Origin of the sequence: Mucilaginibacter sp. (assembly GCF_025362475.1) — a bacterium.
GTDB lineage: Bacteria > Bacteroidota > Bacteroidia > Sphingobacteriales > Sphingobacteriaceae > Mucilaginibacter.
Window position 1 is genome coordinate 1 of record NZ_JANYGH010000066.1, and the last position, 51,086, is coordinate 51,086.

Here is a 51,086-nt window from a genome sequence, read left to right on the forward strand (position 1 = left end):
CTATGCGGAATAAGAAAAATCACTAAGTTTATTGCACATCATACTGCTTAGTGGTGATGGAGTTTTGACTGCTCATTTACACCTTAAAACGCTGGCCCCTTTTGCAGCGGAATGGTGGTATACTTTCCCCGGAATAATCAATCAAATACATGCATTTAATAAAATAAAGTAGAAATATGTGTTCATTAAAGGTTTTAGCCCTGATAAGGTTCCTCATGTTTTTAATATTAAAGTAGTTACCTCTCCCTGTTTTCCTTATCCTATTTTATAATTTAAAGCTATAAAAACATCTTCCAGCACACTTTTATCTAATGCAATGGCATTTGTCCCGGCAAGAAGCGGTATAGTTACCGGAACCTGCAAATTGTTTGTACTTGTTATAGCAGAAAGTTTTTTAATAGTGAAATCCATACCCTTTATTACATCTATATCGGTTCCTGTATTTTGCGGCAAATCAAATTGGGGGTCTAATGGAACATTGTTGACAATTGTTCCGGCATCGATTGCTACTCCAGGTTTGGGTTTTATAAAAACTTGCCCCAGTGAACCGGCCATCTTAACTATGTTGATGGCTTTATTGTCATAATAAGGGAAATTATTGAGCCCTAACGATAGGGTGGTTTGCTGCGGATTCCCGGCTGAGGGATTTAATAATTGATAAAAATTATTAGGAAAATCCTGCTTTAAACTTAACAGGCGTACAAATATTTGTTCTTTAGGATTAGTAGAATCCAGCATATTGCTCGTAACAGAATCTTTAGCTATTTTCTGAAAATCCAATCCGCCATCACGTGCGGAGTATTTAAAATGGAATATCGCATCTGAAATAGTACTGTAATCAAATTGGCTGAAAGCGGAGGATAATTGAAGGTACCAGGAACTTACAACACCAGCATTTTCGAACGGAAGATATCTTTCATCTCTGAAATTTACATCAAATAACCCGCTGTCATTTTGACCATGGCTTAAGGCTATAGATTGGGTCACAACACTACTATCGTCGCTAAACCGTGTATCTGATCCGGCAATCCTACCATAAGGTAAGGCGGACGAAGGATCAATCCGAACAGAACTCCTGGTAAGCGTTAGCGTACAACTTAGTGTTGTATAAGGACCTGTAATGCATGGAATAGTAACGCTCAAAGATTTTATTCTGCGAAAATAATGACCGGGATAATCTACGTCAAAAACTTCTTCCGGCAAATCAATCATACACTCGCCGGTTTGTTTAAATGTCAACAATGCCAGGGGATCTAATTGGGCTATAGATATATGTTTGGTCAGTTCGAATTCCCTTACATTCTTTTCATAATAGGAGGCTTCCATTTGCTTTAGGTCAAATGCAAGCTTTTCTGCAGCAAATAAACCTTTTTTTAAACTGTCCCAATATCCAAATTTGATAAATGGCAGTGAAGGAGAATTGGAAGTTGGACCTAATTCATATTTATAACAGGCTTCGGCCTTTTTAGAAATATCATATGCCAGCTGATAACTTTGAAAATATACGGAGGAAATTTGTCCAACCATCCAGTCGTAAAGTTCCTGATTCGAAAACTTATTGTGAAGAAAATCATCTATACTGGCAGCATTATCTATTTGTAATTGCTGATTATCCAGGTCTTTTTGCGCTATGGCCAGCTTAATCTGGGCAGAAAGTATGCTGTTATTAGCCGAATCAATTTCAAGTTGAGCCAGTTGCGCCTGGAAATTCCAATCGTCTCTGCGCCTGTCATATCCTCCCATCGTGGCTGCCATAGAACCCTGGGCACTGTTTACAGATGCAATGGTACCTAAATAATTACTCATCAAACTCATCAGGTTATTTAAATTGCTCCCTCCATAGGTTTCTCCGTCGGTAGTTGGCACCCCGAGCTTAATGTCCGGAATCTGAGCTAATACACTGCCGATCAGGTTGGTCGCCCCTTGTGCTATTGTTAGTGTAATGCCTGTTTTAATAGAGTTTAAATGTTGCTGTTCATAGGAGTTTATATAGGGTCTGTTACTATAATATTTTTGCTTATAGGTAGCCATTTCAAGGGCCTTGTTAGCATTGTCAAGCATAATTTGTGCATCGTCCAACTGATTTTGTTTGATCATCAAAACTGCCTGTAATAGCTGTTGTTCCTGTGCCGACCGAAGCAGGGCAATAGCTTCGGCATCCCGTTTTTCAAGTGCCTGCAAAAGAGAGGAGCCAAGCGCTTTTACTTCATTACAAACCTCAAGCGCCTTTTGTTGTATAAAGGTGAAACGATAATTACCAGGTGTGGCCGATGCTGAAATGTCATTGAGCAAGCTATTGAGATCAATGCCTGCCGCCGCCGCACGAACCAGCAAAGCAGGGTCAATAGGTGGTTCAAACAAAGGCAAGGTACGTACTATACCCTCGATATTCATACTGTTCCTGATCTTGAACAAGCGATCGGCAACAGTATTCCAATATTGTAAAATATAATCATTGCCTGGTATGCAGAAATAAAACATATCTCCGGCTGAACCGCCGGCACCGGGTATAGCGCCGGAGCCCGAACCCGATGTACCTGCGGCCGAAGGGGCTATAAAAGTATCAATATTTATTAATGGGTCGGTGAGGCCGTTCAAACCTGGTGCACCCAATAATTCTCCTGCTGTATAGTCTTGATGTGCAGCCCTTGCCGGTATTTTTTGGGGTTTATCACCAAGTATCGTTAAAGCTAGTACATACAGATTTGCTGCTTCATTGATTCTTTCTATTGTATCACTCCGGAAAAGATTATCAGCCTTGGCGATTATAATATCCAGATACTTCATTACCACATTTTTCATATAAGCAGTAATACGCAAGCGCCCGATGGCATGCGGCTGAAAAGGATCAGTCATATAAACCTGTATCTGGGCATTAATATCGGCTTCCTTTTTTAGTAATTGTTCTAATGTGTTCATTGCTCCGGTTTGCCCTGCTTCATCCCAAAAGGGCAGAAATTGCCAGAATCTTTGAATAGAGTTATTCTCGCTGTTGGTAGGATTGAATACATATTCCACCCAGTTGCGCGCATCATCAAATTGCTGATTCAGGAATAAGGCATAAGATACCCGCATAGGGATATAAAAGAACAGCTCCCAGTGATATTGGGCATAGGCGTCACCGATGCCGCCTGGCCTGGTCCAGGTAAAACCCACCTCTACATTTCCAGCGGGTAAAGCATTGTCGGGTTCTATTACAGGCGGGAAAACGATGCCGAGATTCGGCGCGTAGTTTGAAAAATTAACTGCATCGGCTTGCCCCTGTACATTACGTTTTAACAGTCCTTTTACTCCATTTTTGTTTGCTTCTTTTATAAATGTTTTTACATAAGGATCATAGAAGGTATGAAATGTAAACCTGTTACGCGTTACAGACCTTACACCTATAACTTTGGCCTTTGATGGTTTTTTTTTCTTTGGGTGTCCCACCTTATGAATAGTCAAATCATTGTTTGCCAATGCGTTTTGATGTGCTAAAAGCACTTTTGGTACATGGGTGGACATGGCCATTTTTACAGGGTACAATTGACTCAGTAGAGTTGCTAACAGTGCGGGAGAAAGCTCGAGTTCATTAGAGTTTACAATATTTGGTGGAAGATATTGCTCTACATAAAATGAATTTACTGCATCCTGATACATAAAGGGTCCGCTGAATTGGGTCGGCTCATCTGATGGTGGTACCAGCTTGAAAATTCCATTCGGTGTTTGATCAAAAAGGGTCAGGGATGTTGCTGAAGCCACTCCCGGGTTACGTGTCGTTCCAGGGTCAATTTCTAAAATATCGTTATTTGAACGCTCCGTATACATCATATTCATGAGGTCGGTGTTGGACGGAGAATCATGAACATAATTTGCCGAAGTTATTGTTTGATAATAAAGTATATTGAGGGCGTTGGTATAGGGTTTGGCTTGATCCGTCAATAATTGCGGATCATCATTTAATGTTTGAAAAACAAATTCATAAAAATATTCATGATCCTGGGTTTCCACTAATATGTGGAGTTTGTCATTATCTAAATGCGCCCTTATTGACGTTTGTTCCTTGTAAGCATCCATCAGGGAATCATCTATTGGAACTGTAGGGCATGTAAAGAATTGCTTGGATAATTTCTTAGGCGTCCACTTATTATGCTTGAACTCACTCCAGGCTACTTGTATCTGCCAATATTTAGGATTCTGGGTTAATGTACCCCCGCCAGAACCCGGTATTGTTAAAGCACTCTGTTCGGTCTTTTTGGTAAAAAAGAACCAAAACAAACATAATCTACGATTAAAAACGATAGGAACCATGTGATCGCCATCAATATCGATATTCAGCTTAACCCATGGGTTAAACAAACCATTCTCCAATGTGCGGTGAAAAAATTTATGAGGATGGCTGGGTGTACGTCCAAATATATGCCATATATCTGTTGAATCAGGTGTCCCTTGATTTTCTACCTGATGATATAATCCGGTAACTTCCAGCCTGGCTACCTCGTCCAGCTTTTCAAGGTAATTATTGAAAAGATCTTCAATATTATCGGCGGTCAATTCATCTTGTGCAAGCTCCGTTTCCATTTCTTTATAAAATGGAGATTTCAAATCCAGCAATGTATAATCTATCCAGTTTTCAGGATAAAAAAGCACCATCCGGTTAGCTTCCCATACACGATATAAACAGCGCCATTGTTTCCATTCGTTAACATTTTCAGATAAAAGGCTTAACCCGCTTTCAAGGTTAAGCAATACCCTGTCGATAAAAAGCTGCACACTGCATATTGCTTGTTTTATGCGCGACGTGAGATTAATGGGCTTCATTTCCATGTCGGTGAGAAGGCATCCATAAACATCATCGGCGTTTTTCCAGTTGAATCCGGTTGATGCAGGGTCGGGATGCGAAATTAAGTAGGCCAGCAAAGCTTCTCTTTGTTTTTCTCTCAATACATCCCGTAAGGGTTTTGCGATTTTTTTCCATTGTGTATTATTATATTTCACTTTGGCCGCATTTTTTACGGCAGTAGAAGCCGCAACATCAGGCCCCTGTATGAGTGCGGTTATTACATCGGCAGAGCAGCTGACCTTTTTAAGAACTGAAAGACCATTTCTTATCTTTAGAATGATATCGCCGTTTGTATAATCAGCAGGGAATTTGGCATTTAACAGGCCAGGGGAGGCCGGTATCCCGGGCGAAGCGGGATAGCCTATAATTATTTTTACAGCACTGCTGTCCCATCCTGTATTTGCAACCAAACTATCTGTCCAGGCATTTTGATCGGTGGCCGATATCGCAAAATTTAAAATATCAAAAATGTTTCTTTTGGGCGATGTCAACAGGTTGCGAGCCTGTATCAGCTTAACAAGTGTTTCAAATTTATCGAAAATAGCACCTGAGGGTTTCAATGCAGCTCCGGGATAAACAATAGGAGGTATGGTAGTTAAATCGAGGCAGCCCAAATTCGCCGCATTTTTAAGTATATACAACAGCTGGTCATCGGTTAATTTGAGCTGATTAATAACTGCAGCTAACTTGTCTAACTGCATATAATCATCAAAAAGCGAATTGGGAAAAGAATAATTCGCCGGCAATACCGCTATCGCACCGCGCGTTATTGTTTTTGCAGAATTGGGTGCAATAAAATCCGCGACCAGAAAATCAGGATCGAGAAAGTCATCAACCAAAAAACTACCCGCACCAAATTTTTTACTAACCAGTGTCTGACCCATTAAAATATTTGCTGCCGTAGCGCTGATCTTCAATTTTTCTGAAAACTTTTGTATGATGGTATTTCTTAGTTTGTTCAACTGAACCAGGTCCGTATTTAGTTGAACGTTAGCCGTGTCTAACACGACCTGATCTGAGTTGACAGCCTTTGGATCTGGAGAGGCTTTGGCATTTTCGGCATTAAGTTGATTTTGCGCATCCTGTACTGCTTTGGTATCTGCCTTTATCGCGTTGAAGATGTCATTCCCCGATGCCTGCAAAAGGGGTAAAACTGAAGTGAGTAACTGGAGAAGAAAAGTACTTATATCAGCATCCTGTGGAGCTATTGGCGTCTCTACGTCAATAATATGATATAATAAGTAGTTGAGATGATATACCGAGAAGCCTGATTTAGAAGCTATATCAGTCTTTTGCAGAAATTTGAAGGTGTTGAAGGGGGTATAAATAGCGGGCACAACTGTTATATCGTCGGCAAATGGATCAATCCCTAATAACGATTTTAGTGTGAGGAATTCTTTCATACTATAACCAAGCTGATTGGCAAGGCTTATAAAACGATATAGCACGGAAAGATTATTTATAGTTATCAGTGTGTTTGCGAAGTCGCTTCTTACTTCATTTTTTAAGTACTGTATTAGATAATCAAAGTCTGTTTCATTAACCTGGAACGCAGCCAAAATAGTTGGCAAATATTTTGAATCAGTGAGTTCGACCCCAAGAGCAACAAAATCAGCAGGATTTAATGGAAAAACCGGGCTGCCCGAAATGGTACTATTCACGAAAAGTTGTTGATATAGGGAGGGTATGGGTATATTATTATCCTGGTAATAATCAATATAATTAGTTGTGCCTATCCCACTCCATAATGCCACGGTTGCATCAACAGGCAAGCGCCATTGTTTGCACAGGTATTCGATCTGCGAAATTCGTAATAAATTAATATCGTTATTAATAACCAGGTCAAGCTCGTACATTTTCCAGCCCAATTTTTTCCATAGGCGGATAAAACGATGTGCGTGTTCAAAAAAAGAAGTGTCTACCGGCTGATCGTAAATAACAAAGGCTGCTACTGGTTCCTGGTATTGACGAAGGCCAAGGTATTGCAATTCACAGGTGTCTTTTGAGATGTCATTGTTATCACTATCCTTAAAAACCGTTTGTACAATAGCTATTTTACGGTCAGCCTTCGTTGAATCAATCAAGGGGTTAATAAAATAACAATTAAGCAAGGCAAGCAAATCAATGTAACTTATCCCGGTTTGCTGTAATAAAACATCTATGCGCCCTGTTAATGCGTCATCCCAATTTATAGTATTATCTAAATTATGTTGTGTGGTGGCGGGGTCAACTAATGGTAAATGGTAATTTACCTGCAAATCAAAGCCATAAAAATTCCAGGTCCCGCCTCCGGGCAAACCTTTAGTGTCCCCGTTAATTATCTTTGCTTCTCCGGGCGATAACAGCAGCCTTTCATAAGCAATAAGGGGGGCTTTAAAAGCATCGTAATTGGTACCATGGAAAAATACTTTCATTAATTCTTCCCTTTTTATCCCTAAATGCTGCAAATAAACCCTGCTTTCTTCGAGGAAGAAATCAAAAGGCAGCACGTGCGGATATACGGCTGCGGTAAGCGGAATATAAGCCTTTGGGTTCAAATGCTCGGGATTAGCAGCAAGCTCTTCAGGCTGCCAGGTTGTTTGATAGCCGGGAGCTACAAATGCGGGATCGGTATGCGCCAAAACATAATTTTCCATCAACTCAATTGCTAAATCCACGTAGGGTAATATAGTGTTTGTATTAGCGCAATTAAGTTCGATAGTTAACAAGTCTGGCCTCCTGTTGGTAAGTGCCGCATAAGCGGCGCCCCCATTTGCATTTTTAAGAAAATTTAAAATATCTGCAAAATAGGCGGCAGCGCTGTAAGCGGATGTACATTCCTCACAGGCGCAAGTATCCAAACTGCCAAACATGGTTCGCAAATCAGGGATACTGATAGTATCATTTTCCGCCACTACTATTTGGCCGCCGCCATTAATTATATTAAAAGGATCTGGCTGAGGTGTAATTATGGGGTTCAGGTTTTCCCGCATATACAGGTAGAAATTTAAAGTACGCAGGTGGTGCTGTTGAGCCTGTGAATGAACCTGCAGTGCATTTTGAGCTGAACCCAATACGCCGGCATATTTTGATACAAATTCACCACTGGTTAGCTGCACTATATTTTTGGCACAACTGATACCATCATTTTTTAAGGTATTGATGGCGTTATAGTCTTTTGTATAAACAAACAGCCGTTGTGCACTCTGCAGATCTGAAATTAAAGCCGCCCGGTCCTTAACTCCGTTGAAGTTTAAAGTCTGATCATTGCTTTTTAACCCGAATGTTGGGGTTTTTGTAAGGTCAAAGAACGAATTGTTATTAATAAAACTTACCATGTCTGTCCGCCCAAAAGCGCTCGTTGCAGGAGCATCCTTTGTTAATTGCCCCAGGAATGCCTGGGTGGGGTGCGCCATTGCCATTGTTTGCGTCATGATAGTTGCATAGCTATTTACGCGTGCTGCTTCGGTATCATCCTGTATAAATGGAGGCACAACAGATTTCTCTGCTGATGCTGAAAGTTTAGCTATATAATCAGTCCAGTCCTTTACGTCCCATTGTGCAATACTGAGTATGGAACCGCTTTTGTTAACCTCGTCAAGAAGCGCGCTTGTTACTTCTGGCTGAAAACCCGCTAACGTGGCCAGTTGCAAAGTAGTTTGCAATTTATCAACTGTTGCCTGGCTACCCGTTACATTTTTAAGGTTATTCCAAAAATCTGCAGTAGTTCCCTGTTTGTTAATATAAGCATCCAGGATTTTGGCTTGCATTGTTTCATCAGCTATCGCTAAGTTGATAATATTTCCAACAGAGGCATCTGTACCAGGAATTTTTTCATTGAATGTTTGCCGGCCTGCGAAGCTTTTCCAAGATTGTATGATCGCAGCCACATTTTTCAGGATGTCCGTCGAAATTGCGTTGTCATCTGAAGCCTGTTTAAGGATGTCCGGAATGGCAGTAACATCAATTAAAGTTATACCATCAACAGTACTTGTAACGCCCTCCGTAAAAAAACCATATAATGCCTCGGCAGTTATGACGGTGGTTATCGCAAGGGTATTGGCTGATAGCCAATTATTTATTTCGTTAATATCAAGCTGCGTTATCCCGGCAATAAAACGAATATCATCATCGCTAAATGGATTGTTCCCTGCCGCCTCCAAATAAGATTGCAATACCTGGCGATATTGCTGAAACAAGGTGAGACCCTTATAATTGTTGTCATCAATTGTGAAATCTTGTGAAATTTTTGAGAGTGGCCTGAAAATCACATCTGACGATGCAAGTACTTTTGAATCCGCATCCAGTACCTGGATAATAATGGCTTCATTATGGAGACTTAGTGTAAAGGACAGGGAGTAATTTCCATCAGCATCGGTTTTTGTTTCCTTTAAGCTTTCGCTTGTCTTGAAAAGTTTTTTACTTACCCGGACCCCAATACCCTGAACATTATTGCCATTGGTATGCGTAACATTCCCGGATATTTCAAATCTTGATTGCTTCTGTGCTGGTTTTACCCCCGGCTCATTTATTTCAATGGTCACGTCTATATCTGTTTCCGCGACGTTCCAAAGAATATGATCTTCCGTGCTATGCAGCAATTCACTATCCCTGAGTATTTTAAAATACAGATCAGGCTTCCTGTCAAAAAACAGCTCCTGGAAATATTTCCCGGTAAAGGTTATTTCGAAATAGCCCTCATCGGTCGTTATGCTTTCGCCCACCAGGTCGTCAAAAATCAGATCCTTATCCCATACTTCTACTTTAAGACCCGGGATGGCAGATTGATCAGCTTTACTGATTACTTTGCCTTTTGCTGTGATGATATGCCTTGACATGACGAGATTTTTTTGAGTAGGTGATTTTAACTGATATGGTATTAATGTTTAATTTCCTGTTCCAAATGCTTCGTTTTAAGTTTTTACTTTTGTCGGGATCTTCAAGGGGTCGATCTTAAGTTCGCTGAATATTTTGTTTATATCGGCAATAGTTCTGTCCCTAAGCTTATCGATCTCCGCTGCTTTCTCAAATGGCGTGGCGTTACTGTTCAAAACCTGCTTAATATCCTGCAGGTAACCCGTAATGTTCTCCATCGTAGCTTTCCATTCAGCATTTTTTATTTCACTTATGGCTCTTTTTACATTACGTTCATCATTGAAAGTTGCAAAGTACCCGCTATTTAGGGCCTTCATGGTTTCATCGAGTGCTTCAACGTATTCATCCATATTACAACGCCATGTAAATACTCCTTTAAAGGCGGGACGGTTAAAAACAACGCGGTAAAACTCAAACCTGTCTTTGTCCTTAACCGATGGTTTTTTTAACCAATAAATGATCATTGCGGTTAACACTCCGGCTACCACAGTTCCCAATGTTCCGAATATCAAAGTGCTGTTCATTATTTAGGCTGATTAATTATTATCGTTTCACTTATATATTAACTATGAATCTTTATTCGATAGCCTTACTTTGGACTTTTTGCAATAATCCCCGCGAGGCTTTTTTGCCATTTGCTCTGATCCTCAGGTTTTACCTTTAAACTTTTTTCGCTTTTGGGGTTTTTGGCTTGTTCCACTGCATCAAGAAGATATTTATAATCCATTACTAAGGATTTATTCAAATATTCCTGATCCGATATGAAAGTCATTATGCGCTCAAGATTATATAATTCGATATCCTTATCGTCCTGTTTAGAATCCCTAAGCAAATAAATGGCTGATCCTATTAATAAAGACAAACAAACATCCTTGTGCCGGGAATTATTCCAGTATAGCTCAATTGCTGAAATACCGACATTTCGCTCTTGTGAACCACCGCCAAGATGTTCCAATGCGATAAGGAGTAATTCATCGCTTTTTTGCTGAAATTGCATTTTTGCAGTTATAAATCCAACAAGCCCTCCGGCTATTGCCCCTAATAGTGTAGCAACTCCTACGTCCATGTTCTTTAATTTTAGGTTTATTGACAATTATTTTTTCGTTTTTAAATCCTTGTTGATGACGACCCAAATTGAAGTTCGTTTGCTTAAACTTATTTCCAATACCCTCCACCATTGCCGCCTCATCCCTTCCCGGCCATTTGGGCATATTAGTGATCAATATTTTCAAAGGCTCAGTACCAGTATTCTGAAACTGGAAGCTGTTGCCCAGCGGGATGTTAACTGCATTCTTTTGAATAAATGACTGACCTCATTTTCATTATCTTTCCCCTGCCATATTTCTCCGCATCCCGATAGGCAGTACCATATTTCGCTTACAGTTTTGTGTCTTACTGCCTTTGATGTCTCGACCTTATCGTTATTGGGGGTAAACGATATATCCAGGTAGCTGTGAAGCCAGGACTCGCATCAGAATTCCGCAATTCTACTTTTGGTGGTGGATACAGTTTGTCATATAGTTTTTTCTCCTGAACCCATAAAAATGGAGCTTTACCTTCATCTAACTCTTTCAGTAATTCAGCACCGTAGGTTCGATTGCCTTCTATTGCGGCAATCCCGATGTGAACTAAAAAAGGTAGATGCCCCTCAATTGTGGCTTGCTTCTCAAGTTTTTCATTTTTTTTAATATACTTTGCGTATAGGTAGACGCCCCCTTCTACTGCGAGCAATGGTGCAGCTCCAATCGCAATTACAAAAGCTATGTAACCACCTACTCCTGCTCCTGACAAGCCTGCATCTGCAATCACTCCGGCTTTGGTTTTTGCCTTATTTTCAATTAAGGTCGCGCCAGCGGTTGTGAGCGGCGCGGCAATTGCTCCTGCTTTTTTTAGAACATGGGCGATAGGCTCCAATATTTCAAAAAGTTTAAATGGAAGATTCCTTGGTATTAATACTTCTGAGAACAGTCCCGTCTTAAATCTTTTAACGAAGAACGTTTTCGCTACCTGAGCAGCCAAATCTAATACCCCCTCAGTTGCATGCGTTCCTTTTACTGTCCCTTCTGCAGCCTCGACCGTCCTATTTTCGTGCTTTTTTTCGACATGACCCTCTGCAGCTATGGGCGATTCAGGTTCTGCTCCATTCTTTGCCCCGGCGTTTTCATGCGAGTCTGGTTCTTGTCCTGAGCGTCCAGTTGGATCTTTTAGTCTAATCGGATTGTTCCTGGCATAAACATATATATTAATGCCATCCCCAATCCCAATCGGATCACAACTCGCCCACCTCCCCAGCCACGGAACATAATACCTGGCATTGTGATACCCAAACCCATTTTCTTCATCCCGCTCCAAACCCGTGTAGCGATATCGTTTGGCAATAGGGTTTATAACCGGGTTGATGGCCTGGTAAGCCGTGGTGCCATAGGGGTGATATTCTTCATAAGATATCATCTGGTTCTTCTCATCCAGCTCAAGCGAGGCCGAGCCCAGATGGTTGCTGTACTGGTAACGTATATAGCGCCGGTTTTTATCGGTAGGGTCGGTCCTGGTTTTATCGCCGATAGTTTTTGTTTCGACAAGGGCCACCCGGCTTTTGTCGTCCATGATATGTACGGTTTGCCTTTCTACTAAGGGCGTTCCGTCAATATCATAGCTGCGGTAAATCTCATATCCCTGCAAATAAATCCGTTCCTCCTTTATGGGGCCGAGTGTATTAACCTGGTTACTTTGTGCGTGGGTCACCTTACGTACCCGTATCCCGGCCTGATCATACGCGTAAAAGGTAGTTTCGGGCGTGCCATTGAGTATAACCGTTTTGGCAGTCGCGTAAAGTTCATCCTTGAAATTCCAATCCATCCGCGACAGATGGGGCATGCCTTTTTTTGCGGCAACTGCACCGGTCACTGTCATATTGCCGTGTATATCATGATCATACTGGATCAGAGCATTGCCGGCAACCTGTGTGGTTAAAAGCCTATTGTTGTTTGTGCCCGGGTTGGCTGACGCATTGTTATAACTATAATTGCGAATATAGCCGTTGCCATCATCACCCTTGTGATCAAACACCAAAATGTTGCCGACCTTGTCATACGAGAATTTTTGTGTGTAATTGCGCATCGCCACCACATCGCCCGGTTTAGGCAAATTATCGGAGCCAAAAGGAAAATTCCTATAATTCTGGTTCGCACCATTTTCTTGTATTTGATTCTGCCCGATGTGTTCTCTTCCTGTCGCTTGTATTAAACGGTATATCGCGTCATAAGTATAATTCATTTCTGGCTTTACAACGCCATTATCAAAATAAACCGGCTTGTGGGCCACATCACTCACCTGGGTAATATTGCCCACAGGGTCATAAGTATAAGTCAGGTCCTGGTAGGTATTGGCCTTATTTTGATCTGTGGTCACCAAGGTTGATAACCTGAACGTTTGAGGCTCATATGCATAGGTCGTAATTGTATTATTGCCATATACGATGCGGCTACGCTGCCCTTTTTCATTGTAATCGATACTAGTTACAAATTTAGTTAAGGTGATATTGGCAGATAAGGCATCAAAGCTTTCATTCGCGGGAGTCATAGCAATACTGCCCTGCGGGTTGAATAGCACACTTTCCAGCAGTCCTGCCTGGTTAAATAGATGGTATTGCACAGAATTATCAGGTGTAACCATTTTCCAGGCGCGGTTGAGCGCGTCATAAGCGCTTGACGATATATAGGTAATGGCAGGATCGGGTGTCAGGTCTGACGGAACAATTTCATCATATTTCTTCAATAACTGCCTGGATGTTTGCAGCAGGTTGCCTTTGAAATCGAATGCATCATTGGTTAGTAAACCGGCAGTATCGTTATGCTGGTAAATTTTCCCGCGCAGGTTTTGGTTGGCAGGTGCCGTAGGGGCATCGCCATAAACCAGTTTGTCAAATACCAAACCGGCCGCCCCACCCATGCTTACCAACGACTGAATAGGCCGCCCTAACTCATCATAAAAAAAACTGAACTGCTGCTGCTTTTCATCCCAACTATGCAAGGGTTTACCTGCGGCATTATGGAGCATCCACCTGCGGCCCGCATCCATGCCGTTTTGAAATACCTGGTTACCGGCCATATCATAGCTATATTGCATTACCGGGTTACCCATAGCATCTGTAATCCTCAATGGGTTGCCTTTTATATCGAATTCGGTAAGGGTATTGTATTTATCAATGCCCCCGATAACAGCTTTCTTGGTAACGTCATCTACCGAAAAAAACTTGTTTTGCTGTTCTGATAAAAAACTGTGACCAAGTGTATCCAGGTAAACAGTGGTTGGGGTGCCGGAAACGATAGCCGCCAGCCATGCCGCCCTTGTCGGAGCGTCTACCGGCTCCTTATCAGTTATTGCAGGGGAGTGGCGGTCAATATACCATTGGTTAGCAAGTTCAGTTACGGTATCAACCTGGTCATAAGCTATCTGCATCCATGGATCAAACTCAACACGTGAAAAAGTACCGTCAGGGAAATTCGTTCTAATCACACGATCCAGCGGGTCATAATGAATAATTGGCGAAACACCTGTTTGAACGATGTCTGATTCGTCTTCAAAATCCGGGTTACTGCTAAAGAAAGGTTCATATTGTTTAACCGGGTTACCCTTATTATTTAAAATAACCCGGCCAGTACCGATCCAACGGGGCGCTGAGGCAAGGGTTTCCGGCTTGGCCTGTACCTTTTGCATGATTTTCCTGCCGCTTCCGTCCGAATAGGAATAGGACACCTGCATCCTGTTTCGCGGTGTTTGATCCGGGAAATAGTGAGTTTCGTAAGCGGTAAGCTGAACGTAGTTTGCATTTGGCTTATAATTAAAAGTATCCAGGTCGGCTTTATTGATAAAATTAGGCGTGGTTATCTGTTTGTACCAGTTATCAAGGGTATAGGACATCTCCATTCCAGGATGGTCGCCAATACTAGGTTCATCCGTACCGTTATCAAAATTATCGCCTTCGTTAACGCCCTTTTTACCCATGGCAAATGTTTTTATTACCATTCCTAATTCATCATACCGGGCGGCACTTCGGTTACCATTCATATCCGTTATCAGCAGGGGCGATAACGTGCGAAAGTTAAATTGATCAGTTGATGTCACATTTTGCTTTGCATCTGTTATTTTGGTTATATAAAGGTGAAAAGGCATGTCATATTCAATATTGGTGTCCTGGTTAAAAGCGTCGGTGTATTTGACCGGCAAGAAAAAATTGCCAGCATCATAACCCGTAAAACCAGAGTGCAACCAATAATAATCAAAAGGCGCCCCTTCAATGGTAATCTTGTCTTTGTTATACGCGCCCTGGGGATCTTTTAAATTGGTAAGATCGGTGCCGGTAAGATTCGTTTTTACACCGGCAAGCTCAAGTGGAGAGATTTTACCTCCCAGCAAACTATCGAGCATATTGTCGTTAAAGGCTGCTTTGAATTGCTGATGCAGTAGCCCCTTAGACTGAGCAATACCAAAGCCAAATACCACTAAGGTATCATCGCTCAAATAACTTGACCTCGTAATTTCAATTATCCTTTTGCACGTAGCGGCAGCCGGCTGATTATAATCGATCACAGCCGCAGCTTCGCAGCCTGTTTTTAGTTCATCTATGCCGATGTAAGCAGTCAATGGAACCTTAAGAGTTACTTCAAATTTTACAACGGATGCGGGCAACGGCGCCCGATAGTCAAAATCGGCCTGTATATTATTGGTGAATGAATTTTGGGTATAAACTACATGTCCCTGAGATTGCTCAGCAAAAGGGGCCGGATTTATTTGTCTTGGATAAACCACATCAGCAGAGGATAATACATTGCCATAATCATCTATTTCAAAAATAAATGACTGCTGCGTTCTCGGGTCCTGGGGATTGCGCTCGTAATGATAAGTAATGTTTTCACTCTCGTGGATAAGGAAAATTCCGTATTTGTTGCCTCCCTGTGGCTGCAGCAGGTCGACCAGGCAATTATGCTGCTCTGTTATATAAGGGTCTCCCGGTTTGTTATTGGCATCAAGCACGCAAACTTCCTTGCGGAGCATGAAACCTTTGCAAGCACGAAATGCCTGCCGGTGTTCATCAGCGTTCATCCTTGCAGGCAAAACCGGCTCTGGCAGTATCTTCTCAGGTGCGAAAGTGTTTTTAAAGTATTCATTAGCAAATTGACTAAGAATATTATCGCCCTTTAAAATTGCACCCGTGTGAAACCAGGTTCTTGTCAGTATTGGTGGCTGGTCCAGGTCATTTTCTTTAACATTATTTGGTACGCCATTGTCAACAACATACCCGGCTATTGTTTCTGAGTCAATCTGATCCACCCTTGCAAACCCCCTGAATTCGCGTTCGGCATGGTCATAATAGCCGTGATGGTAAGAGTATGTACTTACAAAGCGTGTTTTACGTATTCGATCGTACGTGGTAACAGATGAAACACAATATACCGGAAAATGCAGTTTAGTAACCCAGGGAGTTAAAGCAAGTTTATCCTCTACATAAAATCGGGTGGAAGGTGTGTAAACCAAAAATGTCTCTTTACCGAGATTATTCCTGTAAGCCGTCATGATATGCGGCTTTTGACTATTCATTAGGTCAATATAGCGCAAGGGCGCATTTGTATCATTGGGGAGATCGCTGTTCCATACAATACAGATTAGTCCGGTACCTAATATGTCCGTAGTACTGATCTTTGTATGGCGATTTATTTGGGGAAAAGGGTCAATGATTGTTGGGTTTTCAGTAAAGCTATTGCCCTGGCGGTTAAGCCATATCGAAAAACTATCCCGGCCCAGATAAATAATATCTGAAGTTCCTGAGCCGTCTACATCCGCCAACTTAATATATTGAGGGTTAAATCGATCTTCATAATCAAAAATAGGGGCATTGTCCATTGCCACTTTTGCACCAAATTTGCCAAAACCCAGGTTAGGCCAGTAGCATACATCACTATTGCGGATCCTCACAATATCTGTTAAACCGTCACCGCTCATATCCGCCAGAAAAATGCTTTCTGTGGAATCGGCGAAAATAATGGCAGGCCCCTTTTCTTCGTCATATATTCTGGTAATGGTATTTGAAGAATCATACCCCATTTTACCTCCGGAAGGGTACCATCTGAATACGTTATCTTCCGTAATTAAAATATCCGCAAGCCCGTCACCATTCAGGTCCAATTGTCGGGTATTAGGATCGCCGAAATCAATATTGGGTATTGACTTAAAAGCCACAAATGGTTCCCACTCATTGTCATCATTTAATTCAAAGAAACCTTTGGGTTCGCTTTGCCAGTTCACGATCTGTTTCAGCCCGTCGGCTTCCAGTTCTGTTAATTGCAATTGCCGGTTTAGTCCGTTAAATGAAGGTTTTTGCATTACAGGATTTGCTGGGGTGAAATTACCTCCGCCCAGGTTCTTTTTATAAAACCAGCCAGTACCCTGCTCTGTAAGAATGCCAGAAAGGCCTTCGCTATACAAGTCTGTAAACTCATAGTTATTGCCATAAATACCAGCGGGCGCATTGATCAATGCATCTTGCGAAATAGTATTTATTTGGTTATTCCAGGCATATTCCTGGTAATCGAAACTAAATGGAGGAAAAGTCTTCAGGGAGTAAGTTCCATCATCCTGCTGGGTATAGCCCTTTAAAGTAGCTGCCTTTAAAAATGTAAAACTATCCATACCATTGTCGTCATACTCAAAATCGAGCGATTTTACGAGGGCCGAACCATTCTTAAATTTATCGAAACGATGATACAGTAAAACACGGTGACATAACCTGCAGGTTCGTATCTCAAAGCCTGAACGATAGGATGAAAAAGCATCCTTCCTGAAAGGCCATTTTGATGGTTGTATTTCTTCGAATGGAATATTATTTTGATCGTTTTCGCCGTAATCAAATAGCGTTTCAAACATGAACTGGCTTGTTGCCGGAAAGTTTTTGTCTGTGTTGTTATATGGCGTTTTGTTGCCGGTGTATAGCCTTTTTAAATAAGTATTTGAAAAAGCAGTATTGCCATTCAGCCTATTATAATTGTGCGGCGCTATAGGTATTTCTGTGCCATTTTCCTTTTTGTATTCGTATAGTGCACAATTACCTTTATCATCATAAGTAAATTCGGGGAACCATTCAAAAATCTTAAGGTCATCGCGCGGATTAGCTATCCTACAGGTGGCGGTGTATCCAAATATTGTGGTAATATTGTCTTTTGAAATTACCCTCCAATGGATATAGCCGGATGAGGCCTCAGTCCATCTTTCTATACGTGAAAACAATCCCTCTAATCGGGGCTTATATCTTCTGATAAGGAAATTTTTATCAGGGGAGGGGAACTCATTAACAATAAAATTGCCTTCGCCATTTTTGACCCAATTTCCCTTGATATCTTTTTGATATTCTGCAACCAGGTCCTCTGCCTCAGAGATGGTGAATGTGTCAGAGTCAATAGCATCATCATATTGGGGTAGTCCTTTCTCAGTCTTTCTGCGAATGGAGGAAAGGCCAAGCGACCAACCAAGTCCAAATGTGCCATTACCCGAACCTGAATTGTAGGACAAAGTTAAGGAAGGCATAAATCCCCTTGCACCTGAGATAGGGATGGGTAAGCTGAATGAGGATGTTCCATTTACGGCATTTACTGAAAATTTTTCGTCAATACCTTTGATTGCTCCGCCGCCTTTAGGCAATGAAACAGTGGGCACTTCAATGCTGAATTGTTTAGCAATGGAATTACTTTTCTGTTCAATCCCATTTTTATTTCTGCTCGTGGCGTTAACATTTTCTTGTTTACTATTATCCATAACAAGCTTTGTTAAATCATATTAACAATTTATTATTAGCAGGATATTGTTAGCTGAAATTCAGCAGTAACAGATGTAAATGAAAATTATTTTATAAAAGGAATTAATGTAGAAGCTTTTAGATTTTGATGGATTAGGTAGCAATAAATTGCAATATTCTGATATCGAGAGTTATCCCTCTTGAATTTAGAAAAACATGTAAAGCATCGGATGTGAAATGTTATTTGAAGTTAAATATTATTTTTTTAATATTATCAAACTTTTGTCTAAAAAATGTGCTGAGATAGAAAAAATCAAAACTTGGAAATAAAGTATTCTGAATCCTTTGATTGATAAGAATTTCACATTTACTTTTAAAATCGATTAGTAAATTTGAACATCAGATTTTGCTGAATTTAATCGAATTTGAAAGGGACTTATACGAGACCCATCTTGGAGAAACTATCATTAAAGAGAAATAAAGCTGATTTTGCCACTGTGTACAAATTCCTCCTCTTCCGCCTTTGCATACAATAGCCTGCTAAAGCGTCGATTCTTAGCAGGCTATTTCTTTTTTAACTATTTTCTATTCATAAATAACCCATATAAATTCAATATAAATATTTGAAAATGGTATGGTTATGAAGTTTTGCAAGTTCGAGTCCCTTCTTCATGTAAAGTAATACACGGTTTGGTTAGTTATTGTGATCAATACCAATTACCACTACATTTCCCTTCATTATACCGCGAAAAAAAATGTAAATTTATTTGCGCAACTTAAAGGTTGCATATATATATGCAACCGGAGAGTTGCTTAATTAATAATCAAGAATGAAACAAGATATATTCCAGGCCATATCAGATCCAACACGCAGGGCTATTTTAACGTTAATCGCTATCCAGGCATTAACACCAAATGCAATGGCGGAAAAATTTGATATGACCCGCCAGGCAGTATCAAAACATATTAAAGTACTGCACGAATGTGAATTAATTAAACCTGAGCATAGCGGCAGGGAGATTTATTATCACTTTAATGCGAAAAAAATGCAGGAGTTTGATCATTGGTTGGCCCAATTCAGGCAAAACTGGGAAACCCAATTTAATCAACTTGACAAATTATTAACAACAATTAAAGAACAGAAGTAATGAACAACGATTTGCTATTTGATTTTAACGTTGACAAAACCGCGAAAACGGTTTATATAACCAGGGAGTTTAATGCCGGCAAATCTTTAGTATGGGATGCCTTTACCAAAGCCGAACTACTGGACCAATGGGGGGCACCTGCACCTATGCGCGCCAAAACCAAGTATATGAATTTTGAAGTAGGCGGGCGGCGATTTTACGCAATGATAAGCCCCGACGGGCAGGAGCGTTGGTCGGTGCAGGAATTTACTTCCATTACCCCGAAAACTAATTTTAAGATGTACAACGCGTTTGCGGATAAAGACGAAAATCGTGAACTGCCTGGATCTGAATGGGATTACAATTTCAGCGAACAAAATGGCATAACCAAGGTGAACATTACCATTTTTAATGAATCGTTTGAGCGATTGGAGAAATTATTGGAGGGCTTCAAAATAGGCTTCACCATAACCTTAAAAAACCTGGAAGATCTGTTGGTCACTTTATCGCAGAAATTATAAACAGAAAATTAAAACCTAAAAAATAAAATTATGAGAACAATCAATCCATGGATCAACTTCAACGGAAATGCCGAAGAAGCATTCACTTTTTACAGATCAGTTTTTGGCGGAGAATTCACAAAGATCATTCGTTTCAAAGATATGGCAGGCATGGATTTTCAGGTGCCGGAAAATGAGGCAAATAAACTCATGCACATTGCTTTGCCTATTGGTAAACAGAATGTATTAATAGCCAATGACGTTCCCGAATTTATGGGACGGGTAAACGAAAGCGAAAACAGGTCTAAAATAGCAGTGGCTGCCGAAAGCCGTGAAGAAGCAGACAAAATATTTAACGGACTATCGGCAGGCGGAGATGTTGAAGGGTCCATTGGTGACAGTCCCTGGGGTACATATGCCGGAATGTTTAGAGACAAATATGGAATTGAATGGATTGTGGAATTTGACCCAAATTATAACGGGCAAGTTTAACCGAAGAAAAAAGCGGCTCCTTGCATGGTGCCGAGTCCTTCCTCATCCGCAACGGTTTTATTATAACCCAAAAGCCTGCAAATTTTGATTCGCAGGCTTCTTTGTTTCCATAGGTGCGATAATAACACCGACCATTAGTTAGCAAAAACATTCTGTTTTGATTCTATTTTATAGTACCCTCTAATCTTATATTCACAGGTTCGAGCCTTATCTGGAAATTATCATCGGTATAGCTATTTCAGGACGGGTCACCCAACTGATAAAACCGCACAGTGGTTGTAACGTTTTCGAACGATATCGTTCATTGTAATTATGTAAAAGGCTGATTGATATTTATTTATATTGTTGGCATGGGTTTTAAACAGAATCATAACATTAAGCCCGTATCTCGTAAATTTAATTACTCATTTAAAAAGCATAGCTATGTTAAGAACATATTTTAAACTTGCTTACAGGAATATCACAAAGGATAAAGCCTATTCTATTATCAATATATCAGGTTTGGCGATCGGCCTGGCATCAAGTATCCTAATTTTGCTTTGGGTTCAAAATGAATTAAGTTACGACAGGTTCCATAAAAACGCCGACCAGATTTATCGTATAACCAGCGAATTTGGTGATTCAAAAAGTGGAGCAAACTCGGCAGGTATGCCCGCCGGACTGAAAGCGGAAATGCCGGTCATTAAAAATACTGTTCGTTTGGGCCAAAGCCAAAGCGCCACTACCTTGTTTGAAACAAATAACAAAAAATTTCAAGAGGGACGTGTGTTTTATGCAGACCCAAGTTTTATGGATGTGTTTTCCTTTCCCCTGGTGAAGGGTGACCGTGCCACGGCGTTAGCAAGTGTGGATGGCGTTTTAATAACACAGGAAATAGCAACAAAATACTTCGGAAATGAAGATCCTATAGGCAAGATAATACGAAAAGATAATCAAGAAAACGTGATAGTAACAGGCGTTTTGGCCAATATTCCTGCTAACTCAGATCTGCAATTTGACATCATTCTTCCCATGGCCTCTTTAGCCAGAACGAATGACGATTTGAAAAATAATATATGGGGCAACTTCAATTTTTTGGACTATGTTCAATTAGATAAAAGTTTTGACCCTTCTGCTCCCAATTTATTAGGGCTGGAAAAGCAAATTGATCAAATATTTCAGAAGCATAGCCCCGGAACTAAAGCCTTGTTCCAACTGCAGCCGTTAACCAAAATCCATTTGGCACCCGAAAGGTTGGGGGATTTTCCAGGGCATGGGAATGCGCAATATGTAAACATCTTTTTTATTATCGCTATTCTGATTCTCGTAGTAGCCTGTATCAATTTTATGAATCTGGCTACCGCACGTTCAGCCCGCAGGGCCAAGGAAATCGGCTTACGCAAAGTGGCAGGTGCCGTACGCGGGCAGTTGATCCTCCAGTTTTTAAGCGAGTCTGTATTCATTTCTTTCCTGTCCTTATTGCTTGCAATAGCGATCGTCAGTTTATTCTTACCAGTATTCAATGAACTGGCCAACAAAAAACTCAGCTTTGATGTGTCAGATGCGAAGCTTTGGTTAAGCCTTTTTGGTATTGCCATGTTAACCGGGCTCATCTCCGGCAGCTACCCGGCCTTGTTTCTTTCCGGCTTTAACCCGGTTAAAGTGCTCAAGGGGAACGTAAAGTCAATGGGCGGCAATTTACTGTTCCGCAACACGTTGGTCGTAACTCAATTTATGGTGTCTATTGTGTTGCTTGTCGGGACAGTGGTGATCTACAATCAGCTTAAATTTATTAAAGACAGGAATCCAGGCTTCGAGAAGGCCAATCTCTTGTATATACCGATGACAGGCGATATCTGGAACAAGCAGCAAGCCTTAAAAAATGAGCTAAAACGAAACCCGCTTACCAGCGATTTTGCCCTTATTACCGACTTGCCCACCAACCTGGGGGGCTGGACACTTAACGTAAAATGGGATGGCAAAGATCCCCGTTCGCAAATATCTATCCCGGTGATGGCTGTCAATGAGGATTTTACCCATGTATTCCGGATGAAGTTATTAGCGGGACGAAGTTTTTCAAGAGCCTTTAAAGCGGATTCAAATAATTACATGGTTAACGAAAAAATGCTGAGCATAATGGGTTTAAACTCCAGTACGGCAGTGGGTAAAACCATAGCGGTTTGGGGTAACAAGGGTACTATCATTGGCGTGGTGAAAGACTTTAATTTTAAACCGGTTCAGCAGGCTATAGAACCATTGGTGATGCCCTTTAATAAGATAGGTGGTTTTGTGGTGGTAAGGACATTGCCCGGTAAAACAAACGCAACTATAAAGACTTTAGCCGCTATAAGCCAGGAGCTCAACCCTGCTTATCCTTTCAAATTTGATTTCCTTGATCAGGATCTGGCTAACCTTTATAAAGGAGAACAACAGATGGGCAACATTTTTAATCTTTTTGCTATTCTGGGCATTTTTATATCCTGCCTGGGTTTATATGGTTTATCCGCTTTTGTGGCCGAGCAACGTACCAAAGAGATTGGCGTACGTAAAGTATTAGGAGCATCCGTATTTAATCTCGTCTATTTATTATCTTTCGGGATCACCCGGTTAATTCTGATCGCTATAGTTATAGCCATACCTCTTTCATGGTATGCTGTGAACAGTTGGTTGGCCGGTTTTGCCTATCATATTAATGTTAGCTGGCTGGTATTCTTCTCGGCATCCCTGGCCGCTTTGGGCATCGCCTGGCTTACGGTTAGTTATGAATCTATAAAAGCAGCGGTTGTTAACCCTATAAAGAGCTTGAGATCGGAATGATTGTAATATATAGCGGATGGGGATACTTTATAAGGTCGGCCTGGAAATACTAAATGGTTATGCCTGAGAAAAGCCTCGACTTACTGTTTTCTGAAACAGGAGTTGCAAGAAGATACCTGTATTTCTCGAATTTGTTAAAATTAATTGCGTAACTCAGAAGTTACCTATATATTTGAGTAACTTCAAAGTTACTCATTATGGCAAAAATCATCAAACACCAATTTTTCTTCCCTCATCCGCAAGAGGCGGTTTGGGAATACCTGACAAAATCTGAACTGATGGCTCAATGGCTCATGAAAAATGACTTTCAGCCTATTGTAGGGTACGACTTTCAATTCAGGACCGGCCCCATACCCAGTCTCGATTTTGACGGCATATTTTACTGCAAAGTATTGGAGATTGTTCCCTTTAAAAAACTTTCTTATTCCTGGAAAAGCGGACCAGGAGGAGGGGAGATCACGCTGGATTCTGTAGTGATATGGAAACTGGAACCCAGGGATAACGGTACCGAGGTTTATTTAGAGCACAGCGGTTTCGCCAAAAAAGAAAACCTGGATTTTTACAACGGCTTGCTGCATGGCTGGGTGGAAAAACTCCAGAACATCGATAAACTTTTAAATACTACATTACGTGGCCATACCAACGCTTGATACATTCCAGGTGATCGGAGATCCCAGCAGGAGAAAGATGTTGATGTTGTTATCAGAGGATAGTATGACCATCAATAGCCTGGTAGATCATTTCGATATGAGTCGTCCTGCGGTTTCCAAACATGTAAAAATATTGGAAACCGCCGGGTTTATTTCCATCCGGGATATGGGGCGGGAACGGTATTGTACGCTGAAAAAGGATGGTTTCGAAGAACTACAGGCCTGGCTAAACTACTTTGATGAGTTCTGGGCATCGAAACTGAAAAAGTTGGAAATCCTGTTAAATAACAAATTACCTAACTAATCATAAACCAAATTATGAAAACAGTTTTATTTTGTCTGGCCACGTTGGTAAGCTTTTCTTTTTATGGCGCCAGGGCGCAGGAGCTTAAATATAAAATACCTGCTGCAAGTATGGGCCAGCGCGTTGAACAGGATTTTGGGCTGGGTACTATTTCTGTAAAATACTATCGGCCAAATACCAGGGGCAGGAAAATCTTTGGTGGTATTGAGCCCTATGGCTTAGTATGGCGCACCGGGGCTAATAATGCCACGATCATCACCTTAACTGATACGATAGCGGTGGAAGGACATACGCTTCTGCCTGGCGCTTATGCACTCTTTAGCATTCCAGGCCCGGATGAATGGACTATGATATTTAATAAAAACACAAACCAGTGGGGCGCTTACTCTTACGACGAAAAACAAGACCTGCTTCGGTTTAAAGTAAAGCCGGTAAAACTGCCCGCTAAGGTTGAAACGCTGACCATTCAGTTTGCAGATGTTCATCAGGATGATGGCGTGCTTCAAATATTATGGGAAAACACGGGTATCAACCTTCGGTTAAAAGCTAACGTAGATGAGCGCATTATGGCCAATATACAGGAAGCCATGAAGGGCGATAATAAACCCTATTATATGTCGGCCATTTGGTATTATAATCATGGGCAGGATCTTAACCAGGCGCTGGCCTGGATGCAGGAAGTAGATAAAACACAGTCCCCGTCTTTCAATGCCAAATACTGGCTGGCCAGGTTACAACTAAAAACGGGCGATAAAAAATCTGCTATCGTTTCTGCTAACGAAGGACTCAAGCTGGCTTTAGCCCAAAACAGCCAGGAATATATAAACCTGAATAAAGAAGTATTGCACGAAGCGGGTGTAAACTAATTTAACAGCCCCGAAGAAGTGTTTCATGCCATCAATAATGTCCGCTCGTGGCCCGGCGGGGCAGGCCCACTGTTCTGCAAAACGAGCGGATGCCAGCATTAGATTTTCACATGATCAAAATTTAATTTTGTAGTATATTGCCGGAACATGTGGCTAAAAAAAGCACCAATATTTGCGAAGTAGATTGGTTGTGTATGTAGTTTTTTAGGCCCGGCCCACCGTTCTTTATAAGATATTTACGCTTACTAAATATAGAATTGAATCCTATGAAAAAAACATTATTAAGTTGTTTATTGGCATTGACCATCTGGACCGTTCAGGCGCAGCTGGGTGTTAAGTATAACGCCTCCGTGCAAACTACCGGAAATCTGCAATACTTTAAGCCCAAAGGTGATCTGTTTGTAGGAGATTGCATGCCATTTTCTCACAATGGAACTTACTATTATTACTGGCTGCTGGATTCAGCACACCATAAAAGCCTTAACGGGCTTGGAGGCCATCAATGGGCACTGAGCACAACCACAGATCTGAAAACCTGGAAACAATATCCCGTAGTGCTGGGTATTGATGAAGCATGGGAAAAGTCTATCTGTACGGGATCTGTTGTTTACTATAAAAAGCAATTCTATGCCTTTTATGCCACCCGTTTAATAGATAAGAATGGAAAAGTTAACGAACAACTCAGTTATGCGCTGAGTAAGGACGGTATTCATTTTGACAAACAAAAGCCTAATCCTTTCTATACATCAGCCCCCGGCTATAGCAAGCGTGATTTTCGTGATCCTAAAGTATTTGTAGATGAAAAGACAGGTGAATTTCACTTATTTGTTTCGAGCTGGCAGGAAAGTCCTGTAATGGAACATTCTGGCGGCGCGTTAGTACACCTTACATCAAAAGACCTGAAGAACTGGACGGTACTTGACCCGGTGTTAACCGGCCAGGAATCTGTTCCTGAATGCCCGGATTATTTTTACTGGAATGGATGGTATTATTTGGTTTACAGTCACAACAGCGACACTTATTATGTCAAATCCAAAAAAGCTTACGGACCATGGGAGGAACCTAAAAATCAGGCATTTCTTGAATCGTGGGTAAATGTTGTAAAAACCGCATCTTTTGGCTCTGCCAGGAGGATTGCCGCAGGATGGGTGCCTTCAAGAAGGGACGACAAGGATAGCAACGGTGAGGTATTTGGCGGTAACACCATTTTCAGGGAAGTTATTCAACAACCCGACGGAACATTAAATACTAAGTTTCCAGAGGAAATGATCCCTGCAACAGGTCCGGAATTGGATCTGAAGATCAACCCTGATTTGTTGGCAACATCGAAAGGTAACCATAACCTGGAGATTGATGCTCCAAACGGATATGGAGCCGCGCACCTGGAGAATATTCCACAGAAATGCAGAATAACGATGGAAATTGAGCCCGTTGGCACTAATGAAGACTTCGGTTTTGTTTTTAGGTCCGACGCAAAAGCCGACAAAGGGTACCGTGCATCATTCTCTGCAAATAATCAATCGGTGTCACTTGGTAATACTGATATCCGTGCAGTGGATGGGCTTGATAAAACCATTAAAATAGATATTATTTTGAACGATGATATCATAGACATGAGCGTAAATAACAAACGCTGTATTGTAAACCGGCTGATTGATCAAAAGGGGAGCTATTTGTGGTTGTTTGCCAAACATGGTAAAGTTCGCTACAAGTCCATCAAAATCAGCCCGTTGCTTTAATGCTATTATTGATAAAAGTTAGTAGGAATAGATTAATTTGGGTATAGTCAGTTATTGGTTTAAAAATTTCAGGTAAACTGACACAGAATGTTCTGATAAAAACAGGGCAAGTTCTATTTTTGAGCTTGCCCTGTTTAATTTAGCAAAGCTCAAATCCGGTTGTATTTATCATATTCATGGTCTGTAATAAATACGTAGCTAACTTTTAAGCACTTAGAGCAGGACAGTTTTTTGAACGGAATAAAAAAAAGCAAGTTTTCTTCAATCCAGTTTTTAGGAATTGGAAAATGATACAAAGCGCTGCACTTTGTGCAGTATAAATTGGGCTTACTATTCATTGATATATGCGGGTATTTATCGGCAAAAGTTTAAAAAACAGTATCTTTTCTGAATCAGAAAATTCCCTTTTTCACTATGGCTTTTTCTCCTGATCGGCTTTTTAAATGAAACGTTTTGCTTTCAGGGTATATACGAAAGCAGTTAATTAAAAGTTTCCTTTAGTGATAATTTTTGCCATAATTTAATCAGTATGTATCATAAATTGTTATTTTTTAGTATTAAGCAAATGTGAAAGGTTATTACGTTGTTTTAGCCCAGGCTCTTGAGGCATTCAATACTGAAAGTCCCGGCAAAAACAACACGCAAATAAGGAGCCAGCAGACCCGATCATGGGTAAATATGCGAATGAGTTCTTACTGATTGAAATTCAATACTTTATAAAATCTGGTCTGTCCCTGTCAATCTCTTCATAAAATTAAGGTTCACGGCAATTTAGATTTTAACGCACCCAATAGCTGCTCCTGCTAACCTAATTAGATCGTCCATCTGCATTATTCCTGACAAAAAAGGAGAGGGTAGCAATTGCCCGGAAGTGTCAAAATGATACTGTGCAATCGAAATACCATTTATTGCGATAATTTTCCAATTTTTAGAATGATTTTCGCTTTAGTGTTGAATTTTTAAGGGTGCGAAAATGTCAGTTTTGTTGAATTTAATATTACAGTATTTGAATTTCATAACTTAATTGTTAATAAAATGAAACTTTTGTTAGATAAATAACAAAAGTTAGTCAAGTTGTGCAATCGATTGTATTTTATTATAATTTTGGTTTTAAGCCAATTAGCGATTGTTATTTCAAAATGACGCTCGTTCTCAGGTGAGAAATCTGAAAAACTATTTCAAATGCAGTTCATACGATACAGATAGTATGTATAACAAGTGGTTATGAAAATACCAGGATAGTTTGGATTCAATAATTAGATCTAAAAACAAATCAAAACCAATTAAATCGATAATGAGAAAACAACGACTACTAATGAATTGGAAAATGTTTATGCTGCTCATCTGTCTGAGCTCATTTTCTATGTCGCTTTTTGCACAAGGCAGAAAGCTGACCGGTACAGTAACCGACGACAAAGGACAATCACTTATAGGGGCAACAGTAAAATTAAAATCGGGCCGCCTTACAACATCAACTGATGTTAACGGGAAATTTTCTTTGAACATCACCAGCGTCGAAACGGCAATTATAGTAACCTATATAGGTTATATTGATCAGGAGGTGCCTATCAATAGCACAAGTGCCGATTTAACTATCAAACTATCGACCAGCGCGCGCAGCTTAAATGATGTTGTGGTAGTGGGTTACGGTACGCAACGGAAAAAGGATGTGACGGGTTCTGTGGCCTCAATAAGCGGTGCAACCTTGCAGGAAGTGCCTTCAACCAACGTGAGCGACCAGCTGAAAGGCCGGATAGCAGGTTTGGATATTACCAGTACAGGCACAACCCCGGGAGCGGTAGGGCAGATCCGTTTACGTGGCGAACGCTCATTTGCAACTTCAAACAGCAATGCCAATAACCAAAACGGACCACTGTTTGTAGTTGATGGAATCCCTTTTATTGGTGGAAGCCTGAATGATATTAACCAGGATGATATTGCCAGTGTAGACGTATTAAAGGATGCTTCTGCGGCGGCTATTTATGGTTCAAGGGCATCGGGAGGTGTAATTATCATCACCACCAAAAGAGGTAAGGCTGGTAAGGCAGTAGTAAGCTATGATGGCTACTACGGCATAAGCAAGATCACGGATGAATACCCGATCATGAACGGCGCGCAATTTACCGCGTTTAAACGTGAGTCTATTGCCGGTAATTCAAGCGCATCTTCTCCCAACTCCACCGCTTACCCTTTTACTACAGCTGAGTTGGCAGGTATTGACAAGGGCACCAGTACCGATTGGCAAAAACTCTTGTTCAGGAATGGTTTTTCTACTGATCATCAGCTTAACGTTTCAGGTGGCAATGAAACCACACAGTTTTCTATCAGTTCCGGTTATCATAAAGAGAATGGCATCCAATACGGGCAAAATTTCGACCGCGGTTCTTTACGTGCATCAATTGATCACAATATCAGCAGCAGGATAAAAGTTGGCTTAACCACATTCCAAACCTTAACGCATATCAACGGCGCTAACTTGTTCCCATTATACAATGCGGTAGCCATAAGCCCGCTTACCTCACCATATAATGCTGATGGCTCTGTTAATTTATTGCCAATGACAGGCTCCGTGGATCAGCCAAACAGGGTGAACCCGTTAACCATCAGAAATCAGTATATCCAGAATACAAACAGAAAACTCTATTCATTCAACACATTATACGGCGAAATAAATATTATCGACGGCTTAAAATACAGGTTCAACGCCGCCTTAACTTACGGCCAAAACCAGGGGAATAATTATACCCCGGTAAACACAACCTATAATACAGCCACCTCTCCATCGCAAACCAGCGAAAGTTTAAGTAACTCTGAAAACTATACCTGGTTGTTGGAAAATATCCTGACCTATGATAAGCGATTCGGGCAGAAACATCACCTTACTTTTACCGGTTTATATAGTACCGAAAAAGATCATAGCCAGGGTTTACAGATTTATGGCGTTGGATCACCGGCAGATTACCTGCAGAGCTACAACCTTTTCCTGGCTAACCAGGTAAACTTCTCATCCACCAATCAACCATACTTTGCCGATAGGGGGCTTATTTCCTACATGGCACGTGTAAACTACGCGTTTAATGATAGATACCTGCTTACAGCTACTGTAAGAACAGATGGATCTTCTGTACTTGATCCTAAGCACAGGTATTATACTTATCCCGCGTTTGCATTGGGCTGGAACATAGACAAGGAGGATTTTATGAAGAATGTAAGCTTTGTAAACTCACTGAAATTAAGAGCAGGTTACGGTGTAACGGCCGATCAGAATGTGAACCCCTACCAGATCCTGGGTAACTTGAGCAGTAACGCCTATAACTTTGGCGCGAATGGCCAAAACGGATACTTGGTAACCAACCTGGCCAGTTCTTTAAAATTTGAGCATACCAATAACTACAATCTTGGTGTCGATTTCGGTTTGTTTAATGACCGCTTAACCGGTACTATCGACGTTTACAAACAAAAGACCTTTGATATTTTACAGGTAGAATCTTTACCACCAAGTAACGGAGCCGGTTCAACCACTGTGAACGCCGGAAATTCAAAAGGAAAAGGATTGGAAATATCACTGAGCAGTATTAATATCCGTAATGCCGGGGGCTTTAGCTGGAGCACAGATTTTAATATCGCTTTCGCGCGGAGTGTTATTGTTTCACTACATGATAACTTACCTGCGGATGTTACCAATGGGTGGTTTGTAGGTCAGCCCTTTAACGTGATCTATGATTATAAGAAGATCGGTATCTGGCAAACCAGCGAAGCCACGCAGGCTGCTGTTTACGGCCAAAGACCGGGACAGATCAAAATTCAGGATGTAAACAACGATGGTAAAATTAATGCCAGCGATTTGCAGATCCTTGGAAATTATCAGCCTAATTATACAGCCGGTTTCACCAACCGTTTTAGCTTCAGAGGCTTTGATCTTTCATTTGTGGCCTTTGCACGCATGGGGCAAAAGGTAGCTGTTACTTACCTTGGCTCTGATGCAGGCGCCCAGGGATTTCCGTTCTTTAATCAGGGAAGGGTAAATCAGGTAAACGTTAATTACTGGACACCAACCAACCCAACGAATGATTTTCCTCGTCCTGATGCCAATTTAAGCGGCCCTACCTACGCATCCACGCTGCAATATCGCGATGGTTCATTTATCAAAATGCGCAGTATTAACATGGGGTATACATTCCCTAGCGAAACCATCAAAAAAGCCGGTTTCAGGTCTCTGCACGTGTATGTTACCTGCAATAACCCTTTCATCATCTATTCGCCTTTAGTTAAAAGCGGACTGGCGATAGATCCGGAAGGTAACGGATATGGTAACCAGATTGCTGGTGCATCGAGCTTTTCAAGTGATGCTTTAGGGCGCGCGGTTACTGTGGGTTTAAGTAATCCGGTGGCACGTACCTTCCAGTTGGGTGTAAATGCAAAATTTTAGTTATAAAAATAAGATTGATAGATATGAAATCATATAAAACATTAGCCATTTTGCTTGCGGCATGTAGTTTAGTAAGCGTAACCGGCTGTAAAAAAATACTTGACCAAACTCCCAAATCAAATATCACCCCAAATGTGTTGGCATCAACAGGCGGTGTAGTAGGGGGCATTACCGGTGTATATTCAGATTTACGTAACCTCTGGGGAACAGAAGGCTTTTTATACTACACCAATTTTGGGGTAGATGAAACGCTGGCAGGCGGCGGCGCATCTGCCGGTGGTGTTGCCTTTGCCACCTATAAAAATTATACCAACAACGTTTCTGACGTCTACAACGCTTTAGGTGGTGTATTCAATATCGCTTACCAGGATATAAACACGCTAAACGGCGTACTGCAGTTTGGTCCTGCCGCGTTTGCCGATGTACCAACCCGTACAGCCTATTTAGCGCAGGCAAAGTTTTTACGGGCCTTTTATTATTTCCACCTGGTACAAACTTTTGGTGCAGTACCATTGCACACTACGTTCATCAATACGGCCACATTATCTGATTCACGTGCGCCGATTGCTAATATTTACAGCCAGATCATTAAAGATTTGACTGAGGCATCAACAGAGCTTCAGGATAAGCCAGGACAAAACGGATCGCCTTTTGCAGGGCACGCAGCTACCAAAGCGAGCGCCTTATACCTGCTGTCCAAAGCCTATTTAACCAGGGGATGGTCAACAGCCGCACAGCCCGGTGATTTTCAGAGTGCTTTAACAACGGCTCAAACCCTTATTGCCAATAAAGGAACTTATGGTGTTGATCTGTATCAAAACTATGCAGATGCTTATGCCTTAGCTAATGACCTAACCAATAAAGAGGATCTTTTTGCAATAGAACATAGTACTGATACCAAATATGGCGATTTTACCCCTGGGGCATCCGGTGGTAAGATCAATGGCTGGGCGTACTTTTTCAGACCGAATTATCCCACCGTCAACGCAAATTATCCGGCAAGCGGCGGATCAGGCGTTATGACACGTGACCTAACCAACGGCAGGCCATTCTTCCGGGTTCGCCCCAATTATGATTATGTGAATAATGTAGCTTTTGCAGATAAATCAAATGATTACAGGTATTGGAATACTTTCCAAACCACCTGGATAGCCAATACCGCAAACATCACAACACCAAGGGGATCACTTACCGTGGGTACCGATACAGCTATCTGGATGCCTCCATATGATCCGGGAGCTGCAAAAAGGGCATCGTTTAAAGGCGTAATATTTTTACCGCCAAGTGTAGCCGCAGGTGTTTCCGGAGCTAATGCAAGTACAAGTGCTTTCTTCCCTGCACTTAAAAAGTTCGACGACCCAAGCAGGCCAAGCGTTAATGATCCGTCGTCGCGCCCGGTAGTGTTGTTCCGCTTTTCAGAAATATACCTGATTGCGGCAGAAGCTGCTTTTAAAATGAACGATCTTACTACGGCCGCTACGATGATCAATGTTTTACGCACACGTGCTGCTTTCCGCACCAGTAATATGCCTGCAGATGCTATTGCAAAAATGCAGGTTACGCCAGACCAGGTGACGCTTGATTTTATCCTGGACGAACGTACAAGAGAGTTATACGGCGAATCATTAAGATGGTGGGACCTCACCCGTACACAATCATTAGTACGCCGTGTTAAAGCGTATAATGCTGAGGCCGGGCCAAATATCCAGGATTTTATGTCACTACGCCCGATCCCTCAAACGGAGATTAACCTGGTGACGCAAGGAACACCAATTGCTCAAAATCCGGGTTTCTAATAAAACGAATAAAATATAACGGGGCAGGGCTTTATGCCGGCCCCGTTTTGCTATCACTGTTCCCATGTCTTAATCTAACAATGAAAAATTCCCCTGGAGGCCAATACAGATGGTTCATTTGTGCGTTGCTGTTTTTTGCAACTACCACCAATTACCTTGATCGGGCTGTAATCAGCTTGCTGAAATCAGATCTTTCCAAGGAGTTTAAATGGAATGATGGCGACTATACCAATATAGAGATAGCCTTTAAAATAGCTTACTCCATAGGCTTATTAGGTGCCGGGAGATTGATTGATAAGATAGGGACAAAAAAAGGATACTTTTTGTCAACTTTTTTATGGAGCCTGTCTGCGGTTTGCCATGCCCTTGTTAATACCACTATGGGCTTTGGCGTAGTACGTGCCGCACTTGGCCTGAGTGAATCCGGTAATTTTCCTGCGGCCATCAAAACGGTGGCAGAGTGGTTCCCTAAAAAAGAACGCGCGGTAGCTACCGGTATATTTAACTCAGGGGCTAATATCGGCGCTATCCTCGCGCCTTTAACCGTTCCTTTTATCGCCGCAGCCTGGGGCTGGAAATGGGCCTTTGTAATAACGGGATCTACCGGCTTTATCTGGCTGGTTTTGTGGGTTTTGTTTTATGATGTACCATCTGCGCAAAAACGATTATCCGTTTCAGAACTGAGTTACATCAACAGCGATGGAGAAGACCTTGACCCCGAAAAGGATACCGAAAAATTAAACTGGTTACAATTACTTGTTCACCGGCAAACCTGGGCTTTTGCCGCAGGGAAATTTCTTACAGATCCCATCTGGTGGTTTTACCTGTTTTGGCTTCCCGATTTTTTGGAAAGCTCGTATGGGTTAAAAGGTATGGCTATTGCCTTACCCGTAGCCGCGGTGTATACAATGTCGACAATCGGGAGTGTTTTTGGTGGCTATTTCCCCAAATACCTGATTGAGAAAGGATGGTCTGTTTTTAAAGCGCGTAAGCTGTCTATGCTGGTTTATGCATTCGCGGTAATCCCTGTTGTTTTTGCGCAGTTGCTGGGCGGTGTTAATATGTGGTATGCAGTAATGGTCATCGGCGTGGCTGCCGCGGCCCACCAGGCATGGAGCGCCAATATTTTCACAACCGTGTCAGATATGTTTCCTAAAAAGGCGGTGGCTTCCGTTACCGGTATTGGCGGGATGTTCGGTTCTGTCGGCAGCGTGTTGCTCTCTTTGTTTGTGCAAAAAAACTTGTTTGTGTATTACCGTGCTATAGGGCACATCGAGGTTGCTTATTATATCATGTTTGCTGTTTGCGCGTCTTCCTACCTGGCTGCCTGGTTGGTTATGCATTTTCTGGTACCAAAATTTAAAACAATAAAAATTTAATTTTATGAATACAGCATTTAAGTTGATGAAGTTTTTAGTGCTTGCCATTTTTATTTTGCAAACAAAGGGCACTGTACATGCCCAGCAGCAATTGCCCGTTGTTAAGGGCTTAAAGGATGTATATGCTTCCTTTTTTCCCATTGGGGTGGCTGTAATGCCGCAATCTTTAAGGGATACCGCCGAGGTGGCTTTGATTTTAAAACACTTTAACAGCCTTACGCCAGAAAACGCTATGAAAATGGGTGTTATCCATCCCGATGAGAACCGGTATTACTGGAAAGCTGCAGATAGTATTGTAGCTTTTGCACAGGCCCATGGCTTAAAGGTGCGCGGCCATAATCTATGCTGGCATGAGCATACGCCAAAATGGTTGTTTTATGATAAGGATGGTAAACTGGTAACTAAAGATGTTTTACTGAAAAGATTAAAGGATCATATAGATCAGGTTGTTGGCCGTTATAAGGGTAAAGTTTATGCATGGGATGTAGTGAACGAAGCAGTTGCTGATGATAGTACCCAGTTTTTGCGCAACTCCTTATGGTATAAGATCTGTGGCGATGAGTTTATTACTAAAGCTTTTGAATACGCGCATGCCGCCGATCCGCAGGCTATTCTGTTCTACAATGATTATAATACCGAAAGGCCCGAAAAACGGGAGCGCGTGTATAAACTTTTGAAAAAATTGCTTGATGCAAAAATTCCCGTTAACGCGGTTGGGTTACAGGGCCACTGGTCAATTGATGAGCCAGGTGAACAGGATCTGGTTGCAGCCATTCAAAAATTTAGTTCCCTTGGGTTAAAAGTGCAGATAACCGAGCTTGATCTATCAGTCTATCCATGGGAGAAAGAGCGCCGTGCATTACGGGATGGAGAGTCGACCGCGTTTACTTCCGACCTGGAAAATAAACAGGCCGATCAGTATGCTATGGCGTTTAAGGTTTTCAGGAAATTTAAAAACGTGATATCGGGCGTTACCTTCTGGAATATTTCTGACAGGTTTACATGGCTGGATACTTACCCGGTAAAAGGCCGCAAAAATTATCCTTTGTTATTTGATCAAAAGCTGCAACCTAAAAAGGCCTACTGGGAGGTTGTTAAATTTTAATTCAATACCTATTCCACATGAAAAGAACTTTGACTTCATTGTTGTTGCTTATCAGTGCTTTAAGTGGCTTTGCGCAAACGCCGGGCGATAAACTGTATATAACCAACAAAAGCGGCGCCGGTTATTTCCCCCTGGCGGTAAGCGGTAAAGTAGTGCCCTTGTACGTAAGCGATATGGATTATCCCGGTGTAAAAAGAGCGGTGGGAAGCCTGGGTAATGATCTCAGATCGGTTACCGGTGCCACCCCGGGTATATTAACAGGTAAAGTTAACCTGGATAAGCATATGGTTATTATTGGCACGCTCGGGAAAAATGAGCTGATAGATCAGCTGGTTAAACAAAACAAGCTGGATGTTTCGCAGGTTACTGGCAAATGGGAAACCTCGCTTGTGCAGGTTGTTTCAAAACCTTTTCCGGGAGTTGAGAGTGCACTCATTATTGCCGGCAGTGATAAACGCGGAACGATATACGGGATCTATGATGTATCAGCCCAGATAGGGGTATCGCCCTGGTACTGGTGGGCCGATGTGCCCGTAAAGCAGCAAAAGAGCCTTTATGTAATCCCCGGCATGCACACCAATGGCGAACCAGCTGTAAAATACAGGGGGATTTTTATCAATGATGAAGCGCCGGCATTTTCCGGCTGGACGAAAGAGAAATTTGGCGGCGTAAACCATCAGCTGTATGAAAAGGTTTTTGAGCTTATCCTGCGCTTAAAAGGTAATTACCTGTGGCCCGCTATGTGGGGAAATGCCTTTAATGATGATGACAAGTTAAACCCAGTACTGGCTGATGAGTATGGCGTAGTGATGGGCACATCGCATCATGAACCGATGGATAGGGCGCAGCAGGAGTGGAAACGCTACGGAAGCGGCCAATGGAATTATGATAGTAATAAAGTGGTGTTGCAAAATTTCTGGAAAAAGGGCATCGAAAACATGGGTGCCAAAGAAACCATCGTAACTGTTGGCATGCGTGGCGACGGCGATAAGCCGATGACGGAGGGAAGCAATATAGCTTTACTGGAAAATATTGTAAAAGATCAGCGTAGCATTATTAGCCAGGTTACCGGTAAAGATGCCGCCCAAACACCACAAATGTGGGCCTTATATAAAGAGGTGCAGGATTATTACGATAAAGGCATGCGTGTGCCCGATGATGTTACACTGTTGTTATGTGATGACAACTGGGGCAATATCCGCAAGTTGCCCAGCCTTACCGAAAAACCAAGAAAAGGAGGTTACGGCATTTATTATCACTTTGATTATGTAGGCGGGCCGCGAAACTATAAGTGGCTCAACACAAATCCTATTTCAAAAACATGGGAGCAAATGCACCTGGCCTATGCCTACAATGCCCGGCAGGTTTGGATAGTAAATGTGGGCGATTTGAAACCAATGGAGTTTCCGATCAGCTTTTTCCTGGATTATGCATGGAACCCCAATAAATGGCCCGCCGGCAGGTTGCAGGAATATACTAATTTATGGGCCCGGCAGCAATTTGGCCCCCTTTACGCCAAAGAAATTGGACGCATATTATCTGCCTATACCCAATATAACGGCAGGCGTAAGCCCGAACTGATTGAACCGCATACGTACAGTTTAACAAACTATAGCGAGTTTGAAACCGTTGCTGCCAATTACAACCGCTTAAAAGCCGATGCCGAAAGATTGTACGCTAAACTTTCGCCTCAATATAAAGATGCTTATTATCAGCTTGTTTTGCACCCGGTTCAAGCCTGTGCCAACTTAAACGAAATGTATTTTGAGGCTGCAAAAAATAATTGGTACGCCACACAACAGCGGGCCGCTACCAATACTACAGCGGCAAAAGTGAAGCAGCTTTTTGAAAAAGACAAAGAGATATCTAAGTACTATAACACCAAACTTGCCAATGGCAAATGGAACCATATGATGGATCAAACGCATATTGGTTATACTTATTGGCAGCAGCCTTCGGTTGATGTAATGCCTGCGGTAAAGGAAATTATGCTACCCGAAGCGGCACAAATGGGTGTGTATGTGGAAGGCGCAAGCCAGGCTATCACTAATGGACTTGCAGCCGATACTTTGCCAGGCTTTTATCCATGGGAAAAGAACAGCCACTATATTGAAATTTTTAATAAAGGCAAAACAGCTTTTAGTTATACGGTTCAGTCGCCTTTATCCTACGTGATTGTTAAACCGGGCAACGGTAAAGTTGAACAGCAGGAGCGGATTTGGGTGAGCATTAATTGGGCTAAGGCTCCACGTAAAACAGTTCATGTGCCTTTAACTATATCCGCGATGGGGCAAACAGTAACTGTTCAGCTTACCATTAACAATCAACAGCAAATAAATGATGGCGCATTTTATGAAAATAACGGCTATATAGCTATTGAAGCACAACATTATGCCAAAGCGGTTAATAGTAAAGCTGTTTCGTGGATAGTTATACCGGGATATGGCAAAACGTTGTCCGGTGTTACAACGATGCCGGTAACAGCCAGCAAACAAAAGCCCGGAGCTAACTGCCCGCATCTTGAATACCGGATTAATTTGCCGGATACCGGCCTGGTATCGCTGCAAACTTTTGTATCGCCAACGCTCGACTTTAAAAATGGACAAGGTTTGTTTTATGCTATTTCGATAGATGATGAAACACCACAGGAGGTGAAGATCAGTACTGCCGCGGATAGCAAAGATTGGGCCGCGGCTGTCAGTGATAATATCAGGAAATTGATTACCAGGCATCACATAACTCAGCGGGGCCTACACACTATAAAATACTGGATGATTGATCCGGGTGTAGTACTACAAAAAGTAGTAGTAGATGCAGGCGGCCTTAAACCAAGTTATTTAGGTCCGCCGGAGTAGGGGATAGTAATTGCGAGAAAGCGTAAAAAAGGGGGATAATTAAGTTTATCACCCCTTTTATTTTTTGTTAAAAGCCTACGGAGTTTCCGCCATCAACCGGCAGTACAACTCCCGTTACATATTTTGCTGCATCGGATGATAGGTAAAATATGGCATCTGCTATATCTTCCGGTTCGCCCAACTTACCCATGGGGGTTCTTGACATCACTTTTTGTTTGCGTTCCGCATCACTATCCAATGCTTTGGCCGACATATCTGTTGCTATAAAGCCGGGCGCCACGCAATTAACCCGAATGCCCCGGGGCGAAAGCTCTGTTGCCATTGCCCTGGTCATCCCCTCAATGGCTGATTTTGTTGCGGTATAGGATATTACGTAGGGGATACCATATTGCGAAGCCATAGAACTGATGTTCACAATATTTCCTCCACCTGCAGTAATCATATGTTTAACAACTTCACGGCTGATTACAAATACAGCTACAAGGTTAGTTTGTATAATTTGCTGAAAATCATCGTCGGTAACATCGGTAAAATGTTTTTTTTGATTGATACCTGCGTTGTTAACAAGAATATCAGGCGTGCCAAATTCGGCAACTATTTCATTTATTAAAGCAGGGATTTTTTTGGTATCGCTTAAATCAAAGGCTTTGTAATGGCAAAGCTCGCCAAATGAATCAGCTGCATGTTGCAGTTTGGTTTCATCGCGGCCAATGATGATGGTGCGGATATTGTTTTCGATAAATTTTCGTGTGGTGGCCAGGCCAAGGCCTGATGCCCCGCCGGTAACAATAGCAACTTTTGTTTTAGAAATCATTTAAAAAGTATTATAAATCTGTATCGCTTAATTACCCGTTTCGCAGGGATGATTCGCGGATAATTAGTTCTGATCTGAGCACAAGGCTGTGTGTTTCCTGGATATCGTCTTTATTAAGCAGGTGATTCACCATTAGCCTTGCGGCAGTTTCACCCATTTCATAGCCTTTATAATTGATGGTTGTAAGGTTAGGTTCAATCACACAAGAGGTAGGGTCATTGTTAAAGCCGGCAACAGCAATATCATGAGGTATTTTTATGCCATGCTTTTTTAACGTTTGCATACAGGCCACCGCGCAAATATCATTTGCTACAAACAGCCCATCAGGAAGTTGCCGCATTTTCATGAGCTGGTGCGCTGCATCTATTCCCGACTGTGCACTCAGGTCGGCGATGATCACCAGGTCGTTATCAAATTCCAGTTGATGAGCTTCCAGCGCTCTTTTGTATCCATAAAAGCGGTCGCTGTAAACATTGCGCAGCTGGTTACCCGTAATATGTGCTATCTTTTTGCAACCCTGGCTTATCAAATGCGTTGTTACTTCCTGCCCCGCTTTATAATTGTCAATATAGATCTGCGGGCATGATTCATGATCCAGAACGCGGTCAAAGAACACCAAAGGAATTTTGCGTTTTATAAACGGTTCAAAGTGATCAAAGCTGTTTGTATCATAGGCAACGGAAACAAGTAAGCCATCAACCCGGTTATGAAACATAGCCTGCACATTGCTGGCTTCTTTTTTCATGGTTTCCAACGATTGGCTGATGATGAGGTTATAGTTGTTTTCATTAACCACCTTTTCAATACCGGCAATTACATCGGCCATAAAGTTGCTGTTTAACCTTGGTACAATCACCCCGATAATATTGCTTTGCTTTTTGCGTAAATTACTGGCAAACGAGTTTGACCTGTATCCCATTTCCTCGGCGGTCTTGTTTATCAGCTTGCGGGTTTCTTTACTTATCCTGGGGTGGTTTTTCAGCCCCCGGCTTACTGTAGCAGCCGAAATGTTAAGTTTGGTGGCAATGTCATAAATTGTTGTTTCTTTTTCCCCGTTTGCCATAAAGTGTTTTGCTATAAAATCTAATGCGTGATAAATATAAAAATAAAATCAGGATATTTAATGTTTTTTGAGCAATCGATTGCGCATTTGTTTACATTTGTTTTTCGGATGGCATTGTTCATCTGTAATAATATCAAATTCACCAGTTTAACAGATTAAAAACCTTTTATATGATACCTGATTTAGCACAAACCTTTAGGTGGTTTGGCCCTTCGGACCCGGTTACTCTTCATGCCATTAAACAAACCGGTGCAACCGGTATTGTAACCGCGCTGCACCATATCCCGGCAGGAGATACCTGGAGTTTGATCGAGATTGAGAAGCGAAAAGCGGTTATAGAAAATTCGGGCTTTAAGTGGTCGGTGGTTGAAAGTGTCAACATTCATGAAGATATAAAGATTGGAACGGATAGGCGTGATCACTACATTTCAAACTATAAGGAAACCTTAAAAAATCTTTCACAGGCCGGTATAAATATAGTGTGCTATAATTTTATGCCAGTGCTTGACTGGACCCGCACACACCTCGATTTTCGGCTTCCGAATAACGCTTCGGCATTAAGATACCATGCGCAGGCAATAGCCGCTTTTGATCTGTATATTCTGCAGCGTGAAGATGCTTTTAATGAATTTACGCCCCAGCAACAGCAGGCCGCTAAAGTTTACCTGGATAGTTTAAATGCAGACGAAAAAAAACTGCTTTTGAATACGGTTTTGGCAGGTTTGCCCGGCACCGATGAGGTGTTTACTGTTGATGAATTTAAGGTATATCTTGAAAAGTATCGTGCTGTTGATGAGGCTAAATTAAAGGAAAACTTAGGTTACTTTTTAAAAGCGATTATCCCTTATGCCGAAGAACTGGGCATAAAAATGTGTATCCACCCGGATGATCCGCCATTCCCTATTTTAGGATTACCGAGGGTTGTTAAAAACGAAGCGGATTTAACCGATATTGTTAATATGTACCAGTCGCCGGCCAATGGGCTCACGCTTTGTACCGGTTCATTAGGTGCAAACGCCGCTAATGATATTCCCGGCATTATTACCCGCCTGGGCCAGCATATCCACTTTTTGCACTTGCGTAATGTGAACAGGGAGGCCGACGGCAGTTTTTACGAAGCTGATCATTTAGCAGGAAGTACCGATATGTTTGCCGTAATGAAAAGCATTATTATGGAACAGCTTAAAAGATCTGATGTCGGCAGGGCAGATCTTAGTATCCCAATGCGACCCGATCACGGGCACAAGATCCTGGACGACTTTAATTATAATACCTATCCCGGGTACTCGGTAATTGGCCGCCTTAAAGGATTAGCAGAGTTACGCGGACTTGAACTTGGTATAAAAAGGATGTTATGATGAGATAACAGGCTCCCCAGCACTGTCGTATAATTCATTGATTTAATAGGACTAAATTGTTACACAAAATTCATTGCAATCGATTGCATTATTGTTTTAAATTTTGTTACTTAGTAACCATAAACCTTTAGAATAAAACCTTTTAAATATGAAGTCAATGTTACGGCTGTGCTTTATGATGTGCTGTTGTTTGATGTGTTGTTCCGCGTATTCGGATGTACGGTTGCCCCAATTAGTTGGCAACGGAATGGTGCTTCAGCGCGATGCCCCGATCAATATCTGGGGCTGGGCCGATGCCGGTGAAAAAATTACCATAGGTTTTCGCGGCAACTACCACACTATTGCCGATAAAAACGGCCGGTGGAAAATAGTGCTACATGCCATGAAGGCGGGCGGGCCTTATGCTATGGAAATTAACGCGGGCAATCATATCGTACTCAATGATATTTTAATAGGGGATGTATGGTTTTGCTCGGGGCAATCAAATATGGTTTTGCCCATGGAGCGGGTAAAGGAGAAATATCCCGATGAAATAGCATCAGCCAATTATCCACAGATCAGGAACTTCTTTGTCAAAACCGAATCGGATGTTACTAAAATACATGAAGATGTGTTACCCGGCAAATGGGTAAAGGCAGACCCTGAAAATGTACTTAGTTTTGGCGCAGCATCGTGGTTTTTTGCTAAAAAGCTTTACCTAAAATACCATGTACCCATAGGTATTATTAACTCAAGTGTAGGCGGTACACCTGTCCAGGCATGGGTAAGCGAAAATGGGTTGAAAAACAATGTTACATACAGCCATCGCGTGGCCCGGTTTCATGATGGCAGCTATATAGATAGCGTAATGAAAGTGAAGCCTGAACCTGTTGACCCTGCAAATACCGAAATACATGATAAAGGCCTTAATGGTAGTGTAACCTGGTATAATCCGGCTTATGTTCCTGATAAGTGGCACCATTTCTGGTTGCCCGGGTATTGGGCCGATCAGGGGATTAAAAATTTAAATGGGGTAGTATGGTTTCGAAAAGAGTTCACCTTGCCTGCGGGTGTTGAGAGCCAACCGGCTAAATTACTTTTCGGCAGGATGATTGACGCTGATCAAACTTATGTTAATGGCCATTTGGTAGGGAATATTACCTACCAGTATCCACCCCGCAGGTATAACGTGCCTGTTGGTTTGCTAAAGCCCGGCAAAAATATTATTGTAATCAGGTTAACAAATTTTACGGGTAAGGGGGGCTTTGTACCCGATAAATCATACAACCTAAACATTGGCGGGCAGCTTATTGATCTCCGTGGCGATTGGTTATATCGTGTAGGTCAGGCGTTTTTGCCAACTGACAAAAAAATGGCGGCAATTTTTTCTGCACAAAATGAGCCAACCGGGCTTTACAATACCATGGTTGCCCCGGCAATTAACTACACCATAAAAGGCTTACTCTGGTACCAGGGTGAAAGCAACGCAGATAAAGCCGCCGAGTATGGGCAATTGCTTAAAGCATTGATTACCGATTGGCGGCAACAATGGCAGCAGGGTAAACTGCCGTTTATATACGCGCAACTCCCCAATTTTAATGAAGTTCAATATTTACCAGCCGAAAGTAACTGGGCTATATTAAGGGAAGGCCAGCTTAAGGCCCTTTCACAGCCTAATACCGCAATGGCTGTTACCATTGATGCAGGCGAATGGAATGACATTCACCCGCTTAATAAAAAAGATGTAGGCGAACGGCTGGCCATAGCCGCCGAAAACCTGGCTTATAAAGAAACAGGCACAGTAGCATCCGGGCCAATTTATCAATCAGCCCTTGTGCAGGGAAACCATATCCAGATCAGTTTTAAAAATGTGGGTGCTGGGCTTACGATACATGATGGCGACGAGCTGGAACAGTTTGCAATAGCAGGAGCCAATAAAAAGTTCGTTTGGGCCAAAGCGAAAATTGAGGGAGATAAAGTAATTGTATGGAGTGATGGAGTGATCAGTCCGCTTTATGTAAGATATGCGTGGGCTGATAATCCGGAGGGGGCTAATCTCTATAATAAGGAAGGTTTACCTGCATCACCGTTTAGAACCGATAACCAATAAAAAATATTTTAAACCGATATGAAAACAGTAAAAATAAAGATTGCTATTTTTCTGATCCTGCTCTCTATTGCAGTGGCTGTACATGCTCAAAATACGCCGCCGGTTAATTTCACCGCCGAACAGGATCATCAGCAAATGATGAAACAGTTAGGCATTAAAACCTTGCGCCCTGGTCCCAATGGTGATGCAACTGCTCCTGATCATGCTAATTATGATGAGGCGCTTGCAAACCCATATCCAGATTTACCTGATGCGCTTACCGGTAAAAACGGTAAAAAGATAACCAACGCCATGATGTGGTGGAAACAACGGCGACCAGAGATAGTGGAAGATATGGAACGCGAAGTGTATGGCCGCATCCCGGCAAATGTGCCCAAAGTAATTTGGACGGTTAAAGTAACCGATAAAGAACGCGTAGGTTTTTACCCGGTAATAGCCAAACAGCTTATCGGGCATGTTGATTATACGGCATATCCACTGTTAAATGTTAATATTGATATGACCCTGGTATTACCTGCCAACGCCAAAGGGCCTGTACCTGTGTTGATGATGTTTGGCCGCAGTACTTTGCCCGCACCTGCCCAACCTAATCCGGCAGATCTGGAAAAAATAAATGACGCCTTAAAAGAGCTGCTTACCAAAGATCACCCCGAACTAAAAACCATATTTGAACAGTATCCGGCATACAAGCCAATTCCTGAGCAATCTCCCTTTGGGCCGAGCGGCTTTCCGGTGGTGAAAGGCGATCCGCCGACGGCTTCGCAACTGATAGCCAATGGCTGGGGATATGTGCTGATTGATCCTTCATCGATACAGGCCGACAATGCGGAGGGCCTCACCAAAGGAATAATTGGCCTGGTTAACAAGGGGCAGCCCCGTAAACCCGAGGATTGGGGTGCGTTACGCGCCTGGTCCTGGGGAGCGGCAAGGGCGCTGGATTACCTGGAAACAGAACCCGCGGTTGATGCAAAGCATGTAGGCATTGAGGGCGTATCAAGGTACGGTAAGGCAGCATTGGTAACGCTAGCCTTTGAACAACGTTTTGCTATGGGGCTCATCGGCTCATCCGGCGAGGGTGGCGCGAAGCTTCACCGGCGAAATTTTGGTGAGGCAGTGGAGAACCTTACCGGTGGCGAATATTACTGGATGGCCGGCAATTTTATGAAATATGGAGCATCTGATGCTACATCCGGCGCTAAAACAGCTAATGATCTGCCTGTTGATGCACATGAACTTATTGCATTGTGCGCGCCCCGGCTTACTTTTATAAGCTATGGTATTCCTGAACAGGGCGATGCCAAGTGGCTTGATCAACAGGGTAGTTATATGGCTACGGTAGCTGCCGGTGCGGTTTTTAAATTAGTGGGAGCAAGGGACCTGGGCATTACGAATGATTATAAAACGGAAAAAATGCCTCCGGTAAACACCGGCTTGCTGAACGGTGAACTGGCATGGCGACAACATGATGGTGGCCATACCGATGCACCCAACGTTAAATATTTTATAGCCTGGGCTAATAAGCTGATGCATTATGGCAAAGAAGGGGCGCAACCCGCTAAATAGTTAAAAACATTAACAGCATGAGATTAATAAAATATTTACTTACGGCGGCACTCTTGGCGAATAGCGTAATGGCGCATGCCCAAAACAGAGCTGTGTGGAATAAGAAACAATGTGCCGTGGTATTAACTTATGATGATGCCATTGATGTAGACCTGGATAATGTTTTGCCCGCCCTGGATTCGTTAAACCTCAAGGGAACTTTTTACATTATTGGCTCATCACCGGTAGTTACCAACAGGATAGCCGAATGGCGAAAAGCGGCTGCCCACGGGCATGAACTTGGAAATCACTCCCTTTTTCATCCCTGCGATGGTGGTTTACCCGGCCGTGGTTTTGTTACTACCGAAAATGACCTGAGTAAATACACCGTTGCACGTGCCGTAAAAGAGATTAGGACTAATAATGTGCTGCTACAAGCCATCGATGGTAAAACCAACCGGACCTTCGCCTTTCCCTGCGGGGATCTGCAGATAGGCGGCAAGTATTTTTATGACGGGTTAAAACAGGATTTTGTTGGCGCGCGGGGTGTAAACCCCGGATTTGAAAGCATAGGCGCAACAGATCTCGACAATATTAAATGTTTTATGATCAATGGTCAATCGGCCGAATACATGATCGGGCTTGTTGAAAAGGCTTTACAATCACATACCCTGCTGGTTTTTTTATTTCATGGCGTAGGAGGCGGGCATAATATCAATGTAGGCCTTAACGAGCATAGCAAATTATTGCATTACCTCAAAAAAAATGACAAGGCTATATGGGTGGCCCCCATGGTTGAGGTAGCAGAATATATCCGGAAAAACCAGGAGCTCGCTGCAAAAAAATGATCATGTTATTCATCGGCTGATAAATTCATTCATCAGCTTAAAAACCGGAAGGCCAGGGGGCAAATAATTGATTTTGAATTACTGAAAATAAATAAAGGTTTATATATTTGCAATCGATTGCGTAAATATAATTCTTTATAAACCATACAGATGGAACATGTTTTAATCATGTTTCATTTGTGAACACCAATATATCATTTTATCTTTTTTATAAGCTGTTTTAAAAGTTTATAAAGCTGAATTAATAACATCATGACCAAATATTCATTGAAAAATAGGTGTTTACTGGTGCTGCTTTTATTAGCGGTTATAAACCAAGCCCATGCGGATAATGGGTATAAGCTATGGCTTGAATATAACAGGATAACCGCCCCGCAACAGGCAGCTGTTTATAAGCAACAATTGGCATATTTTATCTTCCCGGCAGCGTCAGACCAGCTTAAGGCGGCAAAGACAGAACTGTTGACCGGGCTGGATGGGATGCTTTCCTTCATTCCCCGCGATACCAAGGCCATAATAAGCGGCCAAACATTTATAGTTGGCACTCCACGATCTTTAAAATCCTTATCTATAGTTGTTCCTGATGGTATTGGCAGCGAGGGATATCTCATAAAAACAACCCTTATTAACCAACAGAAATGTACCATTATTATTGCCAATACCGATGTGGGGGTTTTGTATGGTGTTTTTAATTTTTTAAAGTTGATTCAAATCCATCAGCCCATCAACAGGCTGGATATTTCTGATCATCCACACATCATGTACCGGGTGTTGGATCATTGGGATAACCTGAACCGTAGCGTTGAACGGGGATATGCAGGTTCATCCATCTGGAACTGGCATAAACTGCCTGGCATTGTTGATCAGCGCTATATTGATTACGCACGTGCTAACGCTTCGGTTGGTATCAATGGCTCGGTTATCAACAACGTAAATGCCGATGCGCTGATCCTTTCACCCCAGTATTTAATAAAGATCCAGACGCTGGCCAATGTTTTCAGGGTGTATGGTATTAAAATATACCTGTCGGTAAAATTCAGTAGTCCGGTTGATTTGGGAGGCCTAAAAACAGCCGATCCGCTTGATGCCACTGTAAAAAAATGGTGGGCAGATAAGGCTGATGAAATTTATCATTACATCCCAGATTTTGGCGGATTTTTGGTGAAAGCTAATTCTGAGGGGCAACCGGGCCCGCAAACTTATGGCCGCACCCATGCAGATGGAGCCAATATGCTGGCCGATGTTTTAGCTCCTCATCATGGTATAGTGATGTGGCGGGCCTTTGTCTACGATAATAACGTACCCGACGACCGGTCAAAGCAGGCCTATAATGAATTTAAACCCTTTGATGGCAAGTTCAGGGATAATGTGATTATCCAGGTTAAAAACGGGCCGATCGATTTTCAGCCGAGGGAACCATTCCATCCTTTATTTGGCGCGATGCCCAATACCTCGTTAATGATGGAGTTTCAACTAACCCAGGAGTACCTTGGCTTTTCAACGCACCTGGTTTATGAGGCACCTTTATTTGCCGAATGCCTGCAAGCTGATACTTACACGCAGGGTAAAGGCTCAACCGTATCCCGTGTGTTACAAGGGGATTTTAATAAGAAACTGATAACCGGTATGGCCGGGGTAGCTAACATTGGCAGTGATTTAAACTGGTGCGGGCATCCCTTTGCACAGGCCAACTGGTACGCTTTTGGCCGCATGGCCTGGAACCCGGATCAGTCACCGGCTGCTATTGCAGACGACTGGCTGAAAATGACTTTTACCAATGATGCAGGCTTTGTATCGCCGGTAAAAAGGTTAATGCTGGAATCAAGGGAAAATACCGTTAACTACATGACGCCGCTTGGCTTGCACCATATTATGGGTGTATCTACCCACTACGGCCCAGGGCCATGGGTTGACAATGCCGGTCGCCCGGATTGGAACGCCACCTATTACCACAAAGCCGATTCGGCTGGAATTGGCTTTAACCGTACAAGCACAGGCAGCAATGCTTTATCGCAATATGCGCCGGAGGTTAAGGCCAATTGGGAAAACCTGCAAACCTGCCCGGATGAATACCTGTTATGGTTTCATCACCTAAGCTGGACGTATAAAATGCGCTCGGGCAAGTCATTATGGGATGAAATTGTTCACCATTATTATATGGGTGCCGATTCGGTTAAACAAATGACTTTAACCTGGAATAAAATGCAGGGAAAGGTAGATGCAGAACGGTTTACCGAGGTGCAACAATTGATGCAAACGCAGCTTGCCGAGGCCACCACATGGCGGGATGCCTGTGTTTTATATTTTCAAACTTTTTCAAAAATGCCCATCGAAGCTATCTATGCAAAACCCGAACATCCGCTCCCTTACTATAAAGGCATGAAATTTTACTATGTGCCTGGCATAGGAGGAAATAACTACATGACTAATTAATAATCACCATAAACCAAACGCCAATGAGCAAGCCATTTACAACAGCAAAATTATTACTCACACTTCTTATACCCGCAGGCATGTTGGGTGCATGTAACTCAACTGCTAAAAAAACAGCCAATGCTGACAGCAGTAAAACAGATACGAGTAAAAAAGTAAAATTTCTTTCGCAACCACTGATCAGTTCTATCTATACTGCTGATCCATCAGCCCATGTGTTTAACGGTAAAATTTATATCTACCCCTCACATGATATCAATGCCGGCATCCCCGAAAACGATAATGGCGATCATTTTGCCATGAAAGACTATCATATCCTTTCCATGGATAGTATTGGCGGTAAGGTTACTGATAATGGCGTTGCGCTGGATATAAAGGATATTCCCTGGGCCGGCCGCCAGCTTTGGGCGCCTGATATTGCTTTTAAAGGTGGTACCTATTACCTCTATTTTCCGGTAAAAGATAAAAAAGATGTTTTCCATATTGGCGTGGCTACATCGGCCAGTCCTGTTGGTCCGTTTAAGGCCGAACCGGAACCCATTGCAGGAAGTTTTAGTATTGACCCGGCTGTTTTTACAGATAATGACGGCAAAACCTATATGTATTTTGGCGGCATTTGGGGCGGACAGCTTCAGCGCTGGACAACCGGAAAATACGAAGCTGATGGTTCAAAAACCGACTCGAAACAGGAGGATGCACCGGCAATAAGTTGCAAAGTGGCCTTGCTTAAACCCGATATGAAGAACTTTGACGGGGCGGTAAAAGACGTTGTGATTGTAGATAGCCTGGGTAAACCTTTATTAACTAAAGATCATGATCGTCGTTTTTTTGAAGGTTCATGGATGCATAAGTTTAATGGTAAATATTACTTCACTTATTCAACCGGCGATACCCATTTACTTTGCTACGCGATAGGGGATAGTCCTGTTGGTCCGTTTACTTATAAGGGTGTATTTTTGAAACCGGTACAGGGGTGGACAACACACCACTCTATTGTTGAAATAAAAGGCAAATGGTACATGTTTTACCATGACACCCAACTATCGGGCAAAACGCACCTGCGCAATGTAAAAGTAACCGAGCTGCAACACAATGCGGATGGCTCTATAAAACTGATTGATCCATTTTTGTAACCTCATCCCTATGAAAACACTCAGATTTATAACAATGAGTTTGCTGTTGTGCGCTATGTTGTGTACACATGGCTTTGCGCAGCAGGCAAAACTGGTTACCATACCCAACTCGGAGCACCGGTTAATGCACTCCAAACTGGCAGGTAATGATTATGATATTTATATCCATTACCCGGCGGGTTATGATACCGCGAAAAGGAAATTCCCGGTGCTGTATGTTGTTGACGGCGATAATGATTTTTCGCCCTCGCTGGAGTATTTGGGGCTGTTAATGGCCGAATATCATATTCCCGAACCTATATTGATAGCCATTGGCGACGGTGGGTTGATTGGCTCGCCCGGCAACAAACGTAACCGTGATTTTACGCCAACCGCATCATCTGCAACGCCAGAAAGTGGGGGAGCTCCCGTATTTTTAGCCTTTATTGAAAAGGAGTTAATTCCGGTTATTGACGCGGATTTAAAAACAGATCCTTCAAACCGTACACTTTATGGCTACTCCATGGGTGGTTTGTTTGCAACTTATACCTTGTTTGAGCAACCCACCCTGTTTAAAAACATCCTGATTGGTAGTCCGGCTTTGGGTTTTGCTAACGGGGGAATCTTTGATGTTGAAAAAAAGTATTTCGCCAAACATAAAAGTTTGCCTGTAAATGTTTTTATTGAAGTGGGTGCTTTGGAAACTCCGGGACAGGTAGTACCCAATAAAAAATTGGTTACATTACTTGATAGCAGGCATTATGAAAACCTTGTTTTTAAGCACATCATCATTGACGATGTTACACACTTATCTGGCAAACCGGTTACTATGCTTAAAGCATTGCAATGGGCATACGCACGTAAGTGATCAATAATAGCGTAGTATTAAAGAAAGTGAAAAATGCTGTAAACGATGGTTTATGGCATTTTTTTATACTTCTAATGAAGCACATATCCATGCGTCATTGTAGTTGTAAATCCGGTGGCCTTTGAAGGAGAAAATGACGTAACAAAAATGGCTGTCATCCTGAGCCTGTCGAAGGATAGCGGGCAAAGGCCACTCCGCGCGAGTCTTCGACAGGCTCAGACTGACAGGCCCACACGCCTCAAAATCCCATACGTCATGGGTAGGTACGAAGCAACCCCCGCCTTGTAGAGAAGCTTTGCAAATCCGACCTGCATAGTTTGGGATTGCTTCGTGCCTCGCAATTGTAAAGGTCAACTAATTCGGTAACAGAATTAGCTTTAAGGAATAAAGCTAAATGTTATGCGAAACATTAACAATGACCTTACATTAAAGCGGAACTACCTGAATAAGTATCGTTTTC

26 protein-coding genes are annotated in these 51,086 nt (G+C 42.3%); 20 read left to right on the forward strand and 6 right to left on the reverse strand.

Features of this window, described 5'->3' with window-relative positions; translation table 11 throughout:
• Positions 1-255 precede the first annotated feature (255 nt).
• The 4 genes from Q0R88_RS23090 to Q0R88_RS23105 form a co-directional block, all read right to left on the reverse strand.
• Entirely contained in the window at positions 256-9,639 is a 9,384-nt protein-coding gene (locus Q0R88_RS23090) for a neuraminidase-like domain-containing protein (RefSeq protein ID WP_295720782.1), read from the reverse strand.
• Between the two features lie 75 nt (positions 9,640-9,714).
• Positions 9,715-10,200 carry a hypothetical protein gene (locus tag Q0R88_RS23095; RefSeq protein WP_295720783.1) on the reverse strand — a complete coding sequence of 162 codons (486 nt, stop codon included), beginning with the start codon at positions 10,198-10,200 and terminating at the stop codon, positions 9,715-9,717.
• 65 nt (positions 10,201-10,265) lie between these two features.
• Complete coding sequence (locus tag Q0R88_RS23100) at positions 10,266-10,742, reverse strand: hypothetical protein (protein ID WP_295720784.1); 477 nt, start codon at positions 10,740-10,742, stop codon at positions 10,266-10,268.
• A 326-nt stretch (positions 10,743-11,068) separates the two neighbouring features.
• The gene (locus Q0R88_RS23105; protein WP_295720785.1) at positions 11,069-18,481 is read right to left on the reverse strand and encodes a SpvB/TcaC N-terminal domain-containing protein; all 7,413 of its coding nucleotides are present in this window, start codon (positions 18,479-18,481) and stop codon (positions 11,069-11,071) included.
• A gap of 810 nt (positions 18,482-19,291) precedes the next feature.
• Between Q0R88_RS23105 and Q0R88_RS23110 the strand changes: the two genes are divergently transcribed.
• The 13 genes from Q0R88_RS23110 (at position 19,292) to Q0R88_RS23170 (ending at position 38,499) form a co-directional block, all read left to right on the forward strand.
• Complete coding sequence (locus Q0R88_RS23110) at positions 19,292-19,609, forward strand: metalloregulator ArsR/SmtB family transcription factor (protein ID WP_295720786.1); 318 nt, start codon at positions 19,292-19,294, stop codon at positions 19,607-19,609.
• The gene (locus Q0R88_RS23115) at positions 19,609-20,109 is read left to right on the forward strand and encodes an SRPBCC domain-containing protein (protein ID WP_295720787.1); all 501 of its coding nucleotides are present in this window, start codon (positions 19,609-19,611) and stop codon (positions 20,107-20,109) included. Before Q0R88_RS23110 ends, Q0R88_RS23115 begins: the two co-directional genes overlap by 1 nt.
• 30 nt (positions 20,110-20,139) lie before the next feature.
• On the forward strand, positions 20,140-20,580 hold the full coding sequence (locus Q0R88_RS23120; RefSeq protein WP_295720788.1) for a VOC family protein: 441 nt from the start codon (positions 20,140-20,142) through the stop codon (positions 20,578-20,580).
• 423 nt (positions 20,581-21,003) lie between these two features.
• Complete coding sequence (locus tag Q0R88_RS23125) at positions 21,004-23,376, forward strand: ABC transporter permease (protein ID WP_295720789.1); 2,373 nt, start codon at positions 21,004-21,006, stop codon at positions 23,374-23,376.
• 197 nt (positions 23,377-23,573) lie between these two features.
• The gene (locus tag Q0R88_RS23130; protein ID WP_295720790.1) at positions 23,574-24,026 is read left to right on the forward strand and encodes an SRPBCC domain-containing protein; all 453 of its coding nucleotides are present in this window, start codon (positions 23,574-23,576) and stop codon (positions 24,024-24,026) included.
• Positions 24,007-24,330 carry a metalloregulator ArsR/SmtB family transcription factor gene (locus tag Q0R88_RS23135; RefSeq protein WP_295720791.1) on the forward strand — a complete coding sequence of 108 codons (324 nt, stop codon included), beginning with the start codon at positions 24,007-24,009 and terminating at the stop codon, positions 24,328-24,330. Before Q0R88_RS23130 ends, Q0R88_RS23135 begins: the two co-directional genes overlap by 20 nt.
• Before the next feature lie 14 nt (positions 24,331-24,344).
• Entirely contained in the window at positions 24,345-25,196 is an 852-nt protein-coding gene (locus tag Q0R88_RS23140) for a DUF2911 domain-containing protein (RefSeq protein WP_295720792.1), read from the forward strand.
• A gap of 266 nt (positions 25,197-25,462) precedes the next feature.
• A complete protein-coding gene (locus Q0R88_RS23145; RefSeq protein WP_295720793.1) occupies positions 25,463-26,935 on the forward strand; it encodes a family 43 glycosylhydrolase in 1,473 nt (490 codons plus the stop codon).
• Between the two features lie 1,294 nt (positions 26,936-28,229).
• The gene (locus Q0R88_RS23150) at positions 28,230-31,364 is read left to right on the forward strand and encodes a TonB-dependent receptor (protein ID WP_295720794.1); all 3,135 of its coding nucleotides are present in this window, start codon (positions 28,230-28,232) and stop codon (positions 31,362-31,364) included.
• A 23-nt stretch (positions 31,365-31,387) separates the two neighbouring features.
• Entirely contained in the window at positions 31,388-33,160 is a 1,773-nt protein-coding gene (locus tag Q0R88_RS23155; protein WP_295720795.1) for a RagB/SusD family nutrient uptake outer membrane protein, read from the forward strand.
• A gap of 80 nt (positions 33,161-33,240) precedes the next feature.
• Positions 33,241-34,539 (forward strand): MFS transporter, encoded by a 1,299-nt coding sequence (locus Q0R88_RS23160; protein WP_295720796.1) that lies wholly within the window; start codon positions 33,241-33,243, stop codon positions 34,537-34,539.
• Positions 34,540-34,543: 4 nt separating this feature from the next.
• Positions 34,544-35,644, forward strand: coding sequence for an endo-1,4-beta-xylanase (locus tag Q0R88_RS23165; RefSeq protein WP_295720797.1), 1,101 nt, complete (start codon positions 34,544-34,546; stop codon positions 35,642-35,644).
• Positions 35,645-35,661: 17 nt separating this feature from the next.
• On the forward strand, positions 35,662-38,499 hold the full coding sequence (locus tag Q0R88_RS23170; protein WP_295720798.1) for a glycosyl hydrolase 115 family protein: 2,838 nt from the start codon (positions 35,662-35,664) through the stop codon (positions 38,497-38,499).
• A 67-nt stretch (positions 38,500-38,566) separates the two neighbouring features.
• Here Q0R88_RS23170 and Q0R88_RS23175 read toward each other — a convergent pair whose 3' ends face one another.
• Positions 38,567-39,313, reverse strand: a complete 747-nt coding sequence (locus Q0R88_RS23175; protein WP_295720799.1) for an SDR family oxidoreductase — start codon at positions 39,311-39,313, stop codon at positions 38,567-38,569.
• Positions 39,314-39,344: 31 nt separating this feature from the next.
• Complete coding sequence (locus Q0R88_RS23180) at positions 39,345-40,376, reverse strand: LacI family DNA-binding transcriptional regulator (protein ID WP_295720800.1); 1,032 nt, start codon at positions 40,374-40,376, stop codon at positions 39,345-39,347.
• Positions 40,377-40,546: 170 nt separating this feature from the next.
• Here Q0R88_RS23180 and uxuA point away from each other — a divergent pair, with 170 nt between their 5' ends.
• The 7 genes from uxuA to Q0R88_RS23215 all read left to right on the forward strand — a co-directional run bounded on the left by uxuA (position 40,547) and on the right by Q0R88_RS23215 (position 50,626).
• Positions 40,547-41,734, forward strand: coding sequence for a mannonate dehydratase (gene uxuA / locus Q0R88_RS23185; RefSeq protein ID WP_295720801.1), 1,188 nt, complete (start codon positions 40,547-40,549; stop codon positions 41,732-41,734).
• A 223-nt stretch (positions 41,735-41,957) separates the two neighbouring features.
• Positions 41,958-43,823, forward strand: coding sequence for a sialate O-acetylesterase (locus Q0R88_RS23190; RefSeq protein ID WP_295720802.1), 1,866 nt, complete (start codon positions 41,958-41,960; stop codon positions 43,821-43,823).
• Between the two features lie 18 nt (positions 43,824-43,841).
• Positions 43,842-45,386, forward strand: coding sequence for an acetylxylan esterase (locus Q0R88_RS23195; protein ID WP_295720803.1), 1,545 nt, complete (start codon positions 43,842-43,844; stop codon positions 45,384-45,386).
• Between the two features lie 17 nt (positions 45,387-45,403).
• Entirely contained in the window at positions 45,404-46,213 is an 810-nt protein-coding gene (locus Q0R88_RS23200; RefSeq protein WP_295720804.1) for a polysaccharide deacetylase family protein, read from the forward strand.
• A 252-nt stretch (positions 46,214-46,465) separates the two neighbouring features.
• Positions 46,466-48,646 (forward strand): alpha-glucuronidase family glycosyl hydrolase, encoded by a 2,181-nt coding sequence (locus tag Q0R88_RS23205; protein WP_295720805.1) that lies wholly within the window; start codon positions 46,466-46,468, stop codon positions 48,644-48,646.
• Between the two features lie 23 nt (positions 48,647-48,669).
• A complete protein-coding gene (locus tag Q0R88_RS23210; protein WP_295720806.1) occupies positions 48,670-49,779 on the forward strand; it encodes a glycoside hydrolase family 43 protein in 1,110 nt (369 codons plus the stop codon).
• Positions 49,780-49,789: 10 nt separating this feature from the next.
• Positions 49,790-50,626, forward strand: a complete 837-nt coding sequence (locus Q0R88_RS23215; RefSeq protein ID WP_295720807.1) for an alpha/beta hydrolase-fold protein — start codon at positions 49,790-49,792, stop codon at positions 50,624-50,626.
• Positions 50,627-51,086: the final 460 nt, after the last annotated feature.

Coding starts and splice junctions, on each gene's coding strand:
- Q0R88_RS23095 (WP_295720783.1), bottom strand. CDS start 10,200: ATGAACAGCACTTTGATATTCGGAACATTGGGAACTGTGGTAGCCGGA.
- Q0R88_RS23205 (WP_295720805.1), top strand. CDS start 46,466: ATGACCAAATATTCATTGAAAAATAGGTGTTTACTGGTGCTGCTTTTA.
- Q0R88_RS23105 (WP_295720785.1), bottom strand. CDS start 18,481: ATGGATAATAGTAAACAAGAAAATGTTAACGCCACGAGCAGAAATAAA.
- Q0R88_RS23110 (WP_295720786.1), top strand. CDS start 19,292: ATGAAACAAGATATATTCCAGGCCATATCAGATCCAACACGCAGGGCT.
- Q0R88_RS23170 (WP_295720798.1), top strand. CDS start 35,662: ATGAAAAGAACTTTGACTTCATTGTTGTTGCTTATCAGTGCTTTAAGT.
- Q0R88_RS23140 (WP_295720792.1), top strand. CDS start 24,345: ATGAAAACAGTTTTATTTTGTCTGGCCACGTTGGTAAGCTTTTCTTTT.
- Q0R88_RS23175 (WP_295720799.1), bottom strand. CDS start 39,313: ATGATTTCTAAAACAAAAGTTGCTATTGTTACCGGCGGGGCATCAGGC.
- Q0R88_RS23160 (WP_295720796.1), top strand. CDS start 33,241: ATGAAAAATTCCCCTGGAGGCCAATACAGATGGTTCATTTGTGCGTTG.
- Q0R88_RS23120 (WP_295720788.1), top strand. CDS start 20,140: ATGAGAACAATCAATCCATGGATCAACTTCAACGGAAATGCCGAAGAA.
- Q0R88_RS23090 (WP_295720782.1), bottom strand. CDS start 9,639: ATGTCAAGGCATATCATCACAGCAAAAGGCAAAGTAATCAGTAAAGCT.
- Q0R88_RS23145 (WP_295720793.1), top strand. CDS start 25,463: ATGAAAAAAACATTATTAAGTTGTTTATTGGCATTGACCATCTGGACC.
- Q0R88_RS23180 (WP_295720800.1), bottom strand. CDS start 40,376: ATGGCAAACGGGGAAAAAGAAACAACAATTTATGACATTGCCACCAAA.
- Q0R88_RS23115 (WP_295720787.1), top strand. CDS start 19,609: ATGAACAACGATTTGCTATTTGATTTTAACGTTGACAAAACCGCGAAA.
- Q0R88_RS23210 (WP_295720806.1), top strand. CDS start 48,670: ATGAGCAAGCCATTTACAACAGCAAAATTATTACTCACACTTCTTATA.
- uxuA (WP_295720801.1), top strand. CDS start 40,547: ATGATACCTGATTTAGCACAAACCTTTAGGTGGTTTGGCCCTTCGGAC.
- Q0R88_RS23130 (WP_295720790.1), top strand. CDS start 23,574: ATGGCAAAAATCATCAAACACCAATTTTTCTTCCCTCATCCGCAAGAG.
- Q0R88_RS23165 (WP_295720797.1), top strand. CDS start 34,544: ATGAATACAGCATTTAAGTTGATGAAGTTTTTAGTGCTTGCCATTTTT.
- Q0R88_RS23195 (WP_295720803.1), top strand. CDS start 43,842: ATGAAAACAGTAAAAATAAAGATTGCTATTTTTCTGATCCTGCTCTCT.
- Q0R88_RS23125 (WP_295720789.1), top strand. CDS start 21,004: ATGTTAAGAACATATTTTAAACTTGCTTACAGGAATATCACAAAGGAT.
- Q0R88_RS23150 (WP_295720794.1), top strand. CDS start 28,230: ATGAGAAAACAACGACTACTAATGAATTGGAAAATGTTTATGCTGCTC.
- Q0R88_RS23155 (WP_295720795.1), top strand. CDS start 31,388: ATGAAATCATATAAAACATTAGCCATTTTGCTTGCGGCATGTAGTTTA.
- Q0R88_RS23100 (WP_295720784.1), bottom strand. CDS start 10,742: ATGGACGTAGGAGTTGCTACACTATTAGGGGCAATAGCCGGAGGGCTT.
- Q0R88_RS23200 (WP_295720804.1), top strand. CDS start 45,404: ATGAGATTAATAAAATATTTACTTACGGCGGCACTCTTGGCGAATAGC.
- Q0R88_RS23215 (WP_295720807.1), top strand. CDS start 49,790: ATGAAAACACTCAGATTTATAACAATGAGTTTGCTGTTGTGCGCTATG.